49 protein-coding genes and 6 pseudogenes (1 of these 55 cut by a window edge) are annotated in these 56,359 nt (G+C 71.6%); 42 read left to right on the top strand and 13 right to left on the bottom strand.

Features of this window, described 5'->3' with window-relative positions; genetic code table 11:
- Positions 1-64: 64 nt before the first annotated feature.
- The gene (locus tag ACH4RG_RS26860) at positions 65-559 is read right to left on the bottom strand and encodes a hypothetical protein (protein WP_398540379.1); all 495 of its coding nucleotides are present in this window, start codon (positions 557-559) and stop codon (positions 65-67) included.
- Positions 560-824: 265 nt separating this feature from the next.
- Between ACH4RG_RS26860 and ACH4RG_RS26855 the strand changes: the two genes are divergently transcribed.
- Together ACH4RG_RS26855 and ACH4RG_RS26850 are read left to right on the top strand one after the other, a co-directional pair.
- The gene (locus ACH4RG_RS26855; RefSeq protein WP_398540378.1) at positions 825-4,178 is read left to right on the top strand and encodes a LamG-like jellyroll fold domain-containing protein; all 3,354 of its coding nucleotides are present in this window, start codon (positions 825-827) and stop codon (positions 4,176-4,178) included.
- A gap of 241 nt (positions 4,179-4,419) precedes the next feature.
- Positions 4,420-6,054, top strand: a complete 1,635-nt coding sequence (locus ACH4RG_RS26850; RefSeq protein ID WP_397931665.1) for an alpha/beta hydrolase — start codon at positions 4,420-4,422, stop codon at positions 6,052-6,054.
- Positions 6,055-6,236: 182 nt separating this feature from the next.
- Here ACH4RG_RS26850 and ACH4RG_RS26845 read toward each other — a convergent pair.
- Positions 6,237-6,932 (bottom strand): annotated as a pseudogene (locus tag ACH4RG_RS26845) (AbfB domain-containing protein); the annotation flags it as partial.
- Between the two features lie 421 nt (positions 6,933-7,353).
- On the opposite strand from ACH4RG_RS26845, the gene ACH4RG_RS26840 reads away from it, so the two are divergent.
- The 7 genes from ACH4RG_RS26840 (at position 7,354) to ACH4RG_RS26810 (ending at position 16,532) form a co-directional block, all read left to right on the top strand.
- Positions 7,354-8,436 carry an ABC transporter substrate-binding protein gene (locus ACH4RG_RS26840; protein WP_397931667.1) on the top strand — a complete coding sequence of 361 codons (1,083 nt, stop codon included), beginning with the start codon at positions 7,354-7,356 and terminating at the stop codon, positions 8,434-8,436.
- 92 nt (positions 8,437-8,528) lie between these two features.
- Positions 8,529-10,175 (top strand): sugar ABC transporter ATP-binding protein, encoded by a 1,647-nt coding sequence (locus ACH4RG_RS26835; RefSeq protein ID WP_397924470.1) that lies wholly within the window; start codon positions 8,529-8,531, stop codon positions 10,173-10,175.
- Positions 10,172-11,149 carry an ABC transporter permease gene (locus ACH4RG_RS26830; protein WP_397924473.1) on the top strand — a complete coding sequence of 326 codons (978 nt, stop codon included), beginning with the start codon at positions 10,172-10,174 and terminating at the stop codon, positions 11,147-11,149. The genes ACH4RG_RS26835 and ACH4RG_RS26830 overlap by 4 nt, the downstream gene beginning before the upstream one ends.
- Complete coding sequence (locus tag ACH4RG_RS26825; protein WP_397931671.1) at positions 11,146-12,195, top strand: ABC transporter permease; 1,050 nt, start codon at positions 11,146-11,148, stop codon at positions 12,193-12,195. Before ACH4RG_RS26830 ends, ACH4RG_RS26825 begins: the two co-directional genes overlap by 4 nt.
- Before the next feature lie 44 nt (positions 12,196-12,239).
- On the top strand, positions 12,240-13,271 hold the full coding sequence (locus ACH4RG_RS26820; protein WP_397931673.1) for a LacI family DNA-binding transcriptional regulator: 1,032 nt from the start codon (positions 12,240-12,242) through the stop codon (positions 13,269-13,271).
- A gap of 91 nt (positions 13,272-13,362) precedes the next feature.
- Positions 13,363-14,430, top strand: coding sequence for an aldose epimerase family protein (locus ACH4RG_RS26815; protein WP_398540377.1), 1,068 nt, complete (start codon positions 13,363-13,365; stop codon positions 14,428-14,430).
- Positions 14,431-14,564: 134 nt separating this feature from the next.
- Complete coding sequence (locus ACH4RG_RS26810) at positions 14,565-16,532, top strand: GTP-binding protein (RefSeq protein WP_398540376.1); 1,968 nt, start codon at positions 14,565-14,567, stop codon at positions 16,530-16,532.
- Here ACH4RG_RS26810 and ACH4RG_RS26805 read toward each other — a convergent pair.
- A pseudogene (locus tag ACH4RG_RS26805) lies at positions 16,496-16,766 on the bottom strand (hypothetical protein); the annotation flags it as partial. The gene ACH4RG_RS26810 and the pseudogene ACH4RG_RS26805 overlap by 37 nt on opposite strands.
- A 90-nt stretch (positions 16,767-16,856) precedes the next feature.
- On the opposite strand from ACH4RG_RS26805, the gene ACH4RG_RS26800 reads away from it, so the two are divergent.
- The 4 genes from ACH4RG_RS26800 (at position 16,857) to ACH4RG_RS26785 (ending at position 20,415) form a co-directional block, all read left to right on the top strand.
- Positions 16,857-17,273 (top strand): acyl-CoA thioesterase, encoded by a 417-nt coding sequence (locus ACH4RG_RS26800; protein ID WP_397924483.1) that lies wholly within the window; start codon positions 16,857-16,859, stop codon positions 17,271-17,273.
- Positions 17,274-17,593: 320 nt separating this feature from the next.
- Positions 17,594-18,472: a lysostaphin resistance A-like protein gene (locus ACH4RG_RS26795; protein ID WP_398540375.1), complete on the top strand. Its 879-nt coding sequence runs from the start codon at positions 17,594-17,596 to the stop codon at positions 18,470-18,472.
- 25 nt (positions 18,473-18,497) lie between these two features.
- The gene (locus ACH4RG_RS26790; protein ID WP_397931680.1) at positions 18,498-19,718 is read left to right on the top strand and encodes a sensor histidine kinase; all 1,221 of its coding nucleotides are present in this window, start codon (positions 18,498-18,500) and stop codon (positions 19,716-19,718) included.
- Positions 19,719-19,722: 4 nt separating this feature from the next.
- Positions 19,723-20,415 (top strand): response regulator, encoded by a 693-nt coding sequence (locus ACH4RG_RS26785; RefSeq protein WP_397931683.1) that lies wholly within the window; start codon positions 19,723-19,725, stop codon positions 20,413-20,415.
- Between the two features lie 132 nt (positions 20,416-20,547).
- Here ACH4RG_RS26785 and ACH4RG_RS26780 read toward each other — a convergent pair whose 3' ends face one another.
- From ACH4RG_RS26780 to ACH4RG_RS26770, 3 genes and pseudogenes are all read right to left on the bottom strand, one after another.
- Entirely contained in the window at positions 20,548-21,147 is a 600-nt protein-coding gene (locus ACH4RG_RS26780) for an SMI1/KNR4 family protein (RefSeq protein ID WP_397924492.1), read from the bottom strand.
- Between the two features lie 63 nt (positions 21,148-21,210).
- Positions 21,211-21,858: pseudogene (locus ACH4RG_RS26775) on the bottom strand (IS5 family transposase); the annotation flags it as partial.
- A 57-nt stretch (positions 21,859-21,915) separates the two neighbouring features.
- Positions 21,916-22,533: a hypothetical protein gene (locus ACH4RG_RS26770; RefSeq protein ID WP_397924494.1), complete on the bottom strand. Its 618-nt coding sequence runs from the start codon at positions 22,531-22,533 to the stop codon at positions 21,916-21,918.
- Positions 22,534-22,544: 11 nt separating this feature from the next.
- Between ACH4RG_RS26770 and ACH4RG_RS26765 the strand changes: the two are divergent.
- Positions 22,545-22,769 (top strand): annotated as a pseudogene (locus ACH4RG_RS26765) (hypothetical protein); the annotation flags it as partial.
- A gap of 56 nt (positions 22,770-22,825) precedes the next feature.
- Positions 22,826-22,999 (top strand): annotated as a pseudogene (locus ACH4RG_RS26760) (IS5/IS1182 family transposase); the annotation flags it as partial.
- Between the two features lie 12 nt (positions 23,000-23,011).
- Here ACH4RG_RS26760 and ACH4RG_RS26755 read toward each other — a convergent pair.
- On the bottom strand, positions 23,012-23,539 hold the full coding sequence (locus ACH4RG_RS26755) for a DinB family protein (RefSeq protein WP_398540374.1): 528 nt from the start codon (positions 23,537-23,539) through the stop codon (positions 23,012-23,014).
- Between the two features lie 82 nt (positions 23,540-23,621).
- Between ACH4RG_RS26755 and ACH4RG_RS26750 the strand changes: the two genes are divergently transcribed.
- On the top strand, positions 23,622-24,317 hold the full coding sequence (locus ACH4RG_RS26750; protein ID WP_397924498.1) for a hypothetical protein: 696 nt from the start codon (positions 23,622-23,624) through the stop codon (positions 24,315-24,317).
- 97 nt (positions 24,318-24,414) lie between these two features.
- The gene (locus ACH4RG_RS26745; RefSeq protein ID WP_397931688.1) at positions 24,415-25,050 is read left to right on the top strand and encodes an O-methyltransferase; all 636 of its coding nucleotides are present in this window, start codon (positions 24,415-24,417) and stop codon (positions 25,048-25,050) included.
- Positions 25,051-25,334: 284 nt separating this feature from the next.
- Here the strand turns inward: ACH4RG_RS26745 and ACH4RG_RS26740 are convergent, their stop codons facing one another.
- Positions 25,335-26,441, bottom strand: coding sequence for a M23 family metallopeptidase (locus ACH4RG_RS26740; protein WP_397924502.1), 1,107 nt, complete (start codon positions 26,439-26,441; stop codon positions 25,335-25,337).
- 564 nt (positions 26,442-27,005) lie between these two features.
- Between ACH4RG_RS26740 and ACH4RG_RS26735 the strand changes: the two genes are divergently transcribed.
- Positions 27,006-27,299, top strand: coding sequence for a hypothetical protein (locus ACH4RG_RS26735; RefSeq protein ID WP_397924504.1), 294 nt, complete (start codon positions 27,006-27,008; stop codon positions 27,297-27,299).
- A 364-nt stretch (positions 27,300-27,663) separates the two neighbouring features.
- Here the strand turns inward: ACH4RG_RS26735 and ACH4RG_RS26730 are convergent, their stop codons facing one another.
- Entirely contained in the window at positions 27,664-28,197 is a 534-nt protein-coding gene (locus tag ACH4RG_RS26730; protein WP_397924507.1) for an EF-hand domain-containing protein, read from the bottom strand.
- 262 nt (positions 28,198-28,459) lie between these two features.
- Between ACH4RG_RS26730 and ACH4RG_RS26725 the strand changes: the two genes are divergently transcribed.
- The 12 genes and pseudogenes from ACH4RG_RS26725 (at position 28,460) to ACH4RG_RS26670 (ending at position 40,334) form a co-directional block, all read left to right on the top strand.
- Complete coding sequence (locus ACH4RG_RS26725) at positions 28,460-29,233, top strand: AraC family transcriptional regulator (RefSeq protein ID WP_398540373.1); 774 nt, start codon at positions 28,460-28,462, stop codon at positions 29,231-29,233.
- A 200-nt stretch (positions 29,234-29,433) separates the two neighbouring features.
- On the top strand, positions 29,434-30,465 hold the full coding sequence (locus tag ACH4RG_RS26720; protein ID WP_397924511.1) for an iron-siderophore ABC transporter substrate-binding protein: 1,032 nt from the start codon (positions 29,434-29,436) through the stop codon (positions 30,463-30,465).
- Positions 30,462-31,502 (top strand): FecCD family ABC transporter permease, encoded by a 1,041-nt coding sequence (locus ACH4RG_RS26715; RefSeq protein ID WP_397931693.1) that lies wholly within the window; start codon positions 30,462-30,464, stop codon positions 31,500-31,502. The genes ACH4RG_RS26720 and ACH4RG_RS26715 overlap by 4 nt, the downstream gene beginning before the upstream one ends.
- Positions 31,499-32,551: a FecCD family ABC transporter permease gene (locus ACH4RG_RS26710; protein WP_398540372.1), complete on the top strand. Its 1,053-nt coding sequence runs from the start codon at positions 31,499-31,501 to the stop codon at positions 32,549-32,551. The genes ACH4RG_RS26715 and ACH4RG_RS26710 overlap by 4 nt, the downstream gene beginning before the upstream one ends.
- Positions 32,548-33,387, top strand: coding sequence for an ABC transporter ATP-binding protein (locus ACH4RG_RS26705; RefSeq protein ID WP_397924518.1), 840 nt, complete (start codon positions 32,548-32,550; stop codon positions 33,385-33,387). Before ACH4RG_RS26710 ends, ACH4RG_RS26705 begins: the two co-directional genes overlap by 4 nt.
- A gap of 147 nt (positions 33,388-33,534) precedes the next feature.
- On the top strand, positions 33,535-34,767 hold the full coding sequence (locus tag ACH4RG_RS26700; RefSeq protein ID WP_397924521.1) for a cytochrome P450: 1,233 nt from the start codon (positions 33,535-33,537) through the stop codon (positions 34,765-34,767).
- Between the two features lies 1 nt (position 34,768).
- Positions 34,769-35,920, top strand: a complete 1,152-nt coding sequence (locus ACH4RG_RS26695; protein ID WP_398540371.1) for a type III polyketide synthase — start codon at positions 34,769-34,771, stop codon at positions 35,918-35,920.
- A gap of 99 nt (positions 35,921-36,019) precedes the next feature.
- Complete coding sequence (locus ACH4RG_RS26690; RefSeq protein ID WP_397924526.1) at positions 36,020-37,210, top strand: S8 family peptidase; 1,191 nt, start codon at positions 36,020-36,022, stop codon at positions 37,208-37,210.
- 197 nt (positions 37,211-37,407) lie between these two features.
- Positions 37,408-37,779 (top strand): annotated as a pseudogene (locus ACH4RG_RS26685) (hypothetical protein); the annotation flags it as partial.
- 119 nt (positions 37,780-37,898) lie between these two features.
- Complete coding sequence (locus ACH4RG_RS26680; protein ID WP_398540370.1) at positions 37,899-38,906, top strand: LacI family DNA-binding transcriptional regulator; 1,008 nt, start codon at positions 37,899-37,901, stop codon at positions 38,904-38,906.
- A gap of 43 nt (positions 38,907-38,949) precedes the next feature.
- Positions 38,950-39,267 (top strand): cupin, encoded by a 318-nt coding sequence (locus ACH4RG_RS26675; RefSeq protein ID WP_397924530.1) that lies wholly within the window; start codon positions 38,950-38,952, stop codon positions 39,265-39,267.
- 137 nt (positions 39,268-39,404) lie between these two features.
- Positions 39,405-40,334 carry a YihY/virulence factor BrkB family protein gene (locus tag ACH4RG_RS26670; protein WP_397924532.1) on the top strand — a complete coding sequence of 310 codons (930 nt, stop codon included), beginning with the start codon at positions 39,405-39,407 and terminating at the stop codon, positions 40,332-40,334.
- Here the strand turns inward: ACH4RG_RS26670 and ACH4RG_RS26665 are convergent.
- Positions 40,312-41,322 carry a zinc-binding dehydrogenase gene (locus ACH4RG_RS26665; protein ID WP_398540369.1) on the bottom strand — a complete coding sequence of 337 codons (1,011 nt, stop codon included), beginning with the start codon at positions 41,320-41,322 and terminating at the stop codon, positions 40,312-40,314. The two genes, ACH4RG_RS26670 and ACH4RG_RS26665, sit on opposite strands and share 23 nt — an antisense overlap.
- A 106-nt stretch (positions 41,323-41,428) precedes the next feature.
- Here ACH4RG_RS26665 and ACH4RG_RS26660 point away from each other — a divergent pair, with 106 nt between their 5' ends.
- On the top strand, positions 41,429-42,034 hold the full coding sequence (locus tag ACH4RG_RS26660; RefSeq protein WP_398540368.1) for a TetR-like C-terminal domain-containing protein: 606 nt from the start codon (positions 41,429-41,431) through the stop codon (positions 42,032-42,034).
- A gap of 69 nt (positions 42,035-42,103) precedes the next feature.
- Here ACH4RG_RS26660 and ACH4RG_RS26655 read toward each other — a convergent pair whose 3' ends face one another.
- Positions 42,104-42,952, bottom strand: coding sequence for a M12 family metallo-peptidase (locus ACH4RG_RS26655; protein WP_398540367.1), 849 nt, complete (start codon positions 42,950-42,952; stop codon positions 42,104-42,106).
- Positions 42,953-43,176: 224 nt separating this feature from the next.
- On the opposite strand from ACH4RG_RS26655, the gene ACH4RG_RS26650 reads away from it, so the two are divergent.
- Positions 43,177-44,049 carry an ABC transporter substrate-binding protein gene (locus ACH4RG_RS26650; RefSeq protein ID WP_398540366.1) on the top strand — a complete coding sequence of 291 codons (873 nt, stop codon included), beginning with the start codon at positions 43,177-43,179 and terminating at the stop codon, positions 44,047-44,049.
- A 70-nt stretch (positions 44,050-44,119) separates the two neighbouring features.
- Here the strand turns inward: ACH4RG_RS26650 and ACH4RG_RS26645 are convergent, their stop codons facing one another.
- Entirely contained in the window at positions 44,120-44,545 is a 426-nt protein-coding gene (locus ACH4RG_RS26645; protein ID WP_397924542.1) for a nuclear transport factor 2 family protein, read from the bottom strand.
- A gap of 160 nt (positions 44,546-44,705) precedes the next feature.
- Here ACH4RG_RS26645 and ACH4RG_RS26640 point away from each other — a divergent pair, with 160 nt between their 5' ends.
- From ACH4RG_RS26640 to ACH4RG_RS26600, 9 genes are all read left to right on the top strand, one after another.
- On the top strand, positions 44,706-45,278 hold the full coding sequence (locus tag ACH4RG_RS26640; RefSeq protein ID WP_397924544.1) for a PadR family transcriptional regulator: 573 nt from the start codon (positions 44,706-44,708) through the stop codon (positions 45,276-45,278).
- 89 nt (positions 45,279-45,367) lie between these two features.
- Entirely contained in the window at positions 45,368-46,045 is a 678-nt protein-coding gene (locus ACH4RG_RS26635; RefSeq protein WP_398540365.1) for a helix-turn-helix domain-containing protein, read from the top strand.
- On the top strand, positions 46,042-47,508 hold the full coding sequence (locus ACH4RG_RS26630) for an MFS transporter (protein ID WP_398540364.1): 1,467 nt from the start codon (positions 46,042-46,044) through the stop codon (positions 47,506-47,508). The genes ACH4RG_RS26635 and ACH4RG_RS26630 overlap by 4 nt, the downstream gene beginning before the upstream one ends.
- Positions 47,492-48,424, top strand: a complete 933-nt coding sequence (locus tag ACH4RG_RS26625) for a carbohydrate kinase (protein ID WP_398540363.1) — start codon at positions 47,492-47,494, stop codon at positions 48,422-48,424. The genes ACH4RG_RS26630 and ACH4RG_RS26625 overlap by 17 nt, the downstream gene beginning before the upstream one ends.
- A 181-nt stretch (positions 48,425-48,605) precedes the next feature.
- Entirely contained in the window at positions 48,606-49,640 is a 1,035-nt protein-coding gene (locus tag ACH4RG_RS26620; protein WP_398540362.1) for a beta-ketoacyl-ACP synthase 3, read from the top strand.
- On the top strand, positions 49,624-50,880 hold the full coding sequence (locus ACH4RG_RS26615; protein ID WP_397924552.1) for a beta-ketoacyl-[acyl-carrier-protein] synthase family protein: 1,257 nt from the start codon (positions 49,624-49,626) through the stop codon (positions 50,878-50,880). Before ACH4RG_RS26620 ends, ACH4RG_RS26615 begins: the two co-directional genes overlap by 17 nt.
- 73 nt (positions 50,881-50,953) lie before the next feature.
- On the top strand, positions 50,954-52,963 hold the full coding sequence (locus ACH4RG_RS26610) for an acyl-CoA dehydrogenase (RefSeq protein WP_398540361.1): 2,010 nt from the start codon (positions 50,954-50,956) through the stop codon (positions 52,961-52,963).
- A 105-nt stretch (positions 52,964-53,068) separates the two neighbouring features.
- Positions 53,069-53,344, top strand: a complete 276-nt coding sequence (locus ACH4RG_RS26605; RefSeq protein ID WP_397924556.1) for an acyl carrier protein — start codon at positions 53,069-53,071, stop codon at positions 53,342-53,344.
- Positions 53,341-54,567: a beta-ketoacyl-[acyl-carrier-protein] synthase family protein gene (locus ACH4RG_RS26600; protein ID WP_397924558.1), complete on the top strand. Its 1,227-nt coding sequence runs from the start codon at positions 53,341-53,343 to the stop codon at positions 54,565-54,567. The genes ACH4RG_RS26605 and ACH4RG_RS26600 overlap by 4 nt, the downstream gene beginning before the upstream one ends.
- Before the next feature lie 373 nt (positions 54,568-54,940).
- Here ACH4RG_RS26600 and ACH4RG_RS26595 read toward each other — a convergent pair whose 3' ends face one another.
- Positions 54,941-55,966 (bottom strand): PRC and DUF2382 domain-containing protein, encoded by a 1,026-nt coding sequence (locus tag ACH4RG_RS26595; protein ID WP_397924560.1) that lies wholly within the window; start codon positions 55,964-55,966, stop codon positions 54,941-54,943.
- A gap of 283 nt (positions 55,967-56,249) precedes the next feature.
- On the opposite strand from ACH4RG_RS26595, the gene ACH4RG_RS26590 reads away from it, so the two are divergent.
- Positions 56,250-56,359 carry the start of an adenosylcobinamide amidohydrolase gene (locus ACH4RG_RS26590; RefSeq protein ID WP_398540394.1) on the top strand. It continues 628 nt past the right edge of the window, so 110 of the gene's 738 nt are visible here — the first part of the coding sequence; it begins with the start codon at positions 56,250-56,252; its stop codon lies off the right edge, out of view.

The raw sequence follows: 56,359 nt of genomic DNA, 5'->3' as shown, positions 1-56,359 counted from the left end.
GTCGGCTGCCGACAAGCGTCACCGCTCATGTACCGCCCCTGATCCCCGTGGCGTTCCGTCGTCGTCAGATGGGGCGGACCTTCGTGTCCTGCGTGTTCTTCCGGGCGAACGAGACGAGGAGCCAGGCGAAGACGAGCGGGACCGCGCCGAAGAACACGCACAGGCCGACCGCCAGGATCCGGTCGCCGACACCCGGGGGGCGCTTCTCCGCGTAGTGCCGGGGAAAGGGGCGGCCGGGCTCGTCGGCCCGGTGGACGACCCGGAGGGTGTCGCCCACGCGCAGCGTGCGCCCTTCCGGCGTGCCGCGCAGCCGGGAGGTGTAGCGGAGGCCCTCGACCTCATAGGTCACCCGGGGAGCGGACCGGCTGCCGACCGGCCCTCCACCGGACCGGATCCGCACGAAATCGGTCACCACGGCATCGGCCGCGCGGTCCGGCGCGGTCCCTTCGTCGAGTCCGGTGCCGAACGCGATCATCGAGGCGATCACCATCAGCAGGCTCCCGAGCGCGATGCACGACAGTCCCCCCGCCCAGGCAGCCGCCCGCTTGACTCCCGGCATGGGCGTTTCCCCCTCCCCTGCACTCCGCGCGTTCCCGAGGTCGCGTCCGTCAAACCCCAAGGTCTCCACCGCGGAAGACGCCAAGGTCTCCACCGCGGATGAGGTCGGGCCGGTTCCCGGTGGCGTCGGTGCGCCGATCTCCGTGGCGAGAGCTTCCGGGCTCGGCCGCTGTCCGCCCGTCGGTCACCGAGAGGCAAAGGCCAGATTTCTATCGTTGAAAATTCTGCGTGCACGACCGTTGTGCCGTGTTTGGGGTTGTGGCTCAATGTTCGACTATGTGCAGTGCCTCGGTGGTTCGAGGCACCCCCGGCTCTTCGACGAGGACGATGCCTTGAGACGACAACACCCGCGCCCCCGTGCCCTGTTCAGGGCTCTGACCTGCGCTGCGGCGCTGCTCATTCCGGTCGGTGCCACCCTGGTCCCGACGGCGGCCGCCGCACCCGCCGTACCGTCCGAAGCCACCGCGAAGGCCTTCACAGCCGGCGACCCGGTCACCGATGTCCACGGGCTGAAGGGCGAGTACTTCAGCATGTCCGCCCCGGGCGCCCGCGACTTCGCGGAACTCGGCGCCACCTCCCTGGAGCCCGAGATCAATTTCCCGGGTCTCACCGGGACGTTCGAGTCGGCCACCGGCAAGACCGAGCACACGACGGCCCGTTGGACGGGGCAGCTGGAGGCCCCCGAGACCGGGGAGTACACCTTCTCCGCCATCGGCGACAACGGCTTCCGCCTCTACCTCGACGGAAACGTTGTCATCGACCACTGGGAGCCGGACTGGGACAGGGAGCAGCACAGTGCTCCGATCTCCCTGAAGGCCGGGGAGAAGCACGACTTCAAGCTGGAGATGTTTCAGGACGTCGGCGGTGCCAGCATGTTCCTGCGCTGGGGGAGTGACACCCTCGAGAAGCAGATCGTGCCCGAGTCCGCGTTCACCCCGCCCGCCGACTTCGAAGTCTACCCGGTCGCCCTGAGCGTCGCGAAGAACGGCAAGCGCCTCCAGGCCACCTTCCGCGACCGTGTCTCGGACTACCGGAAGGTGAAGGAACACCTCAAGATCGAGATCGACACCTCCCCGATGCCGGTGAAGTCGGTGAACCGTGCCTCGGACGACCTGAAGGCGCTGATCGTCGATCTGGCCGCACCGGTCCAGAAGGGCCAGCGCGTCAAGGTCGTCTACGACGGCCGGGGCGGTCTGAAGTCGGGGACCGAGACCGTCCCGGAGATCGGCCGCACCGCCAAGAACCTCTCCACGCACCGCCTCACCACCACCTGGGGCGACAAGCTGGACAAGAACCACCCGCTCCCGGAGTACCCCCGGCCGCAGCAGGTCCGCGACCAGTGGAAGAACCTCAACGGCCCCTGGGAGTTCGCCGGGGCCACCGAGGGGGAACAGCCGGTCTTCGGCAAGAAGCTCGACGAGAAGATCATCGTGCCGTTCCCGGTCGAATCGCAGCTCTCCGGCCTGGAGCGCGACGAGGACCACATGTTCTACCGCAAGCTCGTCACCGTGCCGAAGAACTGGTCGGTCGGCGAGGGGGACAAGAACGCTTCCAAGCGGCTGAAGCTCAACTTCGACGCTGTCGACTACCGGTCCACCGTCTGGGTCAACGGCGCCAAGGTCGCCGAACACACCGGCGGCTACACAGGGTTCACCGCCGACATCACCGACGCGCTGAAGGGCAGCGGCCCTCAGGAGATCGTCGTCGCCGTCACGGACGAGACCGGCCCGAACCAGCCCAAGGGCAAGCAGTCCACCAACCCCGGCGGCATCGTCTACACCCCGACGTCCGGCATCTGGCAGACCGTGTGGATGGAGCCGGTCGCCCCCACCGCCATCGACTCCCTGACCACCACACCGGACATCGACACCGGCCGCCTCGCGGTCACCGTCAACTCCGCGAAGGCCTCCGCCGACGCCCGGATCACCGCCGTCGCCCGTGACCGCAGGGGCAAGGTCGTCGGAACGGTCACCGGACCGGCCAACCGCGAGCTGAGCCTGAAGCTCGCGCACCAGCACCTCTGGTCGCCGGACGACCCCTACCTGTACGACCTCGACGTCTCCCTAGCCGACGGCCGCTCCAAGGACAGCGTCGAGAGCTACTTCGGGATGCGCCAGCTGAAGATCGACAAGGTGGGCGGCTACCAGAAGCTCGTCCTCAACGGAAAGCCCTTCTTCTCCCTCGCCATGCTCGACCAGGGCTTCTGGCCCGACGGGCTGTACACCCAGCCCAGCGACGCCGCTCTCACCTTCGACCTGAAGGCGCAGAAGGACCTCGGCTTCAACGCCGTGCGCAAGCACATCAAGGTGGAGTCGCCGCGCTGGTACTACCACGCCGACCGGCTCGGACTGCTCGTGTGGCAGGACTTCGTCAACGCCGACATCGACAGCGACGCCGGCAAGAACGCCTTCCTCACCCAGGGGAAGGAGATGATGAGGCAGTTCCACAACTACCCTTCGATCAGCGGCTGGATCGTCTTCAACGAGGGCTGGGGCGAGTGGGACCGCACGGAGACCGGCAAGATCGCCGAGGACGTCAAGGCACTGGACCCGTCCCGCGTCGTCAACGCGCACAGCGGCGTCAACTGCTGCGCCTCCAAGGGTGATTCCGGCAAGGGCGAGATCATCGACCACCACGACTACGTGAACGACGACCCGGCCTTCCCGGACGACCGTCGCGCCGCGATGGACGGCGAGCACGGCGGCTTCACGCTCCGGACGCCGGGGCACATGTGGCCCGGCGCGCCGGCCAACATCTACAGCGGGGTCGCGGACAAGACCGCCCTCACCGCGAAGTACGTCGACAACACCCGTACGTACTACCTCGCCGCAGCCGGCGCCGAGCTGTCCGGTTCCGTCTACACCCAGGTCAGCGACCTGGAGAACGAGCTGAACGGTCTCTGGACGTACGACCGTCGGGAGATCAAGGTCGACCCGAGGAAGGTCCGGGAGATCAACCGCCAGGTCATCGCCGCCGGGGCAGACGCCGGTGAGCGCGACGAGCTGAAGGGCGGCGGCTCCTGGTCGCTCGACGAGAACAAGGGCGACACCGCCCGCGACAGCGGACCCAACAAGGCCCACCTCGCCCTGGAAGGCGGCCCGTCCTGGGCGCCGGGCGTCACGGGCTCGGCACTGAACTTCGACGGTGAGGGGCAGTACGCGCAGAGCGCCGGCCCGGTCGTGGACACCACGAAGGACTACACGGTCTCCGCGTGGGCATCGCTGGACGCGGTCCCGGGCAACTACGCCACCGCCGTCAGCCAGGACGGCCGCCGCACGGAGAACCCCTTCTACCTCCAGTACGGGCAGGGCGCGTTCGCCTTCTCCACCCCGGGCGGCAAGCGCGCCCGCCTGGAGATCACCCCGGAGACCGGTAAGTGGTACCACCTGGTCGGGGTCCGCAAGGGCGACACGATCACGCTGTACGTCGACGGGAAGCCCGCCGCCACCACCGAGGCCGGGCCGGCCGATGTGAGCACCGGCCCGCTCTCCGTCGGGCGGGCCCAGTACGACGGAGCCAGGGGCGACTTCTGGAACGGCTCCGTCGACCAGGTCGGGGTGTACGACAAGGCCCTGACCGTCGAGGAGGTGTCCGTACTCCACGGCCGTCGGCAGCCGTAACGCGGGAAGGACCACGGGGCCGCCTTCCCCGCGCCGGACCTCCCGGCGCGGGGGAGCGGGCCCCTGAACCGCCCTCCGTCTGTACAACTCGCGGACCACGCAGACTGGTTGCGTCACTCCCAGGGTGGAGGCGAGGTGCAGCCCGACGGGGGATCCGCACGCACGGACAGATCCTGAATGATCCTTCCTGTCCGTACACGCGACCTGAAGGATCGATATCGTGCGCAACAGTCGACGTCTCGTGCCCGTGTTAGCGGTAAGTATCACGGCAACGCTCGCCCCCGCGTTGGTCACCTCCACGGCCACCGCCGCTCCGGCCGCCTCACCGTCGGCGTCCTCCCCGTCCAGCGCGTCCCCGTCAGCCGGCAAGGGCGCGCTGGACCGGTACGCGAAGCAGAAGCCGCGCTGGAAGCGGTGCGAGGCCGCCGCGCCCGGGGAGTTCCAGTGCGCCACGATCAAGGTTCCGCTGGACTACCGGGAACCCGGGGGCGACCGGATCGACCTGGCCATATCCCGGATCAAGGCCACCGCACCCGGCCAGCGGCACGGCGCCCTGCTCTCCAACCCCGGCGGTCCGGGCGGCGAAGGCCTGTACATGCCGCTGTCGATGGCCGAGTCGCTCCCCGCGTCCGTGCGGCAGAAGTACGACCTCGTCGGCTTCGACCCGCGCGGTGTGGGACGGAGCAGCCCGGTCTCCTGCGGCATGGAGCCGGAGGAGGAGAGCTGGCTGCGGCCGTACAAGGCGGAGACGTTCGACGACGACGTCGCCTGGGCGCGGACGTTCGCGGACAAGTGCGAGGAGAAGGCCGGTGACGTGCTCCCGCACCTCACCACGCGCAACACCGCACGCGACATGGACCTGCTCCGCGCGGTCCTCGGCGAGAAGAAGATCAGCTACGTGGGTTACTCGTACGGCACCTACCTGGGGGCCGTCTACACCCAGCTCTTCCCGCGACGCGCCGACCGGTTCGTGCTGGACAGCGCGGTCGACCCGGAACGCGCCTGGCGGGGGATGATCCAGTGGTGGGCGGAGGGCGCGGAGCCCGCGTTCGACCGCTGGACCGCGTGGGCCGCCGAGCGTTCGGAGCGGTACGGCCTCGGCGACACCCCGAAGAAGGTCGAGGGGACCTTCTGGGACCTGGTCGCGCAGGCCGGCGAGGAGCCCATCGACCTGGACGGGCAACTGGTCACCGGCGACGACCTCCGCAGCGGCATGCGGGCGGCGGTCTTCAGCCCGCTTTCCGCCACCGAGGCGTTCGTGGAGCTGAAGAAGGCGGCCGTCGGCAAGCCCGTCGCGCCGGAGAAGCTCAAGGCGTTCACCGGAGCCGAGGAACGGGGAACGGCGGGCGCGGCCGTCGAGACGCCTGCCGACAACATGTCGGCGAGCTTCTGGGCCGTCGTGTGCGGCGACAACTCCGCCGCGTGGTCCCGCGACCCCGAGAGCTACCGGCGCGACGCCATCGCGGACAAGCGCCGCTACCCGCTCTTCGGGGACTTCGCCTCCGGCATCAAACCGTGCGCGTTCTGGGACAGGTCCGAGGAGCGGGCGACCGAGGTGAACAACAAGGTCACCTCCCTGGTGGTCCAGAACGAGTGGGACTCGCAGACGCCGCTGCCCAGCGGCCAGGCCCTGCACCGGCAGCTCAAGGGATCGAAGATGGTCACCGTCCTCGGCGGCGAGGGCCACGGCGTCTACCCCAGCGGCAACCCGTGCACCGACGGCGCGGTCAACCGCTATCTGCTGACCGGCAAGCTCCCGGTGAAGGACATGACCTGCAAGGCGACGGCCGAGTCGAACGCCAAGGCGCGGCAGAACCAGAAGGAGGACGTGATCCCGGGGTCTCCGCTCCCGGACCGCGCCCCTGACCGCTTCTGACCCCGCCGCACGTCGCACCCCACCGCACATCGCACCCCGCCGCACGTCGCACCCCACCGCACATCTCGCCCCATCGCACATCTCGCCCCGCACAGAGCCGGCCCGGCCGCGACGGAAGACCCTCTCCGTCGTGACCGGGCCGGCCGGTCGTTCACCCGCTCATCCTCTTCGGCTCCCGGGGATCACGGGGTCCAGGGTGCGTCCACCGCCCAGGTGGTGTCCTCGGTGAAGGAGCCCGGGCTGTCGAAGGCCCGCCCGCCGCCGGGGGTGGCGAGCCGCACCTCGGAGTGGGTGTGGCGCAGATAGCTGCCGGGCAGATGGGCACTGGTGAACCGCACCCCACCACCGTCCGCGACCGCGCACCAGGTGGCATCCGCCTTGAACGGCGCGGAGTTGTCGTTGTCGTCGCGCCGCACGCGGAACTCCTGGTGGCGGAGGAACTCGCCGGGATAGTTGCGGGACTCCGAAACCGCCGCCCGGATACCACTCGTGGCCCGGCACCTTGTAGCCGAGCCCGCCGAACTCGCCCAGTGCGGCCGCCCGGGTGGCGCTCGGCGCGGTGTTCCCGGGGCCGACGTAGATGTGGTGGCCCACCACGCCGCCGTTGCCGCCGTCCACCGACCCGCAGCAGTTGACCCCGCTCATGCTGTCGACCAGGCGCGAGGGGTCCTGGGCCTTGCCTCGTCGGCGATCCTCGCCTGGTCGTACTGCCCCCAGACCTCGTTCTGGTTGACCCACATCACCACCGACGGCGAGCTGCGGTGCTGATCGATGACGGTGCGGTACTCCGCCTCCCACTGGGTGCGCGCGGGCCCGTCCGGCACCTTGCCGGTCTCCATCGACGGCATGTCCTGCCACACGAGCAGGCAGCGGCGGTCGGTGCACGCCGCAGGCCGCCGTCGCGCGGCGGGCGGTCGGTCGTACGGCGATCGCCTCTCCAACGTTGAAAAATAGGCGTCCGGCGGTATGACAGCACGGCGTCGGGCGGGTGTCCAGGCCTCGCGCAGGGCCTTTGCCGGAGGGTGAGCCGTCGACCGCGGGTGAGCTCCCTCGGTCCGTCGGCACATTTTGGGAACGCATCGACATCGCTCTTGCCGCCCGTGCCGCACCGCATATATAACGTTGTAAACCGAGCCGCCGACAGGCCGCGCAGACTCTCACGACCACTGTTCCCGCAGTACGCGGCAGAGGTGCGGGGGCTGCGGCTGCCGCGGCCGCAGAGCAGCCGATGCCTCGTCCCGCATGCCCCGACCGCACGCCGATCAGCGTGCTGTCACCCCGCCAAGGAGCGTTCCGCGCATGATGATCCAGCGTCGATCCCGTACCCTCGCCGTGGCCTGCGTCCTCGCCGCCACCACGCTGGCCGCCGCCGGCTGCGCCAAGTCGGAGACCTCCAACAACGCGGGTGGCGACAGCAGTCAGGGAGCGCAGGAAGCCAAGACTCCCGATTCCACCTCCGGTTCGGGCTGCAAGCTGACCACCTACGGCGCGCCGAAACTGGACCTCAAGGACGCCGTGGTCGGCTTCTCCCAGTCGGAGAAGGAGGCCAACCCCTTCCGGATCGCCGAGACCCAGTCCATCAAGGACGAGGCGAAGAAGGTCGGCGTCAAGAAGCTCCTCACCACCAACGCCCAGTCCCAGCTGTCCAAACAGATCAGCGACATCCAGGACATGCTGTCCCAGGGAGCCCAGTTCCTCATCGTCGCCCCGCTCAACTCCGACGGTCTGGAACCCGCGTTGAAGGCCGCGGCCGCCAAGAAGGTCCCCGTCCTCACCATCGACCGCAAGGTCAACTCCACCGCCTGCAAGGACTACGTGGCCTTCCTCGGCTCCGACTTCGTCGAGCAGGGCAAGCGCGCCGCCGACGCGATGATCAAGGTCACCGGCGGCAAGGGCAAGGTCGCCATCCTGCTCGGCGCGTCCGGCAACAACGTCACCACCGACCGCACCAAGGGCTTCGTCGACCAGGTGAAGGCCGAGGCCCCCGGCCTGGAGATCGTCGCCCAGCAGACCGGCGAGTTCGCCCGTGACAAGGGCCAGCAGGTCATGGAGCAGCTCATCCAGTCCAAGCCCGACATCACCGCCGTCTACGCCGAGAACGACGAGATGGGCCTCGGAGCCGTCACCGCGCTGAAGGCCGCCGGCAAGAAGCCCGGCAAGGACGTCAAGATCGTCTCCGTCGACGGCACCCGCAACGCCGTCCAGGCCCTCGTCAACGGCGAGTACAACGCCGTCATCGAGTCCAACCCCCGCTTCGGCCCGCTGGCCTTCGCCACCGCGCAGAAGTTCTACGCCGGTGAGGAGATCCCCGAGAACGTGATCATCACCGACCGCGCGTACGACGAGGCCAACGCCGAGGAATCGCTCGGCGGAGCGTACTGACATCGTCGGCCGGCCGGCCGCCGCGACGCCCGGGGCCCCCCGGGGTGAGCGGCGGCCCGGTCCATGCCCGTAACACCGGAAGGCCAGGATTCATGGCACCAACCCCAGTGACACCCCGCCGCCCGGAGCCCCCCGGTGCCGGTGCCGCCGCCGTGGCGGACCCCGTCCTCGAAGCCCGCTCGGTGAGCAAGCGGTTCCCGGGCGTCGTCGCCCTGGACGACGTCTCCTTCGCCCTGCGCGTGGGCGAGATCCACGCGCTCGTCGGCGAGAACGGGGCCGGCAAGTCCACCCTCATCAAGGTGCTCACCGGCGTCTACCGGAGCGACGAGGGCGAGGTGCGCGTGAGTGGCGAACCGGTCCGCTTCGCCCGCCCGTTCGAGGCGCAGCAGGCCGGCATCTCCACCATCTACCAGGAGGTGAACCTCGTCCCGCTGATGAGCGTGGCGCGCAACATCTTCCTGGGCCGGGAACCGAAGAACCGCCTCGGGCTCATCGACTTCGCCCGGATGAACCGCGAGACCACCGAACTCCTCGACGGGTTCGGCGTCCGCGTCGACCCCAAGCGGCCCCTGCACACCCTGGGCATCGGCACCCAGCAGATGGTCGCGCTCGCCCGCGCCGTCTCCGTACGGGCCCAGGTCGTCATCATGGACGAACCCACCTCTTCGCTGGAGCCCCGCGAGGTCGAGACCCTCTTCCGGGTCATCGAGAACCTGCGCGGCCAGGGTATCGCCGTCCTTTACGTCAGCCACCGCATGGACGAGCTCTACCGCATCTGCGACCGGGTCACCGTCCTGCGGGACGGCCGCCACATCCACACCGGCGAACTGGCCGCGCTGGAACGCATGCAGCTGGTGTCCATGATGCTCGGCCGCGACATGGCCGAGGTCCGGCGCGACGGCCTCACAGGTTTCGCCGCCGAAGGACACGACGCCGCCCGCACTCCCGTCCTCACCGCCAAGGGGCTCGACCGCCGCCACCAACTGCACGACGTATCAGTGGAGTTGTACGCCGGTGAGGTGCTGGGACTCGGCGGACTGCTGGGCTCCGGGCGCAGCGAGACCGCCAAGGCGCTCACCGGCGCACTGCCCCTGGACGGCGGGGAGATCACCGTCGACGGCAAGCGCCTCGGCCGCCCCACCCCGGCCGCCGCCATCCGCGCGGGCATCAGCATGCTCCCCGAGGACCGCAAGGCCGAGGGCATCGTCCCCGGCCTCTCCGTCCGCGAGAACATCGTGCTCGCCGCCCTGCCCCGGCTCTCCAGGGGCGGCATCGTCTCCCGCGCCAAACAGGACCGCGTCGTCGACCTCTTCATGAAGCGGCTGCGGATCAAGGCCTCCAGCCCCGAGCAGAAGGTCGGTGAACTCTCCGGCGGCAACCAGCAGAAGGTGCTGCTCGCCCGCTGGCTCTGCCTGGAGCCCAAGGTGCTGCTGCTCGACGAGCCCACCCGGGGCATCGACGTCGGCGCCAAGGCCGAGGTGCAGTCCCTCATCGACGAACTCGCCCGCGAGGGACTCGCCGTACTGCTGATCTCCTCCGACATCGAGGAGCTGATCGAGGGCGCCGACCGCATCGTCGTCCTGCGCGGCGGCGCGGTCACCGGGGAACTCGCCGGCGGCGAGGTGGACGAGAGCCGCCTCCTCGCCGTGCTCGCCGACCACACGCCGGACACCGCGCCCGACGACCCCACGCCCGACACCGGCGGGAAGGCCCCGGCCGCCGAGGAGGACCCCCGATGACCACCCAGGCCACCCTGCCACGCCCCGCCGCGAAGCCGCCGGCCCGGCTGCGCGACCCCGCCTGGTACCAGGAGTACGGGGTGTACGCGGCCGTCGCCGTCGTGCTGCTGTTCAACGCTCTGTTCACCGAGCACTTCATGACGGCCGACAACCTGCGCACCCAGCTCGTCCAGGTCGCGCCCATCGTGATCGTCGCGCTCGGCATGGCCCTGGTCATCGGCACCGAGGGCATCGACCTCTCCGTCGGCTCCACCATGGCGCTCGCCGCCGCCCTGCTGCCGCTCTACCTCGGCTACGGGCTGGTCCCCGCGCTGCTGATCGCGCTGCTCGCCGGAGCGGTCGTCGGCGCGATCAACGGGACGCTCGTCTCGCTCGTGGGGCTGCAACCCATCGTGGCGACCCTCGCCCTGTTCGTCGGCGGCCGAGGACTCGCCCTCGTGATGGCCGACGGCCGGCTCAAGCAGATCGTCAACCCCGACATCCTCGCGCTGGGCACCGGCTCCTTTCTCGGCATCCCGACGGTCGTCCTCATCGCGGGCGTCCTCGCGCTCGCCGTCGCGTTCCTGGTGCAGCGCACCACCTTCGGCCGCCAGATCGTCGCCATCGGCGGCAACCGCTCGGCCGCCGCGCTGTCCGGTCTTCCCGTCAAGCGCGTCCTGATCGGCGTCTACATCCTGTGCGGGGTGATGGCCGCCCTCGCCGGCATCCTCGCCACCGCCCGGCTCACCGCCAGCGACCCGTCCTCGCTCGGCACCCTCATGGAGCTCTCCGCCATCACGGCCGTAGTCGTCGGCGGCACCCCGCTGAACGGCGGCTCCATCCGGGTGCTCGGCACCGTCGCGGGGGCCCTGCTGATGCAGCTGCTGCGCGCCACCCTCGTCAAGCACGACCTGCCCGACTCCACCGCACAGATCGCCCAGGCGGCCATCATCATCGCCGCCGTCTACGTCGCCCGGGAGCGTAGGTCCCGATGAACCACACCAAACCGGCCACCGTGCCCGCGCCCGAGGCCCCGGCGCCCCTCAAGAGCGCCCCCTCGCGCCCCGAACCCCGCCCCGGGCGCTCCACCGGCTCCCGGATCGGCGAACTCCTCCAGCGCCAGGGCGTCCTCGCGGTCCTGCTGACCGTGATCCTCATCGCCTCGTTCGTCTACCCGACGTTCGCCAGCCTCGACAACGCCCGGGGCGTCACCGTCCAGGCCTCGTTCCTCGCGATCGTCGCGCTCGGCATGACCCTGGTCATCATCACCGGCGGTATCGACCTCTCCGTCGGCTCCGTCTTCGCTCTCGGTGGCGTGCTGGCCGCCTGGGCCTCCCAGTGGGGCTTCCTCGCCGCCCTGCTCGTACCCCTGGTGGTCTGCGGCGCGATCGGACTGGTCAACGGCCTCCTCATCGCCCGCGCGAACATGGCCCCCTTCATCGTCACGCTCGCCACCCTCCTCGCGGCGCGCGGCATGCTGCTCGCCTTCACCGACGAGGGCGCCACCACCTACCTGGTGCCCAAGGACTCCGCCTTCGCCGAGCTCGGCCAGGGCAGCGTCTGGGGCTTCGGACACCCGATCCTCGTCGCACTCGCCCTCTTCGGGGCGGGCGGACTCCTGCTCCAGCGGACCTCGTTCGGACAGACCCTGTTCGCCGTCGGCGGCAGCAGCGACGCGGCCACCCTCATGGGCCTGCCCGTCGCCCGGACGAAGATCCTCGTCTACACCCTCAGCGGACTGCTCGCCGGCCTCGCCGGAGCGCTCAACGCCGCCCGCCTCTCCTCCGGCGTCACCATCGTCGGCGTCGGCATGGAACTCGACGCGATCTCCGCCGTCGTCATCGGCGGCACCCTCCTCATCGGCGGCGCGGGATCCATCAGCGGCACCCTGTGGGGCGTCCTGCTCCTCGCTGTGATCCAGAACCTCATCAACCAGATCGGCTCGCTCAACTCCTCGTACCAGTCGGTGGTCAGCGGCGGCTTCCTTATCGTTGTCGTGGTGGCGCAGCGTTACCTCGCGCGCAGCCGGAGAACCACCTGACCCGTACGGATCGGGCCGAGTCGAACCAAGCAACAAGGAGTGCCGTGGGCGTCAGCCTCAAGGACGTGGCTCAACGGGCGGGCGTGTCCATCAAGACCGTGTCGAACGTGGTCAACAACTACCAGCACGTCACCCCGAAGATGCGGGCCAAGGTCCAGCAGGCGATCGACGAGCTCGGTTACCGGCCGAACCTCACCGCCCGCCACCTCCGCAAGGGCCGCACCGGCATCATCGCCCTCGCCGTCCCCGAATTCGGCAACCCGTACTTCGCGGAGCTGGCCGGCGAGGTCGTCGACGCGGCGGCCCGGCACGACTACACCGTCCTGGTCGACCACACGGCGGGCCTGCGGGAGAAGGAGCTGCTGGTCTGCCAGGGGTTCCGCTCCCACGTCATCGACGGCCTCATCCTCAGCCCCATCCACCTGGAGACCGAGGACCTGATGGCCCGCACCGAGACCGCGCCGCTGGTGCTGCTCGGCGAGCGCGAGTACGAGGCCCCCTACGACCACGTCGCCATCGACAACGTGGCCGCCGCCCGCGAGGCCGTCGCCCACCTCGTCGCGCTCGGCCACCGCAGGATCGCCTTCCTCGGCTCCCGCACCGGCCGGGAACGCCAGCCCGCCCACCTGCGGCTGCGCGGCTGGCGCGAGGAACTGGCCGCCTCCGGCATCGAACCCGACGAGTCCCTCGTCGTCGTCACCGACGGCTACGGGCGCGAGGACGGCGCGGCGGCGATGGCCTCCCTCCTCGACCGGGGCCGACGGCCCGACGCCGTGTTCGCGTACAACGACATGATCGCGACCGGCGCCATGCGCACCATCACCGAACGCGGCCTCACCATCCCGGACGACATCGCCGTCGTCGGCTTCGACGACATCGAGGAGAGCAGGTACGGGGCCACCACCCTCACCACCATCGCGCCCGACAAGGCGGCCATCGCCCGGCTCGCCGTCGACAGTCTCGTCGAACGCCTCGCGGGCGCCGCCGTGGCCGAACCCCGGCGGCCCCGCCCCGGCTACCGGCTCGTCGTCCGCGAATCCACCACGCCCCGCGAGGCCCCCGGACCGCCCCGCTAGCTGCCCCGAGTCGGGTCGTCGACCACGCCCCCACGGAAGGCGGTTGGTGACACGCCGGCGAGGCCCCCTCCGCACCCCCAAGGAACTCCTCATGCCCACCGTGCACCGCAAACCGTTCGGCCGCGCCCACGGGCAGAGCGAGATCGACCTCTGGACCCTCGACTCCGGCACCGGCGTCCGGGCCGAGATCCTCACCTACGGCGGTGTCCTGCACAGCCTCACCGTGCCGGACACCGCGGGCAGCCCCGGCCCGGTCGTCCGCTCGCTGCCCGCTATCGACGACTACACCGACAAGAACCCGTACTTCGGGGCCGTCGTCGGCCGGTACGCCAACCGCATCGCCCACGGCCGCTTCACCCTCGACGGGACCACCTACCACATCCCCGCCAACGACCGGGGCCACGCCCTGCACGGGGGACCCGACGGCTTCCACACCAAGGTCTGGCAGGCCACCGGGGACCGTACCGACACCACCGCCGTCCTCCGCCTCACCCTGCACAGCCCCGACGGCGACATGGGCTTCCCCGGAGCGCTCGACGTCACCGCCACCTACACCCTGGACACCACGGGGACCCTCGCCGTCGACTACCGGGCCGTCACCGACCGGCCCACCGTCGTCAACCTCACCAACCACTCCTACCTCAACCTCGGCGACGACGACATCCTCGGCCACACCCTCCACGTCGACGCCGACGCCTACCTCCCCATCGACCCCGACTCCATCCCCGAAGGCCCGCCCGCCCCGGTGGCCGGCACCCCGTTCGACCTCACCGCCCCACAGCGGCTGGGCGGACGACTCGCCCTGCCACACCCCCAACTCGCCCTGGCCGGCGGCTTCGACCATTGCTGGGTCCTGCGCCCCGCCGTCCCCGGGGCCCTGCGCCGGGCCGCCCGCCTCACAGCCCCGGGCGACCGGCGGACCCTGGAACTCTGGACCACCGAACCCGGCGTCCAGGTCTACACCGCCAACCAGCTCGACGGCGCGTTCACCGACGGCACCGGCCGCCGCCACCACCGCCACGGATCGCTCTGCCTGGAGACCCAGCACCTGCCGGACTCGCCCAACCGCCCCGGCCAACCCACCACCGTGCTGCGCCCCGGCGAGACCCTGCGCAGCCGCACCGAATGGCGCTTCCCGCACCTGCGGCGCCGCGAATAACCGGTTGCGGCCTCCGGCGGCCCCCTGATCTACTCCGGCGGTCCACCGGTACGACCCAGGAGTCCCAAACATGCGCCGAGCTTTCGTGTCTTCCCCGACAGAAACTGACCTTTCTCTCAAGGACATGAAGCTCCGTGCACACGTTGAACCTGGGAATCCTGGCGCATGTCGACGCCGGTAAGACAAGCCTGACCGAGCGGCTCCTCCACACCGCCGGAACCATCGACACCATCGGCAGCGTCGACGACGGCAGCACACAGACCGACTCCCTCTCCCTGGCGCGCCGACGCGGCATCACCATCAAGTCCGCCGTCGTCTCCTTCACTCTCGGCGCCACCACGGTCAACCTGATCGACACCCCCGGCCACCCGGACTTCATCGCCGAGGTGGAGCGGGCCCTGGGCGTGCTCGACGGAGCCGTCCTGGTCGTGTCCTCGGTGGAGGGCGTCCAGGCGCAGACCCGCGTCCTGCTGCGCACCCTGCGCCGACTGCGCATCCCCACCCTGCTGTTCGTCAACAAGACCGACCGGCCCGGCGCACGGTACGGCTCGCTGCTGACGAGTATCACCGAACGGCTCTCCCCGGACATCGTCGCGATGGGCTCCGCCCGGGGCCTCGGCACCCGGTCCGCGACGAGCACCCCGTTCACGGCGGCCGATCCCGGCTTCACCGGTGCGCTCACCGACCTGCTCACCCGGCACGACGACGAGCTGCTGAGCGCGTACGTCGACGACCCGGCGGGTCTCACCCACGCCCGGCTCCTCGGGGCGCTGGCCGAACAGACCGCCCGGTGCCTCGTCCACCCGGTCTTCTTCGGCTCCGCCGTCACCGGCGCGGGCATCGACGCCCTGGTCGACGGCATCACCGGTCTGCTGCCCGCCGCCACGGGGGATCCGGATGCGCCGGCCCGGGGCACGGTGTTCAAGGTCGACCGGACCGCGAACGGCGAGCGGACCGCGTACGTCCGCATGGTCCAAGGGGCCGTGCACGCCCGGGAGGTGCTGCGCTTCCGCAGCCCGGACGGTCAGGAGGGCGTAGGCAAGGTTTCGGCGCTCAGCGTTTTCGAGAACGGCCGTGAGGTGCCGGTTCCGGCGGTCCGCGCCGGCCGGATCGGCAGGCTGAAAGGGCCGGCCGGCATCCGGATCGGCGACAGCGTCGGCGCGGACCGGGCCGAGGCCGGACGCCGGCACTTCGCCCCGCCGACCCTGGAGACGGTCGTCGTCCCGCGACGCCCCGAGGACCGGGGCGCCCTGCACCTCGCGCTCGGCCGCCTCGCCGAACAGGACCCGTTGATCGGCGTCCGCCGTGACGACCTCCGCGGGGAGGTGTCCCTCTCGCTCTACGGGGAGGTGCAGAAGGAGGTCATCCAGACGATCCTGGCCGAGGAGTTCGGCGTGGATGTGCACTTCGGGGAGACCACGACCATCTGCCTGGAACGGCCGGCCGGCACGGGGGCGGCCGCCGAGTTCATCGACACGCACCCCAACCCCTTCCTCGCCACCGTCGGACTGCGCGTCGAGCCGGCCCCGTACGGCAGCGGGGTGGAATTCCGCCGCGCCGTGGAACTCGGTTCCATGCCCCGTTCCCTGATGCGGGCGGTCGAGGAGATTGTGCGTTCCACCCTGGGTCAGGGAATGCACGGCTGGCAGGTCACCGATTGCGTGGTCACCCAGACGCACTCCGGCTACAGCAGTGTGTCGAGCACGGCGGGCGATTTCCGCGGTCTGACGCCACTGGTCCTGATGGACGCGCTGCGCCGGGCCGGCACGCGGGTGTACGAGCCGATGCACCGCTTCCGTCTGGAGGTGCCCACGGACGCCTTCGGCGCACTGGTCCCGGTCCTCGCCCGGCTCCGGGCGGAGCCGGGACCGCCCGAGGCGCACGGCGCTCTCTGCCTCGTGGAGGGCGAGATCCCGGCGGCCCGGGTCCACGAGCTCCAGCGGCTGCTGCCTGGGGCGACCCGGGGCGAGGGGATGCTGGAGTCCGCCTTCGCCGGCCACCGCCCGGTGACCGGCCCGGTCCCGGACCGCCCGCGCACCGACCACGACCCGCTGCACCGCAAGGACTACCTGTTGCGCACGGTGCGGCGGGTCGCCGAGTGAGCCCCGCTACGTGAGGTAGGGGCCGCCGCGCCGATCTTCCCCGGCGCGGCGTTCTCACCGCCGAGGTCCAGGACGTACCCGCGCAGGCAGGTTGCCCTTCCCGGGGGCCGGGACCGCGAGGGTGCCTCCGGTGACGACCTTCGTGTCACCCATGACGGCGTCCTCGTACGTGCCGGTGGGAATGCCGGTGCACGTGACGCTCCAGGAGACCGTCACCACGGCGAAGCTGCCGGTGCGAGCTACCGTTGCATGACAGGTGCGTGAAGGGATCCTGCAGCACCGTCTCACCGGAATGGAAGGGCACGTGCCGGCGTTCCCACGGTCATGACCTTCTCCGTTGATGTGACCGTGCGCGGCTACGAGCTCGACACCCAGGGCCACCTGAACCAGGCCGTCTATCTCCAGTACGCGGAGCACGCGCGCTGGGAGCTGCTTCGGGCCGCCGGGCTGCCCCAGGAGAAGCTGCTGGCCGATGGAATCGGCCCGGTGCAGCTCGAGGTGACGGTCAAGTACCACCGCGAACTGCGCGGCGGCGAGCGGGTGCGCGTCACCTGCCGGTTCGACTACGGCACGGGCAAGACGTTCACTCTGGAACAGCACATCATCAAGGAGGACGGCACGGTGGCCGCCGAGATCACCGGAGTGGCCGGCGTCCTCGATCTGACCGCACGCCGGCTCGTCCCGGACCCGCGGGGCCGTCTCGCCGCCCTGGCCGGCAACCCCGATCTGCTGACCGGCTGACCGGCCGGCCCGGCCGTGCTCCTCACCGGCCACGACAAGCCCGTCGCCCCCCGGAGGAACCGAGGCCCGCGTACGCCCGGGACGAGGCGCCCGGCCCTCGACAAGCGCTGAGCTCGTTCCTTCAGGCGGAGGCAGCGGCATCGTCGAGTGATCACGGCACGTGAACGCCGCGCCCCGCGGCGGAACGGGCGTGGGCGGGTGGCGCATCCCCCGTGCGAGCTACAGGAGCCGTCCTCGCACGGGTGATCCGCCGACGCCCGCGGATTCCTAGTGTGGTCGTCAGGTCGCCGCAGGGGTGGCCCACAACCGGGGAGGCCACCATGGACACGACATCCGCGATACGGCGCAGCGCGGGCTCCGGCCCGGGCGAGGACCGCGACGCGGGCGGCGGCCGCTTCGGTCGGATCATGCGGTCCCCGCTCGGCTGGATGCTGGCGGGAATGGTCGGCGTCGGCCTGGTGTCGGGGCTGACGGCGACCGGCCCCGGCCCCGTGCCGATGCTGGGCGCGGTTGTCGCGGTGGCCGTGTACTGCTACGTCATGCGCCGTGTGGCACGACGCTCCGCACCGGAGATCGCCCGATCCGGCGCCACCAGGGAAGTGCTGCTGGGCGGCGGGATCGGCCTGGGCTTCATTCTTGTCTCCGCCCTCCTCATCACGGCGTTCGGAGGCTACTCGTTCACCTGGGCCGGCGACGGCTTCGTGTCGGTCGTCCGGACCGCGGTCATGGTGCAAGTCGGCGCCGCGGTCACCGAGGAGTTGCTGTTCCGCGGTCTTGCCCTGCAGGCCCTTGAGCAGCTGTGGGGTAGCCGGGCCGCCCTCGTGGTCACCTCGCTGTTCTTCGGCGTCGCCCACCTGGGCGCCCCGGGAGCGAACGCGTGGAGCGGACTGGCGATCGCCCTGGAGGCGGGCGTCCTGCTCGGAGCCGCGTTCTTGTGGCGGCGTAACATCTGGTTCGTCGTGGGGCTGCACTTCGCCTGGAACACCACGCAGCAGCTGCTCGGCATCCCGGTCTCCGGACACCCTCCCGAGGGCCTGTTCACCGTGGACGTCCGTGGCTCCGCCCTTCTGACCGGGGGCAGCTTCGGTCTGGAGGCGTCGATCATGCCCGTCCTCATGGGCGTGGCCATCGCTGTGCCGATGCTCGTCCGCGCCCACCGGGGCGGTGGCATCAAGTCCCGCCGAAGCGCGCCCCGTTGAGCCGGTCCGGCTGGAGGAGACCGAAGTGATGTCACGTCAGGCGATCTGGAGTCCGCCGCTGCTTCGGGCGCCGCTCGACCGGTGGCGGGCGCGGGATGCTCTCGTCAAGGACGCTGTCCTCGCCCTGGCGCTCACCCTGCTGGCCTTCGTGCCGCCCCTGTCCCCGATAGGTGCGCAGATCGGCGATCTGCCCCAGAGGCCGACGGACGTACTGAGCGTCGGGCTGGTCCTGGCCCAGACCGTGCCGCTGACGGTCCGCCGCAGGTGGCCCGCAGCCTGTCTGGCCGTCATCGCGGGCGCGTTCGCCGTGCACCAGGCGCTGGGCTTCGCGACGACGTTCGCGAGCATGGGACTGTATCTGGCCCTGTACTCCGCCGGGGCCCACCAGGTCCGCTTCCGCCACGGCCTGGCCGCCGTGGCGAGCACGGGTTACGCCGTGCTCGCCGTCGTCCTGAACCGCCTCGGCTCCCCGAACGCGCTACCGGACTACCTCGCGTTCTCCCTGGCCCTGGCCACGGCCTGGCTGGTGGGGAGCACGGTGCGCATGCGGCGGACGGAAGAGGCGAAGCGCCGGCGGCTGGCCGTCGTGGTGGCCACGGCCGCCGAGCGGGCGCGGATCGCCCGCGAGTTGCACGACGTGGTCACCCACCACGTGACGGCCATGGTGGTCCAGGCCGACGCGGCGCAGTTCCTGCTCACGTCCGCGCCGCTACGCGTCGGAGAGGGACTGACGGCCGTGAGCGACACCGGCCGTCGGGCGCTGACGGAACTGCGGTACCTGCTCGGTGTCCTGGAGGCGACCGGCGAGGCGGCATCCGGGGACCTGGCGGGCGTGGGCCGGACACCCGCACCGCGACGGGTGGGGGACCTGGTCGAGGAGACCCGCAGGTCGGGTCAGCCGGTCGAGTTCTGCGAGCAGGGGAAGCGGCGGCCGGGGGGTGTGGACGTGGAGCTGGCCGCTTACCGGGTGGTGCAGGAGGCGCTCACCAACGCCTTGAAGCACGCGGCCGGAAAGCCGACACAGGTTCTGCTCCGGCACGGCGACGAGCACATCGAGATCGTGGTGACCACCGGCGGACCCGCCGCCGCACCGGTCGCGTGGAAGCCGGGTACCGCGGGAGGACGAGGGCTGGCCGGGCTGCGCGCCCGGGTGCGGATGCTGGATGGTGAACTGGAGGCCGGCCCCCGGCCCGGAGGCGGGTTCGAGGTCCGTGCCACGCTTCCGTCCAAGTCCCCTCAGGAGTGACCTCGTGAGCGATACGCCGCCACCGACCCGTGTGCTCGTCTGCGACGACCAGGCGCTGGTGCGGACCGGCTACGTCACCATCTTCTCCGCGCAGCCCGACATGCAGGTCGTCGGGGAGGCCGAGAACGGCCACGAAGCGGTCCGGGCCGCGCGGCTGCTGCGTCCCGATGTGGTCGTGATGGACATCCGGATGCCCCTGCTCGACGGCATCGAGGCGACGCGACAACTGGCCGGTCTCGGTACCGAGAACGCACCGAAGGTACTCGTCGTCACCACGTTCAACGTCGACGCCTACGTCTATGACGCGTTGCGTGCCGGAGCGAGCGGATTCCTTCTCAAGGACGCGCCTCCGGCGGAGCTGGTCAACGGAATCCGGACCGTCGCCCGGGGCGAGGCCCTGCTGGCACCCGCCGTCACCCGCCACCTCATCGGCCACTTCGCCCGGCATCTGCGACCGGCCGACGCCTCCCGGCCGGCCAGACAGGACGTCGTGCGTGCGCTGGCCCCGCGCGAGCTGGAAGTGCTCCAACTGATCGCCGAGGGGCTGTCGAACGCGGAAATCGCCGTGTCGATGTACATCACGCCCGAGACCGTCAAGACCTACGTGTCGCGCATCCTGGCCAAACTCGGCCTGCGCGACCGCGTCCAGGCCGTCGTCCTCGCCCACCGGGTCGGACTGGTGCCCGGCCCACCGTGACCGGCATGCGCGGGTGCTCAGGTGCTGCGGCTCCGCACCGCGGGTCTCCGGTGACGCGTCGAGGTCGGCGAGGTCCGAGAACCACTGTTCGGATCTATGGCAACGAGTGTGTGACTGCTGTGGCAGGCAGGGCTACATGCCGCGGTACGGCCCGGTCCACAGTTCTGGCCGTTCGCCGTCGGCCATCGGAAGCCGGCGCAGCTGTACCGGGCCGGGGTGGAAGGCTGAGGTGTTGGGGCCGGCCATGTCCTCGCCAATGAGGTAGCGGTAGAGCCATTCGGCGAAGCTCATGTCGTATCTTGCCCAACCGCCCTCGCCGTCTTCGACCAGGATCCAGGGGGCTGGATCGTCCACAGCTACGAGGAACAGTGTCTCACCCCGGTCGGTGCTGGCGATTGGCCACAGTCCTTTGCGCGTACCGAAGCTCAACTCTGTGAGTCCGAACAACAAGCGAGGGTCCTCGTCGGGGTCGAGGTCCTCCCAGGAGATGGCGGACCAAGCGCGGACCGTGTCACGTATCCGGTCGCCCAGATTCCAGCGCTCGGTCGCGGGGTGACTCAGGTACAGGTGGCCGTTGAGCTGGATGGGGGCGTACGCGTCCACGAGGGTCTGGTAGTCGGTCGGCAGCCGGATGCCGATTTCTGCGTGGAGGCGGTCCCAGGCGGCGGGGTCCGCGTAGTGGTTTCGGGCCTGGCCGAGCATCGCCATGACTGCGGGCAGGTAGTCGGTCATGACGCTCCTCGCTGCTGTGTCGTTTTCTACAGCCGGATCATCCCAGCTCGGAGATCGCGCTGATCAGGCTGTCAGCCTCCGATAACAGATCAGAGCTGCGGCCATGCCGGCCAATGCCAGGAAATGGTCGGCCTTGCGCTCGTAGCTACGGTGCAGGCGGCGACACCCCAGCCATGCCACGGTGCGCTCGACGGTCCAACGGTGTCGACCGAGGCGCTGGGAGGACTCGAGGCCCCGGCGCGCGATGCGCGGTGTGATGTCGCGGAAGCGGAGCCATGCGCGTAGCCGGTCAAAGTCGTAGCCCTTGTCGCCGTGCAGCTTGGCCGGTCGACGGCGGCGGGGCCCACGACGGGAGCGGATGGGCGGGATGCCCCGCACCAGGGACTCCAGCGCTCGGCTGTCGTGGGTGTTCGCAGCCGAGGTGCCGATGGAGATGGGCAGACCGGTCCGCTCGGCGATCAAGTAAATCTTTGATCCCTTCTTCCCGCGGTCCACGGGATGGGGACCCGTCAGGCCCCCTTCGAGGGCTCTCCTGTTCACCGAGTCGATCGCGCACCGGGACCAGTCCAGTCCACCCCGTGCGCCGAGCTCGTCCACGACCAGGCGGTGCAGCTTGCGCCACACTCGAGCTTTGCTCCACTCGGTGAAGCGTCGGTGCGCGGTCGACCCGGAAGGCCCGAGACCCGGCGGCAGTTGCCGCCACCCGCACCCATGTCTCCTACGCGATCACGCACCAGCTCGTTGGAGGTCGTCTCAGGTGGTGCGCCATCACATTCCGCGGTCTGGGCCATACGCCGCGCGAGTGGGCTGGCCCGGTCCTGCAGGTGGGTACTCCAGCCACACCGGGCCGGGGTAGAAGGCCGCGCTGTCCCAACCGGTCATCTCCTCGCCGACGAGGTGGCGGTACAACCACTCGGCGAAGGGCATGGGGTGTCCGACCCAGTCGCCCTCTGCCCCTTGGACCACCACACCGTCGCAGAACCCGTGGACCGACGAGGCTACGAAGACGGCAGCTCCCTGATCGGTGGCGGCGATGGGTACGAGACCTTCGGTGGTTCCGAAGCTGAGCTGGGGGAGTTGGCAGAAGACGCGAGGATCGTCGTCCGGCCCAGTGATGTAGGACTGCCAATTGCTATCAGCCCAGACTTCTGATGCCGAGCGGATCTCCTCGCCCAGGTTCCACCAGCTTGACGCAGGGTGAGACAGTGTGAGGTGTCCGTTGATCCGCACAGGCGCATACGCGTCGACGATCTGTTTGTAGTCCCCCGGAAACGTCCTGCCGAGTTCCTCCTCCAGACTGAGCCAGGCCGCGGGGGCGGCGTAGCGTTCCTCTCCGGGGCCCAGCATCGCGAAGACGCCCTGTAGGTAGTCGGTCACGGCGGTCATGCCTCTCGAAGATGCTTGCCGGGAATGGTTCGTGCCAGCATCGAGCACCTTTCCTGCCGACGGCTGGCCGGGGTCCTCGCTGTCATGGCATGGAGACGGGGCGGCAACTGGGGCCAGACAGATGTTGGGAGCTTTTCCCTCGCGTGATGCCCGAGGCGCCCGTGCGTCCGCAAGGCGGTGGACGTCGGAGGGCTGACGATCGCGGATTCCTGGCTGCGGTTCTTCTCGTTGCCACCTCTGGTTGCACATGGCGGCAGCCTCCACCCATGTTCGGAGCGTCATGGCAGACCGCCCACCTATCCGCTCCCGTCGCGGCCCGCGCCGCCGACGGCCCGGCAAGCTCCACGCCGACAAGGGCTACGACTACGACCACCTGCGCTGCTGGCTTCGTGGGCGAGGCATCCGCCATCGCATCGCGCGCAGGGGCATCGAGTCCTCACAGCGGCTCGGCCGACACCGATGGGTCTGAGACGATGTCCTAGGCGCCCGTGACGCCGTCGACGGCTTCGCGTATCAGGTCCGCGTGACCGTTGTGACGGGCATACTCCTCGATCATGTGGATCAGGATCCACCGCAGGGACACACTGTCCTCACCGAGGACGGCGGCGTTCTCTGCCGACAGTCTCCCGGAGGCGTCGAGCGGAGCGTCGGCGATCAGCTCACGGCTGCGTTCCACCTCCGTCCGCCAGGTCGCCAGCGCCTCCTCGAGAGTACGTTCCGGGTCGAGGGTGAATCCGAACCCGCCCTGGTCCCCGAACAGCAGGGCCACGTCCTCGCCGGCGAACACGCGGCTGAACCAGTTCCGCTCGATCTCCGCCAGGTGCTGGACCAGACCGATCATCGTCATGGACGAGGGCACTACGGCAGCCTTGCGCGCCTGCGTGTCGTCGAGGCCCGCGCACTTCAGCGCCAGGGTGGACCGGTGGAAGTCCAGCCAGGCCGTCAACATGGTGCGTTCGTCGGCGTGCGCGGGCGGGATCGGGCGTCCGTCGGGTGTGGTCGTCATGCACGGCACTTTGGCACACACCACTGACACCGGTCCCGGCCCACGTGGGTACGGCGTTCCGGCCGCCTCGTAAGCTGCGCGGATGAGCGATCAGAGGATGAGCGCGCCCGCGGCGGGCGGCGTCGGGGACGTGGCCGGCGCCGGAGTGCCCGCTCCAGGTGGGCAGCGTACGGGAAGGAGCGCCGGGGCGTCCGTACTCGCCACGCTCCGGGTTCTGCTGGTCGCCTGGGGGATCGCCGCCGGCAACACCGGACTCGCCTACGTCACGCTGGGTAGGGATTTCATCCCGATCGCGGCGGGCCTGCTCGGCTGTCTGGCCTTCGTGATCGTGCTGCGGCTGCTCCACCGGGCGTGGTGGCTCGCCGTGCTCTCCGTGGTCCCCGCGCTCTTCATCCTCGTCGGATCCGTCCAGTACGCCCCCGAGGCGGCGCTCGACCGACGTGGCGTCCGCGAGACCGTCACGATCACCGCGGACAGCGCGGCGGGAACAGCGAGCAGGAACCACCGGTTCACACTGGTCGGGCCGGGCGGTGAACTCGACGAGACCCTCGAACACCGGGGGAGCGACCCCGGTCACCGGGTGGGCGACCGCATCGAGATCCTCCGCGACCCGGAAGGCGCCGTCCCGCTGGAGGGCGCCGCGGACGTCGACCCCGAAGGCCGGCTCGGCGGCCTCGTCACGGGAGTCGCCGCATGGACGGGCATGACGTTGCTCGCGGGTTGGCGCGGCCATGTGCGCCGACGGGAGAACCGCCGGGCGTGGAGCGGCACGGTTTAGTGCTGTGGCCGGGAAGGTCTGCCGGGGCTGGACGGGCGAAACTCCGTACGGACGCCTCTGCTGACGGATAGCGTCGTGCACACGATGAGGGGGGTTCGTGATCATGGCAGAGCGTGCGGTTCCGCCTCGCGTGGTGGCCGCGGAGTGTGTCGCCTCCCAGTCGGGTTTCAAGAAGAGTTGCGTCCCTGAGGTGGGCAGGCTGCTCAGGCTGGCCGCTGCTGCGAAACCCCACGGAGTCATCGCGGAGAGCGGCACCGGCTCGGGCGTGGGCACCGCCTGGCTGCACAGTGGGCTTGGCGCCGGTGCCCGCCTGGTTACCGCGGAGCGTGACGAGGAGCTGGCCCGTCGAGCGGCAGGCGTCTTCGCGGACGACGACCGCGTCAGTGTCCTCACCGGGGACTGGCGGCTGCTTGAGCAGCACGCTCCCTTCGATGTCTTCTTCTGCGACGGCGGAGGCAAGCGTGAGGACCCCGAGGGGGTCGTCGAACTGCTTGCTCCGGGCGGTCTTCTCATCCTGGACGACTTCACCCCATCGCCCCATTGGCCACCTCGTTTCGGGGGCGAAGTGGATGAGCTCCGGCTGTTCTACCTCACTCATCCAGCCCTGGACGCCACTGAAGTGCTCACGACTCCCAACAGTTCGGCGGTTGTCGCGGCACGCCGCCGATGGCCAAGCAGGTGTGAACCGTTCCTGATCACGCCGAGGGCCTGTCTGCCGCCCCAGCGTGGGTAGGCGGCGAGTTCGCGGAGCGACCAGCGGGTGAAGGGCCGGCCTGGCTTGGCGGTACGGGTGGTGACCGTCCGGACGACGAAGTCCTCATCGTCAGAGGTGAGTCGCGGCCGTATCAGCCGTCCGGCTCCTCCTGCCCGGGCGCGGCCGGGGCAGGAGGAGCCGTGGAGTGTTGCGCGTTCTCGTGCGCGGCGACCGCCGTCGGCCCTGGCCGCTCCGCTGCCCGCGTCTTCTGGATGCGCGACGCGGGTCGACGGCTCCACCCACCGGTCAGTCACCGGAGGTGGTCAGCTGGTGCGGTTGTAGATCGCCGTACCGGGGCAGGCGGTCACACCCGAGCGGGTCGCGCACCCGGTGTACTGGCTGGAGCCGTTCCACCAGGCCCAGCCGCCGATGGTGCGGCCGTTGAGCCAGGTGTACTGGCCGTTGTAGTTGGCGTCGTACGTGCGCAGGCTCCAGTGCACGTGGGCTCCGGTCGCGGCCCCGCCGGCACAGGTGTCGGTGCCGATGGTGCCGAGCAGGGCGCTGCGGGCGATCGATGTTCCGTTGTAGTAGGTGGTGTTCCACATGTGGTAGTAGTCCGTCGAGAAGCCGCCGGGGTGGATCACTCTGGTCCAGCCGCCTCCGGCACCGCACATCGAGGTCGCCGTCCCCTCCCGGGACGAGCGGACCCGCCCGCTGGCGTTGCCTCCCGCGAAGTCGAGGCTGCTCCAGTAACCCGTCGAGCCGGTGTGGGAGTGTGCCCCGCCGGTGAGAGTCATGTAGTGGTCGGGCATCCAGGGAAGCAGCAATCCGTTGGTGTTGGCAGCGGTGGTCCCCACCGACGGTGTCTCCTGCCGCGGAGCCGCCTTGCGCTGGGCGTACGCCGTCATGGTCCGCCGCTCCGCCTTGCCGACCAGCGGAGACGTGGCCACGTGATCGGCGAACTCGCGGTCGCCCTCCAGGCCCGAGACCCACTGCCCGTCCTTGCGGTGAGCGATGTAGAGCCAGCCCTCCGGCTCGCCGTGGTGGGTGCGGGGTGCTTCGACGTACGCGACGCCACGGGCCCAGTCGGCCGAGACGGTACGGACATCGACGACCACCTTGCGGCTCTCATCGGCGAGTTTGGTGACGGCGGCCTTCGGGGGGAGGCCCTTGGCGTCGTGGGACCGGGAGAGGACGTCTGCGGAGACGGCGTCTATCAGCGCCTGTCGACCGGTGCCGAGGCGGTTGGCCACCGCGCGCGGCATCTTCACGGTGACATCGGGGGAAGGCGACTGGGCGGCGGTTGCCGCAGCTCCGGCAGGTGGTGCGGCCGAGTCGCGGAAGGCCGCCGTCGCCGAGGGCGCGGTGGCGAGCAGGCCGATGGCGGCGAGGGTGGCGACGGTGGTTCTCACGGACAGCTTGGAGAGCACGGGTGGTGTCCCTTCTGGACGAGAGGGGCCTGGCAGGTCGACAGGGGCGAGGGCGGGGTGGGACGCGCGCGGTCACGCCATGGGAGAGGAAGGGCCATAACGAAATGGCATGTCCGCACCAAAATCTATGCGCGTAGCATACGGGCCTGTCGGCCACCCGGACCAGACCGAGTGGCCAGGGAATCGGGCCGGATACCGCGCCGAACGATGGAGGTGGTGACCGTCCGGGCGGGGCTGTCCTGTCCCAGGAGAAGCCGCCACGAGTGCCGGGACCGGGCGCGTACCCCGGGCGGCGCCGTGTCGACGGGGCGAGGTGACGCCGTCGAGGGCCGGGGATGGGCGCGTTGCGGTGAGAGCGCGCCGCCCGCTTCCGCCTTCCCTGCCGGGCTGTCCCCAAGCCACTGCACCACACGCTCCGCTGCGGGCACGGCGCATGCGGGCACGGCGCATGCGGGCGCGGCGCAGAAACCCGATCCGCGGGCAGTCCTCGACGGGGAGCCCCGTGCGCGCAGCGCACCCCTGTACCGCGCCCCAACTCCTCTTCCGAGGGCGACAATTCGCGTTGTGGACATACCCGACTGGCTGCTCTGGCCCGCCCTCGGCGCGGCGTTCCTCCAGGTCCTCGCTCTCGTTCCCGGCATCCGCCGACTGCGCGGATCCGGCCCCGCAGTCCGGACCGGGGCGCGCCTGGACCTGCTGGACAGCATCGCCGGCCTGTTCCTCATCACCGGTCTGCTACTGAGCATGGCGGTCGGGGTGTCCTGGCTCTGGCTCCACCTCACCGGCTCGGCCCTTCTCACCCTCGTCTACGCGGCGAAGGGCCTGCGCCTGCTTCGTGCTCGCCGCGCCGCGGCCTGACCCCCTACACCGTCCTTCTCCGTCGCGTGTGAATCCCCAGCGCCTCTCGTGAGGGCATGGGCGCCCGGCTCGGCCTGGCCCGGCCACTCACCGTCCGCGGGAACGCCTGCCGCCGCAGACCGCTTCGCCCGGCCCTCGACGACCGCATCCGGCCGCGGACCGGCGATGAGAGTCTCCTTACCGTCGTCGAACCGCACCGCATCGGCTGAGGCCGACGTCCACCGTCCGGGAGCCGCGGTGCGCCCGGCGGCCCGTCCACGGGCGGCCGGGGAGTTGCCGGACCGGGCGGACCACATCGGGACGGCGGGACGGTGGACGCCCGGGAGAGCGTCCACCGGCTTCGGCCGTATGCGTGTGCGCCCGGTCAGGCGGCGGTGCCCACGACCAGATGGTCGCCGGGGATGCCGGCCTTGCCCGGCGCGTAGTAGTCCTTGATCCCGGCGACCCACGTCTCCACCCGGATCCGGTCCCCGTCGTTCGGCTCGAAGGCGTCGAACAGCGCGTCGATGTTCGCGGGCTCGAACCCGATGGCCGTCATCAGCGCCATGAACAGCGGGCGCTCGATCAGACCGTCGCCGTCCGGGTCGCCGAGGGCGGCCAGTGCCTCGGCGAACACCCCGACGGTGGCGTCGAACCGCTCCGGCGACAGCACGCAGGCGGTGAACTCCTCGAAGCTGACCTCGCCGTCGCCATCGGCGTCGAGCTCGGTGCGCAGCGTCGTCCAGTACCGCCGGAACGCCGCGCGCATCGCGTCCTGCGCCGCCCGGTCCGACGCGTGCGCCTCCCGGACGACGCGGTCGGCCATGAGGTCGAAGTCGTCCGCCTCCAGTACGCCGTTGGCGTTGGCGTCGAACAGGGAGAAGACGAGCGTGACCCGCCTGGTGGCCTCAATGCCCATGAATCGTCACCTTTCTCCACATGCCGCGTTCTCTCCGACCTCAGCCCGGTGCCCGGTCGGCCCACCCACTGTCCGCCGAGGGGCCGCATCCACGCCGAAAGCCGTGGTTCTTTCACCTGAAGGACGTAACTGACCTGCGTAAACGTCAAGTTGAAGCAGGGGGAGGGGCTCGTTGGATCCTGCGCGCCCCCGGCCTCTAGGCTGAGCCGATGCGCGCCCCGTCCGCCGCGAGCGGCCCCCGTACGAGACAGGTCCACCTTCCATGACCAGGGAGACCCGGACGCTGCCCGCGTTCGCTCCCGGTTCGGTGGACACCCCCTTCGTCATCGCCGGCTACGACGAGGTCGTCACCCACGACACGCTCTGGGACGCGCACTCCCATCCCTTCCACGAACTGCTCTGGAACGAGCGCGGCGCCTCCACAGCGGTGGTCGGCAGCCGGATCTGGACGATCACCCCGACCCTGGGCCTGTGGATGCCCGCAGGGACCCTGCACGCCGGATCGGCGACCGCCGGAACCTGGTTCCGGGCGAGCTTCTTCGGCTTCCGCGTCACCGAGTCGATCTCCGCCAGGCCGGTCGCCGTCGAGATCACCCCGCTGTTGCGCCTGCTGCTGGAACGGCTCGGCGAACCCGGCCTCACGGCCGCCTCGCGCGCCGCTACCGAGGCGCTGGTGCTCGACGTCCTCGTACCGTCACCCCGCGAACTGCTCGTGCGGATCCCGGCCTCCGGGCTGCTGCGTCCGATCGCCGACGCGGTGCGCGAGGACCCCGCCGACCGGCGGACGCTGGCGGACTGGGCCTCCGCCCTCGGCGTCAGCGCCCGCACGGTCACCCGGGCGTTCACCGCCGAGACGGGCACGAGCTTCGTGCGCTGGGTGGCGGCGGTCCGCGCCCAGCACGCCATCGGCCTGCTGGCCCGGGGATGGGACGTGGAGGCGGTGGCCGAACAGGTCGGCTACCGCTCGGCGAGCGCGTTCGGCGCCGCCTTCCGGCGTACGACGGGTCTCACCCCGGGGGCCTTCCGGCCGGAATGACCACCGGGCCCATGTCCGTATCGCTACAGGTCGTGTCCTAAACGGTTGATTGCGACAGGTGGGTCGGTTCTCATAAGGTTCGAAGGCAAGCCTTACCTAAGCCGATGACGCACGCGCCCCGCACCGAACCATGACGGCTGCACACGCCCGGACGTGCGAGAAGCGGCACCCCCGACATCCGGAAAGCCGGGTACACACCCATGTCTTCACACCGCCTCCGCCTGCTCGTCGTGGCGGCCGCCCTCGTCGGCGTCTCCGCCTGCGGCGGGACCACCGACGCCGGGAACAAGGACGACGAAAGCCGTTCCGGCGGGTTCCCCCTGACCGTCGAGCACGCCCTGGGCAAGACCACCATCCCGGCGAAGCCGCAGCGCGTCGCGACCGTCAACTGGGCCAACCACGAAGTGCCGCTCGCGCTCGGCGTCGTGCCCGTCGGCATGGCCGCGGCCAACTTCGGCGACGACAACGACGACGGCGTGCTGCCCTGGGTCGAGGAGAAGCTCGACGCGCTGAAGGCGAAGACGCCGGTGCTCTTCGACGAGACCGACGGCATCGACTTCGAGGCCGTGGCGGACACGAAGCCGGACGTCATCCTGGCCGCGTACTCGGGTCTGACCAAGAAGGACTACGAGACCCTCAGCGAGATCGCCCCTGTCGTCGCCTACCCGGACGCCGCCTGGGCGACGCCGTGGCGCGAGATCATCCGGACGAACAGCACGGCGATCGGGCTGGCCGACGAGGGCGAGAAGCTGATCAAGAAGCTCGACGGGGACATAGCGAAGACCGCCGCGAAGTACCCGCAGCTCAAGGGCAAGTCGGCGATGTTCATGACGCACGTCGACCCCAACGACGTCAGCCAGGTCGGCTTCTACACCGCCCACGACACCCGCACGCAGTTCTTCCAGGACCTCGGTATGAAGATCCCCGGATCCGTCGCGAAGGCGTCCGAGGGCACGAAGAAGTTCGCCCTCACCAAGAGCGCCGAGCAGGTCGACGCGTTCGACGACGTCGACATCATCACCGGCTACGGCGACGACACCGGCGAGTTGCTGAAGACGGTCACCAAGGACCCGCTGCTCTCGAAGATCCCCGCCGTCGAGCGCGGCTCCGTCTACCTCCTGCCCGGCACCAGCCCGCTGGCCACGGCGGCGAACCCGACGCCGCTGTCGATCAGCTACGTGCTGGACGATTACGCCGCCGCCCTCGCCAAGGCCGCGGACAAGGTCAAGTGACCGAGCACGACACCCGTACCCCGCCGGACGTCGTCACCAGGCGTCCGGCGGGCGTGCGCCTGCTGTGGGTCCTCCTCTCCGTGCTCGCCCTGGCCGCGGTCATGGTCGCGTCCATCGCCATCGGCTCCCGCGACGTCCCCTGGTCCGACGTCGTAGCGGCGCTCGGCGGCGCGGACGACACCCTGGGCCGGGCTGCGGCGACGAAGCGCATCCCCCGTACCGTCCTCGCTGTCGTCGTCGGCGCCGCACTCGGCCTGGCGGGCGGCGTGATGCAGGGCGTGACCCGCAACCCGCTGGCCGACCCGGGCATCCTCGGCGTGAACATGGGGGCGTCCCTCGCCGTCGTCACGGCGGTCGCGTTCTTCGGGCTCACCTCGCCGACCGGATACATCTGGACCGCCATCGTGGGCGCGGCTCTCGCCGCCCTCTTCGTGTACACCGTGGGAACCCTCGGCAGAGGAGGGGCGACCCCCCTCAAGCTGGCACTCGCCGGAGCCGCCACGTCCGCGGCCTTCGCCTCGCTCGTCAGCGCGGTCATCCTGCCGCGCAACGACATCGCCGGAAGCTTCAAGCTCTGGCAGATCGGCGGCGTAGGCGGCGCGTCCTTCGAACGCATCGGCCAGGTCATGCCCTTCCTCGCGGTCGGCTTCGCCGTCTGCCTGCTGTCGGCCCGCGCACTCAACTCGCTCGCACTGGGCGACGAGTTGGCGGCCGGACTCGGTGAACGCGTCGCCGTGGCGCGCGCCGTGGCCGCCCTCGGCGCCGTACTCCTCTGCGGCGCGGCCACCGCCGTCGCCGGGCCGATCGGCTTCGTCGGCCTCGTCGTCCCGCACACCTGCCGACTGCTCATCGGCGTCGATCACCGCTGGCTCCTGCCGCTCTCGGCCGTGCTCGGCGCGGCCCTGCTCACCGCCGCCGACGTCGTCGGCCGCATCGTGGCACGCCCCTCGGAGATCGACGTCGGCATCGTGACCGCGCTGATCGGGGCCCCCTTCTTCATCTACATCGTCCGCCGACAGAAGGTACGTGCCCTGTGAGCGCCCCCGTCCTCACCCGGCGGCCGTCCGTCGAGGCCGCCGCCCGCCGTCGCCTGCGCGGCGCCTCGCGCCGCCGCCGGGTCGTCCTGGCGCTGATGGTCCTCGTCCTCGCCGCGTTCGCGGTGACACTCATGGCGGGCCGGACCTTCTATCCGCCCGGAGACGTGTTCCGGGTGATCCTCGGGGAGCAGGTGCCGGGCGCGTCGTTCACGGTGGGCCGGCTGCGGCTGCCCCGCGCGGTCCTCGCCCTGGTGGCCGGGTTCAGCTTCGGCCTGGCCGGGGTCACCTTCCAGACGATGCTCCGCAACCCGCTCGCCAGCCCCGACATCATCGGCATCAGCTCCGGGGCGAGCGCCGCCGCGGCCATCGCCATCGTGACCCTGTCGCTCGGCGAGGTCCAGGTCTCCGTCCTCGCCATCGCCGCCGGCCTCGGGGTCGCCCTGCTGGTGTACTCGTTGGCGTTCAAGGGCGGCGTCGTCGGAACCCGGCTCATCCTGATCGGTATCGGGATCTCCGCGATGCTCGACAGCATCACCTCCTACGTCCTGTCCCGGGCCGCCGAATGGGACCTCCAGGAAGCGATGCGCTGGCTGACCGGCAGCCTCAACGGAGCCACCTGGGACCAAGTCGTCCCCGCCCTCGTCGCGGCGGCCGTCCTCACCCCGCTGCTGCTGGGCCAGGCCCGTGACCTCGCCGCGCTCCAGCTCGGCGACGACACCGCCTCCGCCCTCGGCGTACGGGTGGAGCGCACCCGGATCACGGTGATCGTCGCCGCCGTCGGGCTGATCGCCTTCGCCACGGCGGCGGCCGGCCCCATCGCGTTCGTGGCGTTCCTCTCCGGACCCATCGCGGCCCGGATCACCAGGGCGGGCGGCTCCCTGCTGGTGCCCGCCGGACTCGTCGGCTCGCTGCTCGTCCTCGTCGCCGACTTCACCGGCCAGTTCGCCTTCGGCGAGCGCTACCCGGTCGGCGTCGTCACCGGCGTGCTCGGAGCCCCCTACCTCGTCTACCTGATCATCCGCACCAACCGGGCGGGAGGCTCGCTATGACCACGCACCACCGACTGACCGCCGAAGGACTCACCCTCGCCTACGGCGACCGTACCGTCGTCGACTCCCTCGACCTGGCCGTACCGCCCGGCCGGATCACCGTGATCGTCGGGGCCAACGCCTGCGGCAAGTCGACGCTGCTGCGTTCCCTGTCCCGGCTGCTCGCCCCCCGGGCCGGCCGCGTCGTCCTGGACGGCAAGGAGGTGCACCGGCTCCCCGCCAAGGAGCTGGCCCGCACCCTCGGCCTGCTGCCGCAGTCGCCCGTCGCGCCCGAGGGCATCACCGTCTCCGACCTCGTCGGCCGCGGCCGCCACCCGCACCAGTCCGTCTTCTCCCGCTGGAACGAGAAGGACGACGCCGCCGTCGCCGCCGCGCTGGAGGCCACCCACACCGAGCCGCTCGCCGAGCGCGCGGTGGACGAACTCTCCGGCGGCCAGCGACAGCGCGTCTGGATCGCGATGGCCCTCGCCCAGCAGACCGACCTGCTGCTGCTCGACGAGCCGACCACCTTCCTCGACGCCAGCCACCAGATCGAGGTCCTGGACCTCCTGACCGACCTGAACCGCTCGCGCGGCACCACCATCGTGATGGTCCTGCACGACCTCAACCTCGCCGCCCGGTACGCGGACCACCTGATCGCCCTGGCAGGCGGCGGACTCCACGCGTCCGGGACCCCCGCGGAGGTGCTCACGGAGGAGACCGTACGGGCGGTGTTCGACCTCGACAGCCGCATCATCGAGGACCCCGTGTCGGGCCGGCCCCTGATGCTCCCGATCGGCCGCCATCACGTCCTGGACCGGGCCGAGGCGATGGCCGCCGGGGAGGCGACCGCGTGAACGCGGGGGCGCACGCCCCCTGATCGGCTGACTGCTTTATGTCACTGACATGTTTCGGAGAGTGACGGGGCACACAGGGTAGGTCGGGCGCCGGGCCCCGGTCCGGCACTCGCCCTTTTCCTCGAAGCGGTCATTGGGAGAACCTCGGTGGAGAACACCTCGGTCCAGAGCTCGGTGCAGAGCAACGAAACCGTCCGGAACTGTCCTTTCGACTACGCCCAGCAGCTGGAGTTCGATCCCCAGCTCAGGCAACTGCTGACCGAGGAGCCGGTGTCCCGCATCCGTATGGCGTACGGAGAGGGCGAGGCCTGGTTGGTCACCCGCTACGAGGACGTCCGGACGGTCACCACCGACCGGCGGTTCAGTCGCAGCGCCGTCCTCGGCCGCGACTTCCCCCGGATGACGCCGGAGCCGATCGTGCAGGCGGAGTCCATCAACCTCATGGACCCGCCCGCCAGCAGTCGGCTGCGGGGCCTGGTCGCCAAGAGCTTCACCCCGCGCCGTGTCGAGCAGATGCGCGGCGGGACCCAGCGCGTGGTGGACCGGCTGCTGGACGAGATGGAGGAGGAGGGCGCGCCGGCCGACCTCGTCGCCCGGGTCTCCGCGCCGCTGCCGCTGATCACCATCTGCGAGGCGCTCGACATCCCCGAGGCCGACCGCCCCTGGCTCCGTGCCCACGCCATGACCATGATGAACGTCGGGGCCGCGGGCAAGGAGGACGCGGTACGCGCCAAGGCGGAGCTGCGCGGCTACTTCCAGGAGCTGACCGCGGAGCGGCGCCTCTCCCCGGGCGAGGACCTCATCAGCACCCTGGCCACCGCCCGGGACGGCGACGAGCTGCTGGACGACGACGAGCTGGCCGTCATGGCGATGGTGCTGCTCATCACCGGCCAGGACACCACGACCTACCAACTCGGCAACATCGCCTACACCCTGCTCACCCGCCCGGACCTCATGCGGTCCCTCCGGGCCGAACCGCGGCGGCTGCCCCGCACCCTGGAGGAGATGCTGCGCCACATCCCCTTCCGCAAGGGTGTCGGCATCCCGCGCATCGCGCTGGAGGACGTTGAGCTCTCCGGAGTCCTCATCAAGGCGGGTGACGTGGTGCACGTGTCCTACCTGACGGCCAACCGGGACTCCGCCAAGTTCGACCGTCCCGACGAGCTGGATCCCGACCGGCCGACCATCCCCCACATGACGTTCGGCTGGGGCGCCCACCACTGCCTGGGCGCACCGCTGGCCACCATGGAACTGGAAGTGGCCTTCTCCACGCTGCTGACCCGCTTCCCGGCCCTGCGTCTGGACGTGCCGCCCGCGGACGTCTCGTGGAACACGACGTCCATCTGGCGTTACCCGCTCGCCCTGCCCGTCACATGGTGACGTGAGCCTTCGCTCCAGAGAACGAGGAGAACCCATGGCGACCCTGTGCCGACCGGCCATCGCTGTGCCCGAGCACGTCATCACGATGCAGCAGACCCTCGACCTGGCCCGGGAGACCCACGCCGGGCACCCGCAGCGCGAGCTCGTCCTGAGGCTCATCAAGAACACCGGCGTCCAGACGCGGCACCTCGTGCAGCCCATCGAGAAGACCCTGCGGCACCCCGGTTTCGAGGCGCGCAACCAGGTGTACGAGGCCGAGGCCAAGACCCGGGTCCCCGAAGTCGTCCGGCAGGCGCTCGCCAACGCCGACACCGACCCGTCCGAGATCGATCTGATCGTCTACGTCTCCTGCACGGGCTTCATGATGCCCTCGCTGACCGCGTGGATCATCAACAGCATGGGCTTCAGACCCGAGACCCGCCAACTGCCCATCGCCCAGCTCGGCTGCGCGGCGGGCGGCGCGGCGATCAACCGCGCACACGACTTCTGCCTGGCCTACCCCGAGTCCAACGTCCTCATCGTCTCCTGCGAGTTCTGCTCGCTGTGCTACCAGCCCACCGACATCGGGGTCGGCTCGCTGCTCTCCAACGGGCTCTTCGGCGACGCCGTCTCCGCGGCCGTCGTACGGGGACAGGGCGGCACCGGCATGCGCCTGGAGCGCAACGGCTCCCACCTGGTGCCCGACACCGAGGACTGGATCTCCTACGCCGTCCGCGACACCGGGTTCCACTTCCAGCTGGACAAGCGCGTCCCCGGCACCATGGAGATGCTCGCCCCGGTGCTCCTGGACCTGGTCGACCTGCACGGCTGGTCCGTCCCGAACATGGACTTCTTCATCGTCCACGCGGGCGGACCGCGCATCCTGGACGACCTCTGCCACTTCCTGCACCTGCCGCCCGAGATGTTCCGCTACAGCCGGGCCACCCTCACCGAACGCGGCAACATCGCCAGCTCCGTCGTCTTCGACGCGCTGGCGCGGCTCTTCGAGGACGGTGGAGCCGCCGAGTCCGCGCAGGGGCTCATCGCCGGCTTCGGACCCGGCATCACCGCCGAAGTGGCTGTGGGCAGTTGGGCCAAGGACGACCTCCGCGCGGACGTCGGACACGACCTCGACGAGCTGGAGCTGACCGCGGGCGTTGCGCTGTCCGGCTGAACCCGCTAAGGCGACCGACGGGCGGGGACGAAGGAACGGGTGTTCGCGTTTCGCGGACGCGCTTGCTCCGTGACCGGATCCCCACCCCTAGGAGAACGCATGCGCCTGCCCGCCCGATGGGCCACGGCCGCCCTGCTGCTGATCGCACCGCTGATCGGCGCACCCGCCACGGCCTCGGCCGACAGCGGACCGGAAGGGGTTCTGGTGGAGCAGTCCGCCCGGGCCGTACCCGGGCAGTACATCGTCACCCTGAAGCCCGAACTCTCGGCGGACACCGTCCTGCGGGAGTTCGGGCTCGACCCGTTGTTCACGTACGGAAAGGCTCTGCACGGCTTCGCCGCCTCGCTCACCGCCACCGAACTCCAAGCGGTCCGTACCGTTCCCGGTGTCCTCGCCGTGGAGGAGAACGCCGAGGTGACCGTCCCCGCACCCACCGCCGCGAACCTGCTGCGGGCGCCCGCAGCAGGCTGGGGCACCGACCGCATCGACCAGCGCGCCCTGCCGCTGGACGACACCTTCACCACCACGGCCACCGGCAAGGGCGTGAAGGCGTACGTCGTCGACACCGGGATCGATGCCGCGCACAGTGAGTTCGGCGGCCGGGTCGTGAACGGGTACGACGCCGTCGGCGACGGCCGCGCCGGCATGGACTGCAACGGACACGGCACGCACGTGGCGGGTACGGTCGGCGGCACGGTGTCGGGCGTCGCGAAGGACGCCTCGCTGGTCAACGTACGCGTCCTCGACTGCGAGGGCCGGGGCACCTGGGCCGGCATCCTCGCCGGGTTCGACTGGGTCGCCAAGGACACCGAGCGCAGCGGTGACCCCGCCGTGCTGAACGCCTCGCTCGGGGGCGACCGCTCCACGGCGGTCGACGCGGCGGTCGAGGCGGTCGCCGACGCGGGCGTGCTGCCCGTCGTGGCCGCGGGCAACGACAACCGGGACGCCTGTGACGTCTCCCCGGCCGCCGCGGACGGCGTGCTCACCGTCGGGGCGAGTGACCGGCAGGACCGGCAGACCTCCTTCAGTAACTGGGGCTCCTGTCTCTCGCTCTACGCCCCAGGCGCCGACATCGTCTCCGCCCGCCTCGGCGGCGGCACCGTCTCGCTGAACGGCACCTCCATGGCCAGCCCGCACGTCGCGGGCGTCGCGGCGCTCTACAAGGAGGAGAACCCCTCGGCCTCTCCCGCCGCCGTCTCCGGGTGGCTGACGGACACGGCCACCCCGGACGCGCTCTCCGCTCTCGGTCAGGGCTCGCCCGACCTGCTGCTGTACACCGGCGGCCTCTGACGGCCCGTCGGGCGGTCGGAAGGACGGCTCGTCCGCAGGGCGGGGAGCGGTGACCGCGCGATGGAATCCGCTCCTGGCCCTGCCATCCGGCTGTTGTCGGAACGGTGGACGGTCTCGCATGTCCCCGCAACTCTCTGACGAGAAAACACAAATCAGCTATGTCGTGGCGAACGCCATCGGCAACAGCGCCTCCATCAGGGGTGGGCGGCAGTTGTCCGAACACCCTGACCGTGCAGCTCGGCTCCAGCGCCGACACCGCGAACGTCGTCGTCGAGCTCGACCCCGACCACAGCTGGGGCGCGTACCCGACGCAGTGAGGTCCTCGGCCGGGAGCAGAGCCCCTCGTACTTCAACTCCCTGTCGACCGCCGAGGATTACGCCTTCAGTCCGGCCTCGGGCAGCACGGTGACCATCCCGGTCTTCGCGCACGTCGCGGACGTCCAGCTGAAGTTCACCGCCACCAGCGGCTCCGGAGCCGGGCAGGTCGCGGAGTTCCAGGTCCTGGCCCTCCGGCGGCCGACCCTGACCTCCAGGTCACCGGCATCGCTGCCGCACCGGTCGAGACGGAGGGGGAGGGGTCGCGATCACGGGCCAGGGGCGCCTCTCGACGACAGAGAGGCGCCCCTTTTGCGTGCACATCTTGCATGGATAAGTCAATTGTTTGCGCTGCTTGCGCTAGTCTTGCGGCATGACGCGACGACTTGCTCAGGTTGCCAAGAAGGTTGGGGTCAGCGAGGCCACGGTGAGCCGGGTGCTCAACGGCAAGCCCGGGGTGTCCCGGACCACCCGGCAGTCCGTGCTGACCGCCCTGGACGTCCTCGGCTACGAGCGGCCCACCCAACTGCGGGGCGAGCGCGCCCGGCTCGTCGGCCTCGTCCTGCCCGAACTGCAGAACCCGATCTTCCCCGCCTTCGCCGAGGTGATCGGCGGCTCCCTCGCCCAGCAGGGGCTCACCTCCGTGCTGTGCACCCAGACCAAGGGCGGAGTCTCCGAAGCGGACTACGTGGACCTTTTGCTCCAGCAGCAGGTCTCCGGGGTGGTCTTCGCCGGCGGTCTCTTCGCGCAGGCCGACGAGGCCCATGAGCACTACCACCGGCTCGCCCAACGCCGCATCCCCGTCGTGCTGATCAACGCCCCCATAGAAGGGCTGGACTTCCCCTGCGTCTCCTGCGACGACGCCGTCGCGATCGAGCGGGCCTGGCGCCACCTGGCCTCCCTCGGCCACGAGCGCATCGGCGTGGTGATGGGCCCCTCGGACCATGTGCCCTCCCGCCGCAAGCTCGCGGCCGCCCGGTCCGTCGCGGCGGCCACCGGCGGGGAGCTGGCCGAGGAGCACGTCGAGCGCTCGATGTTCTCCCTGGAGGGCGGGCAGGCCGCGGCCTCCCGGCTGCTGGAGCGCGGAGTCACCGGCATCGTCTGCGCCAGCGATCCGCTGGCCCTCGGCGCGGTGCGGGCGGCCCGCAGGCGCGGCCTCGGGGTGCCGTCGGAGATCTCGGTCGTCGGCTATGACGACTCGGCGTTCCTGAACTGCACCGACCCCCCGCTCACCACGATCCGTCAGCCCATCGAGGCCATGGGCCGGGCCGCCGTCGAACTGCTCTGCGCCGGCATCCAGGGCGGGTCGGTCCCCCCGGACGAGCTGCTGTTCGAGCCCGAGCTGGTGGTACGGGGCTCCACCGCGAAGGCGCCCCGCTGACCCCGGGATCGCGGCGCCGTCGCGGCTGCGGCACAGTGGGCACATGGACGACCTCAACGCACTCGCCGAGGAACACCTGACCGCGGCCCGCGCCTCCGCGCACGGCCGCAGCGCCCACCTCCTGCTCCAGCAGCACCCCTTGCGGCAGACGGTGATCGCCCTCACCGAGGGAACGGCGCTCGACGAGCACAACGCGCCGCCCGCGGCCTCGCTCCTGGTGCTGCGCGGCAGCGTCCGTCTCACCGCCGCCTCCGGGGACGCCGAGCTGCCGTCCGGGACCCTGCACCCGATCCCGCGGGAACGGCATGGGCTGCTGGCGCTCCAGGACGCGGTGGTCCTGCTCACGGCCGTCAACGACTGATCCGGCCGGGGCGCGCGGTCCGGGGTGGGTGTGCTTCGGCCGCGACGTGGCAGGAGAGGATCGAGTGGAGTCACCGCGTCCGGAAACGGACAGGTCACGCCGCTCGCCGCGTCCGTCCACGTCCCCGGAGTACCAGCTTGTCCCCCCAGACCACGTCCGCCGCGGAAAGCACCGCCCCCGCCGCCCTGCCCCGCCGCTGGGGCGCCGCTCTGCGGCGTACTCCGGTCTCGCTGTGGAACGACGACGTCACCGACTGGGCCGCCGCCCTGACGTACTACGCCATCCTCGCCCTGCTCCCGGCGCTCCTGGTCACCGTCTCCGTGATCGGGCTGGCCAACCCCGACGCGACCGGCGCCCTGATCGCCGACATCACCGCGTTCGCGCCGGCCGAGTCCGGCGAGGCGTTGCGCAGGCCGTTGGAGGCGGCGACCGAACAGCGCTCCGCCGTCCGGCTGCTCGTCGCCACCGGGTCCGTGAGTGCCGTGTGGTCCGCGTGCAGCTATCTCGCGGTCTTCCGCCGGGCGATGCACGCCATGCACGGCGTCCGGGACACGCGCCCGCCCCTGCGACAGGCACACATCATCGTCGTCTCCGCGATCGGCCTGCTCCTCCTGCTGATGACCAGTGCCTTCGCCCTCGTCATGACCGGTCCGGTGGCCCGCTGGCTGGGCCGCCGCATCGGCCTGCCGCACGAGGGGGAGACCCTGTGGGCGACGCTGAAGTGGCCGCTTCTGGTCTTCCTCGTGGCCTGCCTGATCATGGTCCTCTTCAGTACCGGGCCCCGCTCCGCGCGCGGTGTCCGCCGGGGCTTGCCCGGGGGGATCCTCGCCGCTTTCTGCTGGCTCACCGCGTCGGCGCTGTTCGCTCTCTACGCGACCCAGGTCGGCAGTTACAGCAGGCTGTACGGATCGCTCGCCGGGCTCGTCGTCTTCCTCATCTGGGTCTGGTTCGCCAACCTCTCGCTGCTGGCCGGAGCCCAGTTCAACGTGGAGCTGCGGCGGCCCGAGCCGGAGCGGGGGGCCGGCGCCCACGGCGGGGAGCCCGTCACGGCCGCAGAACGATCCTGACCGGGTCGCCCTCCTTGGTCTCCATCCTTCGCACGGCCGCCGCCGCGTCCTCCAGGGGCAGGACGTCGGTGATCGACCGGGAGAAGTCCAGCCGGCCGCCCTCGGCGAGCCGGACGAGCTGTTCCACATGGTGCCCCTCCGATCCGTAGTGGCCCAGGACGCGGTGCTGGAGGTAGCTGAACAGGGTGGGGCGGGCGACGGTCAACGGCTGGTCGGTCAACCCCACCAGCACCAGCCGTCCCTTCGGGGCCAGCGTGGTCAGTGCCTGTTCGCGGGCCGCGGAGACCCCGGCGAAGTCGAACGCCGCCACCAGGCCCACGCCGCCCGTCGCCCCGAGGACCTTCTCGCGGACCAGTGGATCGGCGGGGTCCAGCGCCAGGTCGGCCCCGAACTCCAGGGCCCGCCGCCGGGCCGCCGGAGCGGGGTCCACCACGACGACCGGATGCGCGCCCACCGCCCGCAGCAACTGCACGGCGTGCGCGCCGAGACCGCCCGCGCCCCAGACGCCCACGGCCTCCGCCGCCCGGACGTCACCGGTGGCGGTCACCGCCGCCCAGGGCGTCGAGACCGCGTCCGGGATGATCGCCGCCTGCTCGAAGGGGAGGGCACCGGGCAGGGCGACGAGGGTCGAGGCGGTGGCGAGGGCGTACTCGGCCCAGCCGCCGTCGTAGTCGACGCCACGGGTGTGCGTCCGGCCCCGGCGCTGCTCGCCCGCCTGGAGCACCACCCTGGTGCCGGGCGACCAGCCGGTGACGTCCGGACCCGGCTCCGCCACGGTCCCGGCCACCTCGTGGCCCAGGGTGACCGTGTCCCCCTCCAGATACAGCGGGCTCAGCGTGCCGTCGACGAGGTGCACGTCGGAGAGGCAGACCCCCGCCGCCTCGACCTTCACCAGCACTTCGCCGGGACCGGGCACGGGCCTGTCCACCTCCTCCAGGGCGAGGGTGCGGCTGGGCAGGTGCAGACGCGCTGCGCGCATGCGTTCCATGACGGGTCCTTACGGTTCGGATCGGCGGCCTATCGCAAGTCGCCTTGCTTTGAAACGTAGGCCTGGCCTGCCGGTAAAGCAAGTAGCCTCGCGATACGGTTCGGGGGTGACCACGGAGAAGAGCCCCGCGCCGCTGCGCCGCCGGGGCGAACGCATGCGGCAGGCCGTCCTGGCGGCCACCGTCGACCTGCTCGCGTCGGAAGGGCTCACCGGCACCACGGTCGCCGCGGTGGCCAGGGCGGCGGGAGTGCACGAGACCTCTGTGTACCGCCGGTGGAAGACCCGCGAGAACCTGCTGCTGGACGCCCTCGGCTCGCACGCCGACGCGGCGCTGCCCGAGCCCGACACGGGGGACGTGCGCCAGGACCTGACCGAGTTGATGTCGGCGGTCTCGGACTATCTCGCCTCGCCGCAGGGCGCGGCCCTGCTCCACCTCGGCGCCTCCCCCGACGCGGGGTCCGTCGAGGCGGAACGTCTGCCGTACTGGGACGCCCGGCTGGAGCGGGGCGAGGACATCGTGCGGCGCGGTGTCGAGCGTGGCGAACTGGCCCCGGACACCGACGCCCGGCTGGTGGCGGAGATCCTGGCGGGGCCGTTGTTCGCCCGGGTCCTGCTGACCGGGGTGCCGCTGGACAGGGGGCTCGCGCGCCGGATCGTGGACCTGACGCTCGACGGTGCGCGCCCCCGCGACAGACGCGTCGCCCACGGCTGACACCCCCCGAGAGGCGTTACGGATGCGGCCGTGCCCGGGTGCGCCGTGATGCCCCGAGGGGCCGCCGGGTCAGCGCCTGTCGCGGTATCCGGCGACGATCGGCATCGTCTCGCGCAGCACCCGTACGCCGTCGTTGTCGGCGTCACCCAGCCGGTGACCCTTCCATGTCTCCGTCGCGCTGGAGAACCGGCTGATCCGCCGGCAGTGGTCCCCGCACGCGGAGCGGTACGCCATGATCGTGTAGTGGTTGCCGTCCTCGGTGATCCAGCCGGTGTTGTACGGACGGTTGCGGCTCACGCTCATCGAACCGTCCGTGTTGCCCGCCAGTGTCGTGCGGTCGTGGGCGAGGCCCAGATTGTGGCCGATCTCGTGGCTCGCCGAATGCAGGCGGATGCCGTCGACCTCGACGACCGCGTAGGCGTACTCGTCCGTGGAGCCGTCGAGTACGGGCGTGTAGTCCGCGGTGCCGCCGCCCCGCTCCTCCCGGTCCACGACGAGCGTGACCAGATCGGCGCCGTATCGCGCCCGCTGCTCGTGCACCTGGCGTCCGAGCCCCACGGAGTGGTCCTTGAGGGTGGAGTGCGCGGCATGGAACTCCTCCGAGCCCGCGTAGTCGGTCGCCGTGTACGGGTGGACGACCCGGATGGCGCCGCAGAGCCCGCCCGCCGCCAGGGACCGGTTCATCCGCGTCGCGATCTCCTGGGCCGATGAGGGAACCCGATGCTCGCCGCCGGCCCGCTTCGCCGCCTTGGGTGTGAAGACGGCCAGCACGTCGACCACGGGACACGCCGCCGCCCTCGACGCTCCCGCCGCCGGACGTGTCGCGGCCCCTGCCGCGGCCGGGGCTTCCGCCGGGGCCGCACTGAGCGATGCGCCGACGCCGACGGCCAGGGCTGCCTTCAAAAGGGTCGCGCGCATGGGGAGTTGACTCCGTCCGAAAGGGGGCGGCGGGTGTGCCGCCCGATGGCTGAGGGTTCCTCATTTCTAACACTCCGTGACGAAGGTTGCCCGCCGTCCCCGAACTCGGTTGACGGCCGTTTGTTCCCTGGCCGGAGGGGTGTGGCAGCGAGGAGGTGGGCAGGTACACGTGTGCGAACTCGCACGAAGGGAACGGCAGTCGGTGGCAGAGGGGCGTGTGTGACGTGACGGAGCAGAGCGAATGGCGGTTCTCCGACGACCGGGGGCAGCAGTCGACGGCGCCCCGGCCGCCCGGGCGGGTGCTGGCCTACGTCCAGGCCGGGGCCACTCTGTGGGACCTCGGAATCCGGCCGGTGGGGATCTTCGGCTCCGACCACGACGGACCTGACCCCGACAGGGCGAAGACCGGGACCCTGCCGCTGGGCGAGGTCGCGTACGTCGGTGCGGGAGCGGCCCTGGACGTCGAGCGGCTGCTGAGCGCCGGACCGGACCTCGTGGTGGCCGTCAGCTACGGCGGCGGCCATGTCTACGGGCTGCCCCCCGAGACGGCCAAGCCTTTGGAGGAGAGGGTTCCGGTGGTCGTCCTCGACGTCAGCCAGGCCCGTACGTTCGGTGAGATCGGCGGGCGGTTCGCCGAACTGGCCCGCTCGCTCGGCGCCACGGCCCGGCCGGACGCCGGCCGGGACCTCGACGCCGCCCGGGAGCGGCTGCGCTCCGTGGCCGCCAGCACGTCCGCCGAAGCGCCGCGGGTGCTCGCCCTCTCTCCGGCCGGCCCGGACCGGGCGCATGTCGCGCGCCCCGGTATGTGGCCCGAGCTGCGGGTGCTCACCGAACTGGGCGTCCAGGTCGTGGAGCCGGCCGAGGGCCCGGGGGCCAACTGGTCCACGCTCGACCGCTCCGACACCTTCGCGCTGCGCCCCGAGGTGATCCTGACCGACATCCGCGCCCACGCGGCCCCGCTGGAGGAGCTGCGGGGGAGTGAGGGCGTGTCGACGCCCGTCGTCCCGTGGAACCCCGAGCCCCTCTACGGGCCCCGCGACCACGCCCGGTTCCTGGGCCTGGTCGCGGACGCCCTGGAGGCGGCGCGGGCGAGCTGAGCCGGAGGGCTGTCACCGGGCGGCGGATGAGGGGTGCGGCTACCGGCGTACCCGGGAGTGCCGGGCGTGGCTACGGGGCCGGGACGAGGCCGTCGGCGACCAGGCCGGTCAGCACGGCGTCGCCCAGTGCCTGGACGGCGGACTGCGGGCGGACCATCACGGTGAACTCCTTGATCCGTCCGTCGCCGTCCAGATGCAGCAGGTCGATGCCGTGGATCTCCCGGCCGCCGACCGTCGCACGGAAGAGCAGGACCGCCGACGGGGCCTCGGTCCCGTCGGCGCTCGTCTGCGAGGCGCCCGCGAACTCACCGACGTATCGGAAGTCCTCGAAGGTGCGCAGCAGGACCCCGAAGAGACCCAGCACCATCGGCCTGCCCTCGAACGGGGTGAACTTCACCGGGCTGTAGAGCCGGATGTCCTCGGTGAACAGATCGTCCAGGGCGTCGAGGTCGCGACGGTCGACGGCGGCGCGGAAACGGTCCACTGCGGTGGTCATGTGTCCTCCAGGAATGAGACGCGTCCTCGCCCAGGGGCACGCGGCGAGCTGGCATAGTCATGAAAGTGACTAGTCACTTTCATGACTATCATGAAGGCCGGTGTTCCGGACAGGGGTGGGCGGGGATGCGCCCGGCCCCGGTGGAGAGGGAGACGGTCCGATGGCGTTGCGCCACGCGGTGCTGGCGGCACTGCTCGACGAGGAGCTGAGTGGCTACCAGGTGACGAAGGCGTTCGCGACGGGCGTCGCGAACTTCTGGCACGCCCTGCCGCAGCAGGTCTACGCGGAGCTGGCCAAGCTGGAGAAGGAGGGGCTGGTCGTCGGCCGCGAGGTCGTCCAGGAGGCGCGTCCCAACAAACGGCTGTTCCACGTCACCGGCGAGGGGCTGGCCGAGCTGGAGAACTTCGCGTCCGCCGCCGCCAAGCCCTCGTTCCTGCGGGAGGACCTGCTGGTCCTGGTCCAGGCCGCCGACCACCTCGACACCGACGCGCTGATCGAGCGGCTCACCGAGCGGTACGCGTTCGCCGAGGCCAAGGCCACGCTGTTCGAGGAGCAGCTGCGCACGATGCGCGGGGAGCGCGGCGAGGCGGAGTTCCTGCTCCACGGCCCGCGCGTCGGTCCGTACCTCACCTGCCGACGGGGGCGGGACTTCGAACGGGCCAACCGTGACTGGTGCCGGGACGTCGTGGAGGTTCTCCGGGCGCGGCGGGAGGCCGGCGCACCCGGGTCCTGAGGGGCGTCGCTCGGGGGCCTCGCAAGTTTCCAAAAAATATTCTGCAAAAATACTTTGGGAAAGTGTCCCTGTCGTCCTACGCTGATGTCATGGACAGCGAAGACGGTCGCCGCGTACTCGATCCGGCGCAGGACGGGGCCGCCCTGAAGGCCCTCACCCACCCCCTGCGCCTCACCCTGCTCGGACTGCTGCGGCAGCACGGCCCGGCCACCGCCAGCGAGCTCGCGGCCAGGACGGGGGAGTCCTCGGCCTCCACCAGCTACCACCTGAGGGTGCTCGCCAAATACGCGTTCGTCACCGAGGCCGAACACCGCGACAGCCGGGAGCGGCGCTGGAAGTCCGTGCACGACATCACCTCGGTGAGCAACGAGGCGATGCACCGCAGCCCCGGTGGCAGCACGATCCTCAGCGTCCTGCGCCGTCGGCAGGTCGAGCACCTCCAGCGGTCCCTGGACCGCCACGAGGCGGACCTGGAGAGCGGCCGGCTGGGAAGGGAATGGCAGGAGCCGTCGACCCTCGACGACCGGATATCCCGGCTGACCCCGGAGTCCCTCGCCGAGCTGTGGGAGGTGGTCTGGGCGAAGGCCGACGAACTGACCGCCCGCGACGCCGGGAACCCCCGGGCCGAGCAGGTCGTCCTGTTCGCCGTCGGGCTGCCGCTGGCCCCGGAGCCGGTGGGCGGTCAGAAACAGGCGGACGCCCCCGCCGGACCCGGTGCCCCGGACGCCGGAGCCCCGGACGTCCACGCTGCCGGAGACGCCTCATGACCGGCGCGCCGGTCGTCGCCCTCCCCGTGCCGGGGCACGGGCCGGACGAGGCGACCGCGCGCCGCCGCTTCGTCACGGCCTCCTTCCTCTTCTGGCTCCCCATCGGCATGTCCATCGCGACGGGAGTGCTCCTCTTCACCGAACGGGGCATGGGCCTCGCCGCCATCGCCGGCTTCTACGCCGTTCACTCCCTCACGGCCGCCGCGATGGAACTGCCCACCGGCGGCCTCTCCGACGTCATCGGACGACGCCCCGTCCTGGCCATCGCCGGGCTGCTCAACCTGACCGCCTTCACCCTCATCGGCCTCGGTGCGGCCGGCTGGGCCATCGCTCTCGGCATGGGGCTGATGGGCCTGGCCCGCGCCCTGTCCAGCGGTCCCGCCGAGGCCTGGTACGTCGACACCGTCCACGCCCACGCGGGACCCGGCGCCGATCTGCGTACGGGGCTGGCGCGCGGCGGCTCCGCGACCTCGGCCGCCCTCGCGCTCGGCACCCTGCTCGGCGGCGGGCTGCCCTGGCTGCTCGGCCTCGTCCCAGGCCTGGCGGAAGGGCTGGCCGACGCGACCGGCGGGCTCGTGATCCTGCTGTCCGTGCCCGCCCTGCTCGGCGCGCTGGTCGAGGTCGTCTTCGTGCTCTACGTGCTGAGCGCCCTGACCGAACCGCCCCGGCCCCGGACCGGTGTGCGGGGCGTCGTGGGCGGAGTCCCCGCCGCCATCGCCGCCGGTCTCCGGCTCGGCGCCCGGGACGCCCTGATCCGGCGCATCCTGCTGACCGCCAGCGCCGCGGGCGCCGCGCTCGCGGCCCTCGAACTGCTCACCCCCGGCCGGGCCGCCGCCCTCATGGGAACGGCCGAGTCCGGGGCCCTGGTCTTCGCGGGGCTCGCCTGCACCGGATACCTCTGCCACGCCCTGGGCAGTCAACTCGCCCCGCTCGTCGCCCGGTTCGCCGGCGGCAGTGAGCGCGCGGTGCTCGCAAGCCTCGGCCTGGTGACGCTGGGCCTGACCCTGCTCGGCCTCACCGCGCGCTCGATGAGCCCCCTCGCCACGGCGACCGCCGTCACCGGCTACGGACTGGTGTACCTGGGCCTCGGAGCCGCGGGCCCCAACGAGAACGACCTGCTGCACCGCCGGGTCGACGCCTCGGGCCGGGCCACCGCCCTCTCCGTCCAGTCGCTCTCCCTGCAACTGGTCGCCGCCGGCGCCGGACTGGCCGCCGGCACCCTGCCGCCGGGCCCGCTGCCCTGGCTGTCGGCCGCCACCGCCGTGCTGGCCGCAGCCCTCCTCTGGCTCCGCCGGGCCGCCCCCGCGAAGCCGCTCCTCCGGCCGGATCGGCGCGGCACTGACGAGCTTTCCCCGGAGAGCACGCCGTCTTCGCCGACCACCGCGCAGGCGAGCGGCGGCACCGCCGGACAACTCCCCGACACGGCAACACAGGAGACCCGCCCTCATGCCCGACCGCTTTGATCCGCTGGTCATCGGCGAATGCGTCGCCGACGTCGTCCGGCTGCCGGAGGAGCCCGACCGCGTCCACCCGGGCGGCAGCCCCGCGAACGTCGCGTACGGCCTGGCCCGCCTCGGCCACGACACCACCCTCCTCACCCAGCTGGGACCGGACGCCCACGGGAGGCTCATCCGGGACCACCTGGCCGCCGCCGGCGTCGAGGTCCGCACCGACGACGCCACCGGCCCCACCCCGTCGGCGGCCGTCACCCTCGACGGCCACGGGCACGCCACGTACGCCTTCGAGGTGGCCTGGGCCCTGGGTCCGGTGGTGCTCGACCGGGCGCCGCTCCACGTGCACACCGGCTCGATCGCGGCCGTCGTCGAGCCCGGGGCCGCGACGGTCCTGGCCGTCGTGGAGTCGTTGCGGGCCGGCGCCACCGTCAGCTACGACCCCAACATGCGGCCCGAGTTGATGGGAGAGCGCGCCCGGGCCCTGACCCGCGTCGAACGCTGCGTCGCGCTGAGCGACGTGGTGAAGGCCAGCGACGAGGACCTGCGGTGGCTGTACCCGGACGAGGAGCCGGAGCAGGTGGCCGAGCGGTGGCTCGGCGCCGGCCCCGCACTCGTCCTCGTCACCCGGGGCGGGGCGGGCGCGTTCGCCCTGTTCGCCGGCGGCCGTGCCGTCGCCGAAGCGCTGCCGGTCGACGTCGTCGACACCGTCGGCGCGGGCGACGCGTTCATGTCGGGGACGCTCCACGCCCTCGCCGCGTACGGCCTCCTCGGCCCCGACGCCCGCGACCGGCTGCACACCGTGGACCGGGGCACCGTCACCGACGTCCTGCGCCACGCGGTCGCCTCCGCCGCCGTGACCGTCTCCCGGGCCGGGGCCAACCCGCCCGGCGCGGACGAGCTCCGCGAGGCGCTCGCCACCATCTGACGCCACGTCATGACCCGTTCGGCGCAGTCGAACGCACCCTCGTCAGACGTTCCGCCGTTCGTCAACCGGATGCAGTACGACAACGGGATCGGGGCGACGGGTGGCGAGGCGACGGGTGGCCGACAGCGGTACGGAGCCGGGGAACCAGGCGGGCGTCTTAGGGGCAGGGGCGCGCACGGCGGTGCTGGAGAGCGTGGCGGGATGGGTGCCGGGGGAGCCGGTCGGCAACGACCGGCTGCCCGCGGACTGGGACGTCGACGACGCCTGGGTCCGCCGCCGTACCGGCATCGGCAGCCGGCACCGCGCCGGACCAGGTGTCGCCACCGGGGACCTCGCCTACGAGGCGGCCTCCCGGCTGCTGGCCCGCGACCCGGCGGCGCGGGAGGTGGACGCGGTGGTCCTCGCCACCGCCACCCCCGACCACCTCTGTCCGGGCACCGCCCCCGCGCTGGCGGCCCGGCTCGGGCTCGGCACCGTACCGGCCCTGGACATCGCCGCCGTGTGCAGCGGCTTCGTCTACGGACTCGCCGTCTGCCACGGGCTGGTCGCCTCGGGCCTCTACGACCGGGTCCTGCTGGTCGGCGCCGACGTCTACTCGACCTGGCTGGACCCGGCCGACCGCTCGGCGGGCGTCGTCTTCGGCGACGGGGCGGGCGCCGCCCTGGTGGCGGCGGGGCGCTGGGGCGACCCCGGGGAACTGCTCGCGTTCGACCTGGGCAGCGACGGCACGGGCTACGACCTGATCACCGTCCCCGGCGGCGGGGCCCGCGCACGGGCGGGCGGAAAGCCGTCGGCCCCGGACGACGGGTTCTTCCGCATGCAGGGCGGCACCGTCTACCAGCACGCCGTCGAGCGGATGACCGGCTCCTGCCGGACGCTACTGGACCGGGTCGGCTGGGACCCGGCCGAGGTCGACCGCTTCGTGCCGCACCAGGCCAACGCCCGGATCCTGCACGCCGTCGCGGAGCGGGTCGGCATCGCGCCGCAGCGCTGCGTCACCCATGTGGAGCGGGTCGGCAACACCGGCGCCGCCTCCATCCCGCTGGCCCTGGCCGACGCGGCGGGCCGAGGCCGCCTCCGCTCCGGCGACCGGGTGCTGCTCACCGCCTTCGGGGGCGGACTGACCTGGGGTTCGGCGGCACTTCGCTGGCCGGGGACCCCGGGGACCATTTCCACGGATTCTACGGAAGGAACACAGCATGTCGCTCCCCGCTGATCAGGGCACCGAGGCCGGAGCCGACACCGCCATCGCGGTGACAGGGGTCGGCCTGGTGACACCCGCAGGGGCGGACGAGCACAGCTTCTGGGAGAGGTTGTGCTCCGGGCACTCCACCGCCCGGCGGTGCGAGGAACTGGCCGGTCTGCCGGTCGACTTCGCCTGCCCGGTCGACGGCATCGACCTGGACGCGGCCGTGGGCGGCCGCTCGGTGTGGCGGATGGCCCGGTTCGTGAAGCTGGCACTGGTGGCCGCCCGGCAGGCCGTCGCCGACGCCGGCCTCGACCCGGCACGGTGGGACGGCAGCCGGGTCGGGGTGGTCCTCGGCGTCGGCGTCGGCGGCGTCTCCGTCCTGGTGGACAACGCGGCCAAGCTGGCGGCCTCGGGCCCCGAGGCGGTCTCCCCGCTGCTCGTACCGATGATGATCCCCAACGCGGCGGCGGGCGAGGTCGCCATCGCGCTGAAGGCGGGCGGTCCCAGCCTCGCCCCCGCCACCGCCTGCGCCTCCGGGGCCACCGCCGTCGCCGTCGCCCGCGACCTGCTGCTCGGCGGCAGCTGCGACGTGGTGGTGGCGGGCGGCGCGGAGTCGGTGCTGACCCCGCTGGTGGTCACCGCCTTCGCCCGGATGGGCGCGCTCTCCACCCGCACCGACGACCCGGCCGGCGCGTCCCGACCGTTCGCCGCCGACCGGGACGGCTTCGTCATCGGCGAGGGCGCCGCCATGCTCGTCCTGGAGCGCGAGACGGGAGCCCGCGCCCGGGGTGGCCGCCCGCGTGCCCTGCTCACCGGGGCCGGCTCCAGCACGGACGCCCACCACCCCACCGCCCCGGCCCCCGACGGGTACGGCGCCCAGCGGGCCGTCCGGGCGGCACTGGACCAGGCGGGCTGGGCCCCGTCCGACGTCGACCACATCAACGCCCACGGCACCTCCACACCCCTCAACGACGCCATGGAGACCACCCTCATCTCCCGGCTCTTCCCGCACCGGCCGCCGGTGACCGCGCCCAAGGGGGTCGTCGGGCACACCCTGGCGGCGGCGGGCGCGATCGAGGCGGTGGCCACCGTCCTGACGCTGGAACGTTCCACCATCCCGCCGATCGCCAACCTCGACGCGTTCCCCGACGCCTTCCCGCTCGACTGCGTGACGAAGGAGCCCCGTCAGCAGCGGGTCGAGACGGCTCTGAGCCACTCCTTCGGCTTCGGCGGCCACAACGTCGCCCTCGCCTTCCAACGCGCGTGATCCACAGGGGTATTTCGGAACGGCGAGGGTGTCCTCGCCGTTCCTTGATCGTTACTTTGTTGTGACCGTAATCATGAACGACGCGGCCCCGCCGTCCACGAACGACCTGCTCACCGCCGTGCTCTTCGGACCGAACTTCCGCCAGGAGCACGGGTTCTGGCGCCGACTGCTCACAACGGAGCCGTTTCGCCGTCCCGGTGGTGGCACCCCCGACGAACGACTCGCTCTCTCCTACCACCGGCTGCGGATCCTCAACAACGCGCTCGACAGCGGCGCGAGACTGGCCGCCGACCCCCGGGCGCTGGCCGCCCTGCACGAGTGGCTCGGCCCCGTCGACCCGGCGCTGACCACCGTGGCGGGCATCCACTACAACCTCTTCCTCGGCAGCCTCCTCGACCACGACGCGGGCACACTACGCGACTTGTCGGACTTCCTCGCCCTGCGGCGTGTGGGCACCTTCCTCTGTACGGAGGTGGAGCACGGCAACGACGCGGCGGCCATCGAGACGACCGCGGCCTACGACCGGGAACGCGACGGCTTCGTGCTGCACACCCCGCACGCCGGGGCACAGAAGTTCATGCCCAACACCAGCCCCGCCGGAGGCCCCAAGTCCGGTGTGGTCGCGGCCCGGCTGCTCGTCGACGGCGCCGACCACGGGGTCTTCCTCTTCCTCGTCCCGCTCACCGACGCCCATCGCACCCTGCCCGGCGTCCGGGTGCGGCGGCTGCCCGCCAGGATGGGTTCCCCGGTCGACCACTGCCTGACCTCTTTCGACCGCCGTTTCGTTCCGCGTGACGCGCTGCTCGCCGGACAGCAGGGACGGATCGACGACGACGGCCACTTCCGCAGCGAAGTCCCGAACCGCAGAAGGCGGTTCCTCGTCTCCATCGGCCGGGTCACCCCCGGCAAGCTCTCCATGAGCGCCTGCGCGGTCGGATCCGCCCGGGTCACCCTGGCCATCGCCGTCCGGTACGCCGGCCACCGGATGATCTCCGGATCACGCGCCGCGCGGCGGATCCCGGTGTACGCGCACCGCACCCATCACGGGCCGCTGGCCGGAGCGATGGCGACTGTCTACGCGATGAGCCTGCTGCACCGAAGGGCCCTGGACCGCTGGGAGTCGGCGCCGGAGACCGACCGGGACGAGGCGGAGCGTCTGGTGGCCGTCGCCAAGGGATGGATCACCTGGCAGGCACGCGCTGTCATCGTCGAGTGCCGCGAACGGTGCGGCGCCCAGGGGCTCCTGGAGAACAACGGCATGACCGAGCTGTTCACCGGCATCGAGGGTGCGATCACCGCCGAGGGCGACAACCTGGCCGTGCACGCCAAGGCCGCCGCCGAGATGCTGTTCAGTGCCACCGCCCCGGAACCGGCCGCGGGCGGCCCCGGTGACACGGGCGACCCCGCCTTCCTCGGCGGTCTCTTCGCGGCGTTGGAGGACCTCTGGTTCACCCGTGCCCGCGAACGGATGGCCGCCGCCCCGCCCGGCGACCCGCTCGGCCGCTGGAACGCCGCCTCGTCGGCCGCGCTGCGCGGGGTCGAGGCGCACGCCTACCGGCAGGCGGACGAAGCGTACGCCGAGGCCGTCGCCTCCCTGCCCGAGGGCGCGGCGCGCGAACGGCTGTCCGAGCTGCGTAGGCTCTTCGCGCTCCGATGGATCGCCCGCAACAGCGGCGCCCTGCTCGCGTCCGGACGGCTGACCGCCGATCAGGTCACCTCGCTGCCCGACGCGGTGGAGGACGCGGTCGCCGTCGTGGCCGAACACACGCCCGCCCTGGTGGAGTCCTTCGCGCTCCCCGAGCGCCTGATGTCGGACTGGCCGATCGCCGGACCCGGCTACGTGGACGTGTACGACGACCCCGAGGGGCCCTGGCACCGGGGCCGCAGGACGGGAATCCAAGGCCGCGCGGCGGAGTTCCGGCGGCCCGTCTGTGGCAGCAGGCGGCGCCCGCTGCGCGAGAAGGTGGCGGCGCTCGGTACACGCGGGGTCCTGCTGGCGTACTGGGGAACCGCCTCCATGCTCTCCCGATGGTTCGAGAAGCCGCAGGTGAGCGTAGACGAATCGGTTCGCCCGAAGGCGTAACCGGAGGATCGTCATCCAGTTACATCGGGCGGCGGGCCGTCGCGTTCACGCACCCGCCGCGCGGGACGAAGCCAGGCCGATGAGACGCCGATGAGAGGAACCACCATGAAGACCATCCACCCCAAGATCACCGAGGTACTGACCGCGACGTTCAAGGTGCCCGCCGCCGAGATCCTGCCGGAGTCCACGATGGACAGCCTGGAGATGGACTCCCTCGCGGTCGCCGAGTTCGCCGTCGTCATCAAGGAGACCCTGGGCGTCGAGGCGGACTCGGAGAAGCTGTACAAGGACGCCACGCTGGCCGACATCTCCGCGTACATCGACGCGGCCGTCGGCAGTGCGGCGGCCGAGGCCACTGTGCCGGTGAGCAACACCCGATGAAGCGACCCGCCATCGCCGTCACCGGGCTGGGGATGATCACCCCGGTCGGCCACACCACCGACACCACCTGGGACGGAGTCTGCGCGGGCGCGTCGCCCGCCCGCACCGTCCCCGGACTACTGGGCTGCGAAGTCGACTTCGCCTGTACGGTCACCGGCATCGACCTCGACGACGCGGTCGGCGGCCGGACCGCGTTCCGGATGGGCCGGTACGTCAAGTTCGCCCTCCTGGCCGCCCGGGAGGCGGTCGCCGACGCCGGGCTCGACCCTGAGCGCTGGGACGGCGCCCGGGTCGCCGTCGTCGTCGGCACGAGCAGCGGAGGATCCGCCGGACTCACCGAGCAGGCCGTCGCCCTGGAGCGGCGGGGCCCCGGAGCCACCTCGCCCTCGGGCATCCTGCTGACCATCCCGAGCATGCCCGCGGCCGAGATCGCCATCCGGATGGGGGCCACCGGTCCCAGCCTGGCCCCGTGCACGGCCTGTTCGTCCGGGGTGACCGCGCTGTCGGTGGCCCGGGACATGCTGACGCTGGGCCAGTGCGACATCGCCATCGCCGGGGCCACCGAGTCGATCGTGTTCCCGGTCGCCATGACCGGCTTCGCCCGCTCCGGTGCGGCAGCGCTGCGGCGGGACGGCGACCCCGCCCGTCTCTGCCGGCCCTTCGCGGCGGACCGGGCCGGCATCGTCATGGGCGAGGGCGCGGCCATCATGGTCCTGGAGCGGGCGACGGACGCCCGTGCGAGAGGAGCCGTCCCCCGGGCGCTGATCGCGGGCGCGGGCGCCACCACCGACGCCCATCACCCCACCAGCCCCCACCCGTCCGGGGAGGTCGCGGGGGCGGCGGTCGACGCCGCGCTGCGCGACGCGGGCTGGCGTGCCGAGGACGTCGACCACGTCAACGCGCACGGGACGTCGACCCCCCTCAACGACGCCACCGAAGCCGCCCTCATCGGCCGGTCCTATCCGCACCGGCCGCCCGTCACCGCCCCCAAGGGCGTGCTGGGCCACTGCATGGGGGCGGCCGGAGCCATCGAGGCCGGCCTGACGATCCTCACGCTCCAGCACGGAGTGGTCCCCCCGATCGCGAACCTGGACGCCCCCGAGCCCGGGTTCGACATCGACTGCGTGACCAAGGCCCCGCGCGAGGTGCCCGTACGGCGAGCCGTCAGCCACTCCTTCGGCTTCGGCGGCCAGAACGCGGTGATCGCCCTCCAGGCTCCGTAACCCGGGCCCCGCGGCCCGGGCTCCGTGAGCCAAGGGCTGATGGACCCCCGGGCGGATTTCACCGGGCCGGTGCGGCGGGTCGATCCCGCCGCACCGGCCCCGCGCACAGCCGCCCGACGCACCGTCTCCGGCCTGCCCGAAGACGCGTGACAGCCGGCCGCCGGGCTCGACGGCCACGCCGGGCGGTCCTGGCACACCGGGGTCAGGGCGGTCGTCGCCCCGGACGGGCCCGAGGGGCGCTTCTCGGCCCGGTTCCTGCCGCGCCGCTCAGCGCGGGCGGCGCCGGACAGCCCGCCGGGCGGACCCGTGGAACGAGTCCGCCCGGCGGCCGAGGACGTGGGAGCGGCCGTGCGGCCACCTGGGGAAGTGCCGGTCAGCGGCGTCGCCCCTGGCCGAACTCGCCACCGGCGTCCTTGCCCTTGCCCATCTCCGTGCCGTCCGCGTAGTCGATCTTCTCCTTGCGGACCTCGGCGGAGACCTCCTTCTGCTCGGTGACCCGGTTGGTCTCCAGCCGGACCCGTTCCACCGGCACGGCTTCCTTCCGTACGGTGGCACGCTCCGCGTGCAGCGTGACCTCGACGTCCTGCTCGCCGAAGTCCGTGGTCCCGGTGGTCTTCGCACCGGGCTGGAGCGGTTCGCGGACCACACGTACCTCTTCGTGGGACACGGGCACGGTCCGGGTGACCTCCTCGGTCACCACGTACTTGTGCAGCCGCGCCTTGCCACTCTCGTACTCCTCCTTGCCGACGTGCAGCTGCTCCTCGGAGCGGATCAGCTCCTCCCTGCCGCTCATGTCGGCGGCCCGGGACGTGCCCGCGCCGGCGCCCGCCAGCGGGCGTGCGGAGGCGTCCGTGTCGCGGTGCCTGCCCGTACCGCTGCCTGCTCCTGCCATGCCCGCTCCCGTCGTTCCCGCGCCGGCCATCCCGGCGCTCGTGTCTGCCTTCCCGGTCGCCTTGGCGCCGGGGGCCGTTCCGGTCCCACGGGCCGCGCCCGCCGCACCGGCGGCGCCCGCCGCGCCCATCGCGCCGGTCCCGGCGACGGTCGGCGCGTCCATGCCCGGCGACCGGTTGCCGGACTTCCTGGTCAGGCCGTAGTGCCGGTACAGCTCCTCCTCCTCGGCCACGGAGAGGTGTGCGTCGGCGTCCACGCGCGGTGCGTCCTTGACGCTGTCCTTCGGATGCGCGACGTGCAGGTCGGAGCCCACCCGACGGGCTCCGGCGAGCGGGACGAAGCTCTCCTTCATGCCGAACAGACCGGTCTTGACCGTGACCCAGTCGGGCTTGCCGGTGTCGTCGTCGACGTACACCCGGCCCACACTGCCGACCTTCTCGCCGTCGTTGTCGTACACGGTCAGACCGTCGAGTTCTCCGGAATCCGTGAAACCGTCAGCGGCTCCCATAACCGATTCCTCCTCTCGGGCACGCCCTGTGGGTGGCTCCACCAGAGGTGGCGCGTCCGGATTCCATCGCGCCTCACCCGCATGGACGCTGCAACCGCCCGCCTTGCCCGGATCGGGGCTCCCGGAAGCCCGGTGCGGGGCCCCGGGCCCGTGCGGCGGCACCGGGCCGCCCACGGACCCGTTAGGCCAATCGGGTGAGGGTCCGGGTCCCGCATATGATCGGCGGACCGCGACGGCCGAAGGACGGACCGCCGCCGACCCGCCGAGCCACCAGGGGTGCGCCATCTCTTCCGTACGCCTCCGGCCGCCCGCGCAACGCGGCGAACTGCGCGACCGGCACGAGGGCGGGCACCGGCTCCACCATCTCCTCTGGCGGCTGGGGCCCGGCGTCCG

Source organism: Streptomyces sp. NPDC021019 (assembly GCF_044333295.1).
Taxonomy (GTDB): Bacteria; Actinomycetota; Actinomycetes; order Streptomycetales; family Streptomycetaceae; genus Streptomyces.
Note: the sequence above shows the minus strand (reverse complement) of the source record. Positions and strands in the feature narration are given on the sequence as shown.

What these genes read in the sequence shown, in the direction of transcription:
- ACH4RG_RS26625 (WP_398540363.1), top strand. Translation starts at nt 47,492, where the DNA reads ATGCCCGACCGCTTTGATCCGCTGGTCATCGGCGAATGCGTCGCCGAC.
- ACH4RG_RS26860 (WP_398540379.1), bottom strand. Translation starts at nt 559, where the DNA reads ATGCCGGGAGTCAAGCGGGCGGCTGCCTGGGCGGGGGGACTGTCGTGC.
- ACH4RG_RS26635 (WP_398540365.1), top strand. Translation starts at nt 45,368, where the DNA reads ATGGACAGCGAAGACGGTCGCCGCGTACTCGATCCGGCGCAGGACGGG.
- ACH4RG_RS26605 (WP_397924556.1), top strand. Translation starts at nt 53,069, where the DNA reads ATGAAGACCATCCACCCCAAGATCACCGAGGTACTGACCGCGACGTTC.
- ACH4RG_RS26825 (WP_397931671.1), top strand. Translation starts at nt 11,146, where the DNA reads ATGAACCACACCAAACCGGCCACCGTGCCCGCGCCCGAGGCCCCGGCG.
- ACH4RG_RS26795 (WP_398540375.1), top strand. Translation starts at nt 17,594, where the DNA reads ATGGACACGACATCCGCGATACGGCGCAGCGCGGGCTCCGGCCCGGGC.
- ACH4RG_RS26645 (WP_397924542.1), bottom strand. Translation starts at nt 44,545, where the DNA reads ATGACCACCGCAGTGGACCGTTTCCGCGCCGCCGTCGACCGTCGCGAC.
- ACH4RG_RS26730 (WP_397924507.1), bottom strand. Translation starts at nt 28,197, where the DNA reads ATGGGCATTGAGGCCACCAGGCGGGTCACGCTCGTCTTCTCCCTGTTC.
- ACH4RG_RS26595 (WP_397924560.1), bottom strand. Translation starts at nt 55,966, where the DNA reads ATGGGAGCCGCTGACGGTTTCACGGATTCCGGAGAACTCGACGGTCTG.
- ACH4RG_RS26800 (WP_397924483.1), top strand. Translation starts at nt 16,857, where the DNA reads ATGACCTTCTCCGTTGATGTGACCGTGCGCGGCTACGAGCTCGACACC.
- ACH4RG_RS26665 (WP_398540369.1), bottom strand. Translation starts at nt 41,322, where the DNA reads ATGGAACGCATGCGCGCAGCGCGTCTGCACCTGCCCAGCCGCACCCTC.
- ACH4RG_RS26705 (WP_397924518.1), top strand. Translation starts at nt 32,548, where the DNA reads ATGACCACGCACCACCGACTGACCGCCGAAGGACTCACCCTCGCCTAC.
- ACH4RG_RS26720 (WP_397924511.1), top strand. Translation starts at nt 29,434, where the DNA reads ATGTCTTCACACCGCCTCCGCCTGCTCGTCGTGGCGGCCGCCCTCGTC.
- ACH4RG_RS26780 (WP_397924492.1), bottom strand. Translation starts at nt 21,147, where the DNA reads ATGACCGACTACCTGCCCGCAGTCATGGCGATGCTCGGCCAGGCCCGA.
- ACH4RG_RS26840 (WP_397931667.1), top strand. Translation starts at nt 7,354, where the DNA reads ATGATGATCCAGCGTCGATCCCGTACCCTCGCCGTGGCCTGCGTCCTC.
- ACH4RG_RS26610 (WP_398540361.1), top strand. Translation starts at nt 50,954, where the DNA reads ATGAACGACGCGGCCCCGCCGTCCACGAACGACCTGCTCACCGCCGTG.
- ACH4RG_RS26690 (WP_397924526.1), top strand. Translation starts at nt 36,020, where the DNA reads ATGCGCCTGCCCGCCCGATGGGCCACGGCCGCCCTGCTGCTGATCGCA.
- ACH4RG_RS26640 (WP_397924544.1), top strand. Translation starts at nt 44,706, where the DNA reads ATGGCGTTGCGCCACGCGGTGCTGGCGGCACTGCTCGACGAGGAGCTG.
- ACH4RG_RS26615 (WP_397924552.1), top strand. Translation starts at nt 49,624, where the DNA reads ATGTCGCTCCCCGCTGATCAGGGCACCGAGGCCGGAGCCGACACCGCC.
- ACH4RG_RS26675 (WP_397924530.1), top strand. Translation starts at nt 38,950, where the DNA reads ATGGACGACCTCAACGCACTCGCCGAGGAACACCTGACCGCGGCCCGC.
- ACH4RG_RS26655 (WP_398540367.1), bottom strand. Translation starts at nt 42,952, where the DNA reads ATGCGCGCGACCCTTTTGAAGGCAGCCCTGGCCGTCGGCGTCGGCGCA.
- ACH4RG_RS26680 (WP_398540370.1), top strand. Translation starts at nt 37,899, where the DNA reads ATGACGCGACGACTTGCTCAGGTTGCCAAGAAGGTTGGGGTCAGCGAG.
- ACH4RG_RS26755 (WP_398540374.1), bottom strand. Translation starts at nt 23,539, where the DNA reads ATGACGACCACACCCGACGGACGCCCGATCCCGCCCGCGCACGCCGAC.
- ACH4RG_RS26770 (WP_397924494.1), bottom strand. Translation starts at nt 22,533, where the DNA reads ATGACCGCCGTGACCGACTACCTACAGGGCGTCTTCGCGATGCTGGGC.
- ACH4RG_RS26725 (WP_398540373.1), top strand. Translation starts at nt 28,460, where the DNA reads ATGACCAGGGAGACCCGGACGCTGCCCGCGTTCGCTCCCGGTTCGGTG.
- ACH4RG_RS26750 (WP_397924498.1), top strand. Translation starts at nt 23,622, where the DNA reads ATGAGCGATCAGAGGATGAGCGCGCCCGCGGCGGGCGGCGTCGGGGAC.
- ACH4RG_RS26830 (WP_397924473.1), top strand. Translation starts at nt 10,172, where the DNA reads ATGACCACCCAGGCCACCCTGCCACGCCCCGCCGCGAAGCCGCCGGCC.
- ACH4RG_RS26835 (WP_397924470.1), top strand. Translation starts at nt 8,529, where the DNA reads ATGGCACCAACCCCAGTGACACCCCGCCGCCCGGAGCCCCCCGGTGCC.
- ACH4RG_RS26630 (WP_398540364.1), top strand. Translation starts at nt 46,042, where the DNA reads ATGACCGGCGCGCCGGTCGTCGCCCTCCCCGTGCCGGGGCACGGGCCG.
- ACH4RG_RS26600 (WP_397924558.1), top strand. Translation starts at nt 53,341, where the DNA reads ATGAAGCGACCCGCCATCGCCGTCACCGGGCTGGGGATGATCACCCCG.
- ACH4RG_RS26855 (WP_398540378.1), top strand. Translation starts at nt 825, where the DNA reads ATGTTCGACTATGTGCAGTGCCTCGGTGGTTCGAGGCACCCCCGGCTC.
- ACH4RG_RS26815 (WP_398540377.1), top strand. Translation starts at nt 13,363, where the DNA reads ATGCCCACCGTGCACCGCAAACCGTTCGGCCGCGCCCACGGGCAGAGC.